Annotated in this window: 51 protein-coding genes, 1 tRNA gene, 1 pseudogene and 3 riboswitches (2 of these 56 cut by a window edge); of the genes and pseudogenes, 34 read left to right on the forward strand and 19 right to left on the reverse strand. The window is 69.9% G+C overall.

What is annotated here, in order from left to right:
• A protein-coding gene (flgN, locus tag ACFUCU_RS13545) for a flagellar export chaperone FlgN (protein ID WP_290258734.1) crosses the window boundary here: on the reverse strand, positions 1-427 show its 5' portion. It extends 95 nt beyond the left edge of the window; 427 of the gene's 522 nt are visible here — the first part of the coding sequence; it begins with the start codon at positions 425-427; its stop codon lies off the left edge, out of view.
• 216 nt (positions 428-643) lie between these two features.
• Here flgN and ACFUCU_RS13550 point away from each other — a divergent pair, with 216 nt between their 5' ends.
• Complete coding sequence (locus ACFUCU_RS13550) at positions 644-1,462, forward strand: sigma-70 family RNA polymerase sigma factor (RefSeq protein WP_290258733.1); 819 nt, start codon at positions 644-646, stop codon at positions 1,460-1,462.
• A 122-nt stretch (positions 1,463-1,584) separates the two neighbouring features.
• Complete coding sequence (locus ACFUCU_RS13555; RefSeq protein ID WP_377973075.1) at positions 1,585-2,067, forward strand: Dps family protein; 483 nt, start codon at positions 1,585-1,587, stop codon at positions 2,065-2,067.
• Between the two features lie 159 nt (positions 2,068-2,226).
• Here the strand turns inward: ACFUCU_RS13555 and ACFUCU_RS13560 are convergent, their stop codons facing one another.
• Positions 2,227-3,789, reverse strand: a complete 1,563-nt coding sequence (locus ACFUCU_RS13560; protein ID WP_377973076.1) for an MFS transporter — start codon at positions 3,787-3,789, stop codon at positions 2,227-2,229.
• Positions 3,790-3,856: 67 nt separating this feature from the next.
• Between ACFUCU_RS13560 and ACFUCU_RS13565 the strand changes: the two genes are divergently transcribed.
• From ACFUCU_RS13565 to ACFUCU_RS13590, 6 genes are all read left to right on the forward strand, one after another.
• The gene (locus tag ACFUCU_RS13565; protein ID WP_377973077.1) at positions 3,857-4,396 is read left to right on the forward strand and encodes a TetR/AcrR family transcriptional regulator; all 540 of its coding nucleotides are present in this window, start codon (positions 3,857-3,859) and stop codon (positions 4,394-4,396) included.
• 378 nt (positions 4,397-4,774) lie between these two features.
• A riboswitch (glycine riboswitch) is annotated at positions 4,775-4,872 on the forward strand.
• Positions 4,873-5,029: 157 nt separating this feature from the next.
• Positions 5,030-7,903: an aminomethyl-transferring glycine dehydrogenase gene (gene gcvP, locus ACFUCU_RS13570; protein ID WP_377973078.1), complete on the forward strand. Its 2,874-nt coding sequence runs from the start codon at positions 5,030-5,032 to the stop codon at positions 7,901-7,903.
• An 8-nt stretch (positions 7,904-7,911) separates the two neighbouring features.
• Positions 7,912-9,075, forward strand: a complete 1,164-nt coding sequence (gene gcvT, locus ACFUCU_RS13575) for a glycine cleavage system aminomethyltransferase GcvT (RefSeq protein ID WP_377973079.1) — start codon at positions 7,912-7,914, stop codon at positions 9,073-9,075.
• Positions 9,076-9,148: 73 nt separating this feature from the next.
• Positions 9,149-9,535 carry a glycine cleavage system protein GcvH gene (gene gcvH, locus ACFUCU_RS13580; protein WP_377973080.1) on the forward strand — a complete coding sequence of 129 codons (387 nt, stop codon included), beginning with the start codon at positions 9,149-9,151 and terminating at the stop codon, positions 9,533-9,535.
• Entirely contained in the window at positions 9,532-10,860 is a 1,329-nt protein-coding gene (gene glyA, locus ACFUCU_RS13585; protein WP_377973081.1) for a serine hydroxymethyltransferase, read from the forward strand. The genes gcvH and glyA overlap by 4 nt, the downstream gene beginning before the upstream one ends.
• Positions 10,861-11,224: 364 nt before the next feature.
• Complete coding sequence (locus ACFUCU_RS13590; protein ID WP_377973082.1) at positions 11,225-12,637, forward strand: L-serine ammonia-lyase; 1,413 nt, start codon at positions 11,225-11,227, stop codon at positions 12,635-12,637.
• Between the two features lie 9 nt (positions 12,638-12,646).
• Here the strand turns inward: ACFUCU_RS13590 and ACFUCU_RS13595 are convergent, their stop codons facing one another.
• On the reverse strand, positions 12,647-13,198 hold the full coding sequence (locus ACFUCU_RS13595) for a TspO/MBR family protein (protein WP_377973083.1): 552 nt from the start codon (positions 13,196-13,198) through the stop codon (positions 12,647-12,649).
• A 133-nt stretch (positions 13,199-13,331) separates the two neighbouring features.
• Here ACFUCU_RS13595 and ACFUCU_RS13600 point away from each other — a divergent pair, with 133 nt between their 5' ends.
• Both ACFUCU_RS13600 and ACFUCU_RS13605 read left to right on the forward strand, forming a co-directional pair.
• On the forward strand, positions 13,332-14,405 hold the full coding sequence (locus ACFUCU_RS13600) for a lipid II:glycine glycyltransferase FemX (protein ID WP_377973084.1): 1,074 nt from the start codon (positions 13,332-13,334) through the stop codon (positions 14,403-14,405).
• 32 nt (positions 14,406-14,437) lie between these two features.
• On the forward strand, positions 14,438-15,934 hold the full coding sequence (locus tag ACFUCU_RS13605; RefSeq protein WP_377973085.1) for a threonine/serine exporter ThrE family protein: 1,497 nt from the start codon (positions 14,438-14,440) through the stop codon (positions 15,932-15,934).
• 46 nt (positions 15,935-15,980) lie between these two features.
• Here ACFUCU_RS13605 and ACFUCU_RS13610 read toward each other — a convergent pair whose 3' ends face one another.
• Together ACFUCU_RS13610 and ACFUCU_RS13615 are read right to left on the reverse strand one after the other, a co-directional pair.
• Positions 15,981-16,823: a siderophore-interacting protein gene (locus ACFUCU_RS13610; protein ID WP_377973086.1), complete on the reverse strand. Its 843-nt coding sequence runs from the start codon at positions 16,821-16,823 to the stop codon at positions 15,981-15,983.
• Between the two features lie 96 nt (positions 16,824-16,919).
• The gene (locus tag ACFUCU_RS13615) at positions 16,920-17,666 is read right to left on the reverse strand and encodes a uracil-DNA glycosylase (RefSeq protein ID WP_377973177.1); all 747 of its coding nucleotides are present in this window, start codon (positions 17,664-17,666) and stop codon (positions 16,920-16,922) included.
• 301 nt (positions 17,667-17,967) lie between these two features.
• Between ACFUCU_RS13615 and ACFUCU_RS13620 the strand changes: the two genes are divergently transcribed.
• The 6 genes from ACFUCU_RS13620 to ACFUCU_RS13645 all read left to right on the forward strand — a co-directional run bounded on the left by ACFUCU_RS13620 (position 17,968) and on the right by ACFUCU_RS13645 (position 23,812).
• The gene (locus ACFUCU_RS13620) at positions 17,968-18,213 is read left to right on the forward strand and encodes a DUF3263 domain-containing protein (protein ID WP_290258800.1); all 246 of its coding nucleotides are present in this window, start codon (positions 17,968-17,970) and stop codon (positions 18,211-18,213) included.
• A 102-nt stretch (positions 18,214-18,315) separates the two neighbouring features.
• Entirely contained in the window at positions 18,316-18,954 is a 639-nt protein-coding gene (locus tag ACFUCU_RS13625) for a LytR C-terminal domain-containing protein (RefSeq protein ID WP_377973087.1), read from the forward strand.
• 166 nt (positions 18,955-19,120) lie between these two features.
• Positions 19,121-19,324, forward strand: a complete 204-nt coding sequence (locus ACFUCU_RS13630) for a cold-shock protein (protein ID WP_290258717.1) — start codon at positions 19,121-19,123, stop codon at positions 19,322-19,324.
• A gap of 110 nt (positions 19,325-19,434) precedes the next feature.
• A complete protein-coding gene (locus ACFUCU_RS13635) occupies positions 19,435-20,676 on the forward strand; it encodes an ABC transporter substrate-binding protein (RefSeq protein WP_377973178.1) in 1,242 nt (413 codons plus the stop codon).
• Positions 20,677-20,962: 286 nt separating this feature from the next.
• Entirely contained in the window at positions 20,963-22,600 is a 1,638-nt protein-coding gene (gene groL / locus ACFUCU_RS13640; RefSeq protein WP_290258716.1) for a chaperonin GroEL, read from the forward strand.
• Between the two features lie 162 nt (positions 22,601-22,762).
• Positions 22,763-23,812: an RNase H family protein gene (locus ACFUCU_RS13645; protein WP_377973088.1), complete on the forward strand. Its 1,050-nt coding sequence runs from the start codon at positions 22,763-22,765 to the stop codon at positions 23,810-23,812.
• A gap of 3 nt (positions 23,813-23,815) precedes the next feature.
• Here the strand turns inward: ACFUCU_RS13645 and ACFUCU_RS13650 are convergent, their stop codons facing one another.
• From ACFUCU_RS13650 to ACFUCU_RS13660, 3 genes are all read right to left on the reverse strand, one after another.
• Positions 23,816-24,103, reverse strand: a complete 288-nt coding sequence (locus ACFUCU_RS13650; protein ID WP_377973089.1) for a WXG100 family type VII secretion target — start codon at positions 24,101-24,103, stop codon at positions 23,816-23,818.
• A 163-nt stretch (positions 24,104-24,266) separates the two neighbouring features.
• Complete coding sequence (locus tag ACFUCU_RS13655) at positions 24,267-25,850, reverse strand: ATP-binding protein (RefSeq protein ID WP_377973090.1); 1,584 nt, start codon at positions 25,848-25,850, stop codon at positions 24,267-24,269.
• 2 nt (positions 25,851-25,852) lie between these two features.
• Positions 25,853-26,563: a response regulator transcription factor gene (locus ACFUCU_RS13660; protein ID WP_290258711.1), complete on the reverse strand. Its 711-nt coding sequence runs from the start codon at positions 26,561-26,563 to the stop codon at positions 25,853-25,855.
• A 184-nt stretch (positions 26,564-26,747) separates the two neighbouring features.
• Here ACFUCU_RS13660 and ACFUCU_RS13665 point away from each other — a divergent pair, with 184 nt between their 5' ends.
• Together ACFUCU_RS13665 and ACFUCU_RS13670 are read left to right on the forward strand one after the other, a co-directional pair.
• Positions 26,748-27,014: a hypothetical protein gene (locus tag ACFUCU_RS13665; protein WP_290258710.1), complete on the forward strand. Its 267-nt coding sequence runs from the start codon at positions 26,748-26,750 to the stop codon at positions 27,012-27,014.
• A gap of 1 nt (position 27,015) precedes the next feature.
• Positions 27,016-27,891: an FHA domain-containing protein gene (locus tag ACFUCU_RS13670; RefSeq protein ID WP_377973091.1), complete on the forward strand. Its 876-nt coding sequence runs from the start codon at positions 27,016-27,018 to the stop codon at positions 27,889-27,891.
• Between the two features lie 114 nt (positions 27,892-28,005).
• On the opposite strand, the gene ACFUCU_RS13675 is transcribed toward ACFUCU_RS13670, so the two are convergent.
• Genes ACFUCU_RS13675 through ACFUCU_RS13685 form a run of 3 tightly spaced genes read right to left on the reverse strand, consistent with a single transcriptional unit; the run spans position 28,006 to position 32,402 of the window.
• Positions 28,006-29,652, reverse strand: coding sequence for a DNA repair helicase XPB (locus tag ACFUCU_RS13675; RefSeq protein ID WP_377973092.1), 1,647 nt, complete (start codon positions 29,650-29,652; stop codon positions 28,006-28,008).
• Complete coding sequence (locus ACFUCU_RS13680; RefSeq protein ID WP_377973093.1) at positions 29,649-32,159, reverse strand: helicase-associated domain-containing protein; 2,511 nt, start codon at positions 32,157-32,159, stop codon at positions 29,649-29,651. Before ACFUCU_RS13680 ends, ACFUCU_RS13675 begins: the two co-directional genes overlap by 4 nt.
• A 9-nt stretch (positions 32,160-32,168) precedes the next feature.
• Positions 32,169-32,402 (reverse strand): hypothetical protein, encoded by a 234-nt coding sequence (locus tag ACFUCU_RS13685; RefSeq protein WP_377973094.1) that lies wholly within the window; start codon positions 32,400-32,402, stop codon positions 32,169-32,171.
• Positions 32,403-32,579: 177 nt separating this feature from the next.
• Here ACFUCU_RS13685 and ACFUCU_RS13690 point away from each other — a divergent pair, with 177 nt between their 5' ends.
• The 3 genes from ACFUCU_RS13690 to ACFUCU_RS13700 are packed head-to-tail and all read left to right on the forward strand — an operon-like array spanning position 32,580 to position 35,025.
• A complete protein-coding gene (locus tag ACFUCU_RS13690) occupies positions 32,580-32,963 on the forward strand; it encodes a cold-shock protein (protein ID WP_290258705.1) in 384 nt (127 codons plus the stop codon).
• A 10-nt stretch (positions 32,964-32,973) separates the two neighbouring features.
• A complete protein-coding gene (locus ACFUCU_RS13695) occupies positions 32,974-33,651 on the forward strand; it encodes a DUF3027 domain-containing protein (RefSeq protein ID WP_377973095.1) in 678 nt (225 codons plus the stop codon).
• 42 nt (positions 33,652-33,693) lie between these two features.
• Positions 33,694-35,025: an MFS transporter gene (locus ACFUCU_RS13700; protein WP_290258703.1), complete on the forward strand. Its 1,332-nt coding sequence runs from the start codon at positions 33,694-33,696 to the stop codon at positions 35,023-35,025.
• Positions 35,026-35,050: 25 nt separating this feature from the next.
• Here ACFUCU_RS13700 and serC read toward each other — a convergent pair whose 3' ends face one another.
• A complete protein-coding gene (serC, locus tag ACFUCU_RS13705) occupies positions 35,051-36,181 on the reverse strand; it encodes a phosphoserine transaminase (protein WP_377973096.1) in 1,131 nt (376 codons plus the stop codon).
• 254 nt (positions 36,182-36,435) lie between these two features.
• On the opposite strand from serC, the gene ACFUCU_RS13710 reads away from it, so the two are divergent.
• From ACFUCU_RS13710 to ACFUCU_RS13750, 9 genes are all read left to right on the forward strand, one after another.
• A complete protein-coding gene (locus ACFUCU_RS13710) occupies positions 36,436-37,131 on the forward strand; it encodes a metal-dependent transcriptional regulator (RefSeq protein WP_364138741.1) in 696 nt (231 codons plus the stop codon).
• A gap of 119 nt (positions 37,132-37,250) precedes the next feature.
• Positions 37,251-37,493, forward strand: a riboswitch (cyclic di-AMP (ydaO/yuaA leader).
• A gap of 2 nt (positions 37,494-37,495) precedes the next feature.
• Complete coding sequence (locus ACFUCU_RS13715) at positions 37,496-38,314, forward strand: M23 family metallopeptidase (RefSeq protein WP_290258699.1); 819 nt, start codon at positions 37,496-37,498, stop codon at positions 38,312-38,314.
• 112 nt (positions 38,315-38,426) lie between these two features.
• Positions 38,427-38,620, forward strand: a riboswitch (cyclic di-AMP (ydaO/yuaA leader).
• 266 nt (positions 38,621-38,886) lie between these two features.
• Positions 38,887-39,648, forward strand: a complete 762-nt coding sequence (locus ACFUCU_RS13720) for an NlpC/P60 family protein (RefSeq protein ID WP_364138739.1) — start codon at positions 38,887-38,889, stop codon at positions 39,646-39,648.
• A 255-nt stretch (positions 39,649-39,903) separates the two neighbouring features.
• Positions 39,904-40,404 carry an HNH endonuclease gene (locus tag ACFUCU_RS13725; RefSeq protein ID WP_364138737.1) on the forward strand — a complete coding sequence of 167 codons (501 nt, stop codon included), beginning with the start codon at positions 39,904-39,906 and terminating at the stop codon, positions 40,402-40,404.
• Between the two features lie 36 nt (positions 40,405-40,440).
• Positions 40,441-41,088: a molybdenum cofactor guanylyltransferase gene (locus ACFUCU_RS13730; RefSeq protein WP_377973097.1), complete on the forward strand. Its 648-nt coding sequence runs from the start codon at positions 40,441-40,443 to the stop codon at positions 41,086-41,088.
• 10 nt (positions 41,089-41,098) lie between these two features.
• Positions 41,099-41,383, forward strand: a complete 285-nt coding sequence (locus tag ACFUCU_RS13735) for a DUF6457 domain-containing protein (RefSeq protein WP_377973098.1) — start codon at positions 41,099-41,101, stop codon at positions 41,381-41,383.
• Complete coding sequence (locus ACFUCU_RS13740; RefSeq protein ID WP_377973099.1) at positions 41,380-42,753, forward strand: molybdopterin-binding protein; 1,374 nt, start codon at positions 41,380-41,382, stop codon at positions 42,751-42,753. Before ACFUCU_RS13735 ends, ACFUCU_RS13740 begins: the two co-directional genes overlap by 4 nt.
• A gap of 156 nt (positions 42,754-42,909) precedes the next feature.
• Positions 42,910-43,797 (forward strand): formate dehydrogenase accessory sulfurtransferase FdhD, encoded by an 888-nt coding sequence (gene fdhD / locus ACFUCU_RS13745; RefSeq protein WP_377973100.1) that lies wholly within the window; start codon positions 42,910-42,912, stop codon positions 43,795-43,797.
• A gap of 86 nt (positions 43,798-43,883) precedes the next feature.
• Positions 43,884-46,904, forward strand: coding sequence for an alpha-mannosidase (locus tag ACFUCU_RS13750; RefSeq protein ID WP_377973101.1), 3,021 nt, complete (start codon positions 43,884-43,886; stop codon positions 46,902-46,904).
• Positions 46,905-47,134: 230 nt separating this feature from the next.
• On the opposite strand, the gene ACFUCU_RS13755 is transcribed toward ACFUCU_RS13750, so the two are convergent.
• From ACFUCU_RS13755 to ACFUCU_RS13770, 4 genes are all read right to left on the reverse strand, one after another.
• Entirely contained in the window at positions 47,135-47,869 is a 735-nt protein-coding gene (locus tag ACFUCU_RS13755) for a hypothetical protein (RefSeq protein WP_377973102.1), read from the reverse strand.
• A 12-nt stretch (positions 47,870-47,881) separates the two neighbouring features.
• Positions 47,882-48,631 (reverse strand): hypothetical protein, encoded by a 750-nt coding sequence (locus tag ACFUCU_RS13760; RefSeq protein ID WP_377973103.1) that lies wholly within the window; start codon positions 48,629-48,631, stop codon positions 47,882-47,884.
• Positions 48,628-49,347 (reverse strand): hypothetical protein, encoded by a 720-nt coding sequence (locus ACFUCU_RS13765; protein WP_377973104.1) that lies wholly within the window; start codon positions 49,345-49,347, stop codon positions 48,628-48,630. The genes ACFUCU_RS13760 and ACFUCU_RS13765 overlap by 4 nt, the downstream gene beginning before the upstream one ends.
• A 102-nt stretch (positions 49,348-49,449) precedes the next feature.
• The gene (locus ACFUCU_RS13770; protein ID WP_377973105.1) at positions 49,450-50,229 is read right to left on the reverse strand and encodes a hypothetical protein; all 780 of its coding nucleotides are present in this window, start codon (positions 50,227-50,229) and stop codon (positions 49,450-49,452) included.
• Between the two features lie 235 nt (positions 50,230-50,464).
• On the opposite strand from ACFUCU_RS13770, the gene ACFUCU_RS13775 reads away from it, so the two are divergent.
• The gene (locus ACFUCU_RS13775) at positions 50,465-52,135 is read left to right on the forward strand and encodes an ABC-F family ATP-binding cassette domain-containing protein (RefSeq protein WP_377973106.1); all 1,671 of its coding nucleotides are present in this window, start codon (positions 50,465-50,467) and stop codon (positions 52,133-52,135) included.
• Positions 52,132-54,045, forward strand: a complete 1,914-nt coding sequence (locus tag ACFUCU_RS13780; protein ID WP_290258685.1) for an ABC transporter ATP-binding protein — start codon at positions 52,132-52,134, stop codon at positions 54,043-54,045. Before ACFUCU_RS13775 ends, ACFUCU_RS13780 begins: the two co-directional genes overlap by 4 nt.
• A gap of 89 nt (positions 54,046-54,134) precedes the next feature.
• Here ACFUCU_RS13780 and ACFUCU_RS13785 read toward each other — a convergent pair whose 3' ends face one another.
• The 3 genes and pseudogenes from ACFUCU_RS13785 to ACFUCU_RS13795 form a co-directional block, all read right to left on the reverse strand.
• Positions 54,135-54,533 (reverse strand): NUDIX domain-containing protein, encoded by a 399-nt coding sequence (locus ACFUCU_RS13785; RefSeq protein WP_377973179.1) that lies wholly within the window; start codon positions 54,531-54,533, stop codon positions 54,135-54,137.
• Positions 54,534-54,593: 60 nt separating this feature from the next.
• Positions 54,594-55,073, reverse strand: a pseudogene (locus ACFUCU_RS13790) (DUF6314 family protein); the annotation flags it as partial.
• Position 55,074: 1 nt separating this feature from the next.
• Positions 55,075-55,147 (reverse strand) — tRNA-Arg (locus tag ACFUCU_RS13795).
• A gap of 85 nt (positions 55,148-55,232) precedes the next feature.
• Between ACFUCU_RS13795 and ACFUCU_RS13800 the strand changes: the two genes are divergently transcribed.
• Positions 55,233-56,006 carry a DUF998 domain-containing protein gene (locus ACFUCU_RS13800; protein ID WP_290258684.1) on the forward strand — a complete coding sequence of 258 codons (774 nt, stop codon included), beginning with the start codon at positions 55,233-55,235 and terminating at the stop codon, positions 56,004-56,006.
• Between the two features lie 283 nt (positions 56,007-56,289).
• Positions 56,290-56,333, forward strand: partial view of a hypothetical protein gene (locus ACFUCU_RS13805; protein ID WP_290258683.1) — the 5' portion only. 367 nt of this gene lie beyond the right edge of the window; only the first 44 of its 411 coding nucleotides appear in the window; its start codon is at positions 56,290-56,292; the stop codon falls past the right edge of the window.

Below are 56,333 nucleotides of genomic sequence, written 5' to 3' on the forward strand. Positions count from 1 at the left end.
GCGTCAGCTGGTCGAGCATCGCCTCGGAGCTCGCGGCCGCCGGCGGTTCAAGCCCCAGGAGAGCAGTTTCGTTAGTGGCGGAGGCGGCGGCGAGCCGCCGGAGCAGGGCCCGCAACCCGTCGAGGTGATCTTGCAGGACCGCGGGCCACGCGCCGGGCGGCGCGGCGGCGATCAGCTCTACTAAGGTGGCCTGCGCCGGGAGGCCCCACTCACCGGCGACGGCCGCGGATTCGACGTTGCGGGCCAGCGCCTCGAAGCGGAGCCGGTCCAGCACGGCTTCGATTTCGGACGAGGTGAAATTCAGCCAGGCGAGGTTGCCGGCGGCCAGATGGAGGCGCTGCGTTTCGAGCCGGAACAACAGCAGCTCAAGCTGCCGGCGTTCCTGCCACAGCGCCGCCGAAAGATCCCCCGCACCCATGGGCCCCATTCCCTTGCCATCCCGGCCGTATGACGGCTTTCCGCATTTTCGGCCAAGCTTTTTCCTGAGGGTACACGCAGATTCCGGATCAGGTGATAGGTTTCGATCTGGGTGCTGCACCCGACCGTCGAAGACCGACTCCCATGGGGGGAGCACGGGGCCGTTTGGGGATGCGGCTTCCGCTGTTTTACAGCTCCTGAACCGGTCTCATGGGGGGACACACTATTGAATCGCGTGGAACGCAACGAGATGGTCACTCAGCACCTTCCGCTGGTTGGCTACCTCGTCTCAGATTTGTGCTCGAAGGCGTCCCACCTCTCGCGCGATGACCTGGCGTCGGCTGGTGCCGTAGCCCTGATTACCTCGGCCGATTCCTTCGACCCCGAGCTCGGGGTTCCCTTCGGCGCGTTCGCCCGCCGCCGCATCCTCGGCGCATTTGCCGACGAGATGCGTGCCTCTGACTGGGCGACGCGCTCGGCACGCCGCCGGATCAAAGAGACCATGTCGGTTCAGGAGACCCTGGCCTCCGCCCTCGGACGGACCCCCACCGTCGACGAGATCGCCGCGGCCCTCGGTGTCCAGCAAAGCGTCGTGGAGGCAGCGCTCGCGGATGCCTCGCGCACCCTCACCCCGCTGGACGACGCCGTCGTCGATACCCTGGCCGCCGAAACGCTGTCCCCGGAGAGCTCGGTCCTGGCCGACGAGCGGCTCCAATACCTGCGCGCCGCCGTGAAGTCGCTGCCCGAGCGGATGCGCTACGTGGTGGAGGAGATCTACTTCGGCGACCGGACCGTCAAGGACCTCGCCGCGGAACTCGGCTCCACCCACGCCGCGGTATCCCAGCAGCGCGCCGAAGCCATCCGGCTGATGCGCGACGGTCTCACCGCGCACTACGCCGACGACCCGGACCGCGGCTTCGAGCCCGAATCCCGGATCACGCCGCGGCGCCGCAACGACTACCTGGCCCAGCTGTCCGAGGCCACCGCCGGCGGGATCACGCGGGCGATATTCCCGCAGGGACCCGCGCTGAATCAGGCCGTTTAGACCCCGAATCCAGCTTAGTAAGTTCACTTACTAAGCTTATCGTGAAAACTCTCCCTGCCGTCTCCTGCCTGCGGTAGCGTCTGTGGCATCAGCCCGTCCAGACGCTCCACCAAGGAGGATTCATGAAAGCAACACCCACCCTCGCAGGAAATATGCAGGCCGTGCTCGTGGACCTGATCGAACTCCACGTCCAGGGCAAGCAGGCGCACTGGAACATCGTCGGCACCAACTTCCGCGACCTGCACCTGCAGCTCGACGAGATCATCGACGCCGCCCGCACCTTCGCGGACGAGATGGCCGAGCGCATGCGGGCCCTGCACGCCCTCCCGGACGGCCGCAGCTCGACGGTGTCGAAGACCACCGCCCTGCCCGAGTTTCCCACCGGCCTGATCAATACCAAGGACGCGATCGAGAAGATCGTGGCCGCGCTGGAGGCCGCCGTCGGCACCATGCGCAAGGTGCACGACGAAGTGGACGAGGAGGACCCCACCACCGCGGACCTGCTGCACGCCTTCATCGCCAAGCTCGAGCAGTTCGCCTGGCTGGTCAACGCCGAAACCATGCGGGCCACGGCCTCCGTCACGACGCCGGACGCCGGCAAGTAAACCGAAGGACACAGAGCAGCGTCCGACGTCGGGAGTCCCGACGTCGGACGCTGCCGTTTTTGGGCCGGTGCAGGGCCGCTGGTGTCCCTTTGGGGCGCCCGAATCAGTGAGCGTGAGTGAACGGACCCGGGTCAGTGGGCCCGGCTCAGTGTATTTGACTCAGTGCGCCCGCGGCACCCGGCGGAGGACGACGGCGGCCAGCACCGCGGCGCCGGCCATCAGGACCAGCGCAATCGCCGCGGTGATGTGGACGCCCGAGTCGAATGCCGCGCGGGCGGCGGTCATCACGGCGTCGGCCAGGGGCCCGGGCAGGGTCGCGGCGAGTTCCGCCGCGCCGGCCAGGGTCTCCCGGGCCTGGCCGGCGGCGGCCGGGTCGGCCTGGGGGAGGCCGGCCGGCAGGACCAGATTCCGCTGGTAGGACGCCGTCAGGATGGAGCCCAGCACGGCCGTGCCCAGCAGCGAGCCGACCTCGTACCCGGTCTCCGAGATCGCGGACGCGGCGCCCGACTTTGCGGCCGGGGCGGCGCCGAGGATCAGGTCGTTGGAGATGGTCTCGGCTGCCCCCACACCCAGGCAGAGCACTAGCAGCGCGGCCAGCAGCATCGCCGGCCCGGAACTGTGGTCACCGAAGGCCACCAGCGCGTACCCGGCGGCGCTGAACAGCAGGCCGCCGGCGACGACGAACCCGGGCCGGACCTTCCGCACCAGTGGTACCACCAGCAGCCCGGCCGCCACGGTCGCGGCCAGCGCGGGCACCATCGCCAGCCCGGACTCGGACGGTGTCTGTCCCTCCAGGAGCTGGAGGTGCTGGGCAAGGAAGAGGATGAAGCCGTTGTAGGAGAACAGCGCCAGGACGTTGGCCGTGATGGCCGTGCTGAACACGGGATTGCCGAACAGGCCCAGGTCCAGCAGGGGAGCGGTGGTTGCGCCCGCGGCAAGCCTGCGCTGCCGCCGGACAAAGGCGTACCCCATGACCAGCCCCGCGCCGAGGGCCGCCAGCGGCACCGGACCGGCGCCCTCCACGGCCAGCATCTTGATGCCATAGACGGCCGGCGCCATTGCCAGCATGGACAGCGCGATGCTGGGCAGATCCACCGGCCCGGGGTTCGGGTCGCGGGATTCGGGGATGAAGGAGGGCCCGAGCAGCAGCAAGGGCACGATGATGGGAACCGCCATCAGCAGCACCGCGCCCCACCAGAGGTGCTCCACCAGCCAGCCGCCCAGGACCGGCCCCAGCGCCGCGCCGCCGGAGAAGCCAGCGGCCCAGATTGCCACCGCCAGGCGGCGCCGGTTCGGCTCCGGGAAGATGTTCCGGATCAGGGACAGCGTGGAGGGCATCAGCATGGCCCCGAAGAACCCCAGTGCCGCTCGGCCGGCCACCAGCCACTCGGGGCCCGGGGCGAATGCCGTCGCTGCGGACACCGCCGCGAAGCCGGCTGCGCCGGTGAAGAGGAGCCGCCGGCGGCCGATCCGGTCCCCGATGCTGCCCATCGCGACCAGCAGGCCGGCGAGCACCAGCGGGTACACGTCGACCATCCACAGCATTTGGACGCCGGTGGCATTTAGGTCGCGGGCGATCGCGGGCAGGGCGAAGGTCAGGGCGGTGTTGTCGACCGCCACCAGGAGGACCGGGAACATCAGCAGCGACAACGCCAGCCAGTCCCGCCACGGCGCCCGGGAGCGCGTCGCGGGACGCTCGGCATTAGGAAGCAAGGTCTTCATCCGAATAACTGTACCGTCTGGACGGTATAGTTAAGAAATCCGGCATCCACCGGGCATGATGGGAGCCATGCCCAGGAAACCCGTCGCCCGCGAGGCCGTCCTCGACGCCTTCGAATCCCTGCTCATCGCCGAGGGGGAGCGGGCCGCCACCCTCGAGGCGGTGGCAAAGCGGGCCGGGGTCTCCAAGGGCGGCTTGCTGTACCACTTCCCGAACAAGGAGGCCATGATCGCGGTCCTCCTGGAACGGCTGGACCGGCTGCTGGCCGAGGACCTGGCCGCCATGGCCGCGGCGCCGGAGGGCGCCGCCGCGTACTTCATTAGGTCTTCGGTCTGGGCTGATACCGCCCTGGACCGGGTCTTCGTCGCGGCCACCCGGCTCGCCGAGGTGGCGCACGCCGAGACCCTGCGCCGCATGGCCGGAGTGCAGGCCAGTTGGCTGGAACTGCTCGCCGCCGACGTCGGGCCCGGAATGGCCAAGGCGGTGCTCTACATGGGGGATGGGCTGTATTTCAATGCCATGCTGGCCCGCAGTGGGGGTGCCACGCCGCTGGCGGTGGACGACGACGTCGAGAGCCTCCTCGCCGCCGTCGACCGCCTCCGCCCCTAAACGACGCTCCCTCACGTCCGGCGTCACTCCAGCGGACGTTCCCTCACGTCGGGCACCTCTCCAGCGGACGCTCCCTCACGTCGGGCGTCACTCCAGCGGACGCTCCCTCAGATTTGGTGCTTCTCCGGCGGTCGCTCCCTCACATCCGGCGTCACTCCGGCCGACGCTCCCTCACGTCCGGCGTTCATTTGAGGGACGCACCCGCATGTCGGGTGAGCGGGCTTTTTGGAAATATTCTCCGAACCTGAGGGAGGTTCGCGGGAAATCGCGCCGAAAGTGAGGGAGCGTCGGGCGGGGAGAAATGAAGTTTGCGGAGGCGGGCTCCGGCATAGGACAATGAATGCTGTGACTATGGTCACGAGCAACTGAATATGCCTTTGATCTGCGGCGGGAGAGTCCTGCCAGTGGTACACGCAGGCGCCGTAGGAGCAAATCCTCCCCAGGAATCTCTCAGGCCCATGTACCGCCGCGGCGAGGCCACTCTGGAAAGCAGCGCGCCACGAGTCCCCCGGGATGCCGCGCTCACCGACGGTGCAAGCGGGACCCCGCCAGGGGTCGCGCGGAAACTCTCAGGTCCAATACAGAGCGGGGAGGAACCCGAATCACTGCGGCGTACCCTGCGCCGCCTTAGTTATGGAGTTCCTTGTGACCGTTACCTCAGCCTCCACGTCCTTCGTCGACAGGCATATCGGCGCCCGCCGCCAGGCCGACGTCGAGACCATGCTCAAGGCCGTCGGCTACGACACCGTCGACGCGCTCGTTGACACCGCCGTTCCCAAGGACATCCGTCAGGACTCCGGCCTGGCGCTGACCGCCGCGCTGAGCGAGGTGGAGGTCCTGGCCGAACTGCGCAAGCTCGCCGCCAAGAACAAGACCGCCGTGCAGATGATTGGCCAGGGCTACTACGACACCGTCACCCCGGCCGTGATCCGCCGCAACATCCTCGAGGCGCCGGCCTGGTACACGGCCTACACGCCGTACCAGCCCGAAATCTCCCAGGGCCGGCTCGAGGCCCTGCTGAACTTCCAGACCATGGTCCAGGACCTGGTGGGCCTGCCGATCGCCAACGCCTCGCTGCTGGACGAAGCCACCGCCGTCGCCGAGGCCGTGCTGATGATGCGCCGGGCCAACAAAAATAAGGACGCCCGCGACGGCAAGACCGTCATGGACGCCGACTGCCTCCCGCAGACCATCGCGATCGTCAAGGGCCGCGCCGAGGCCCTCGGCTTCGAGGTGGAAGTCGCCGACCTGTCCAAGGGTCTCCCGGAGGGCACCATCAACGGCATCGTGCTGCAGCAGCCTGGCGCCTCCGGCCGCGTCTTCGACCACTCCGCCGTCATCGGCGAGGCCAAGGAACGCGGCGCCCTCGTCACCGTCGCCGCTGACCTGCTGTCCCTGACCCTGATCACCCCTCCCGGCGAGCAGGGCGCCGACATCGCCGTCGGCTCCGCCCAGCGCTTCGGCGTCCCGCTGTTCTTCGGCGGCCCGCACGCCGCCTACATGGCCGTCCAGAAGGGCCTGGAGCGCTCCATGCCCGGCCGCCTGGTGGGCGTCTCCAAGGACTCCGCCGGCATCCCCGCCTACCGCCTGGCCCTGCAGACCCGCGAACAGCACATCCGCCGCGAGAAGGCCACCTCCAACATCTGCACCGCCCAGGCGCTGCTGGCCATCGTCGCTTCGTTCTACGCCGTCTATCACGGCCCGGACGGGCTCAAGGCCATCGCCGAGACCACCCACGGCCACGCCCGGACCATCGCCGCATCGCTGAAGGCGGCCGGCCTGGACGTGCTGCACACCTCGTTCTTCGACACCGTCACCGTCTCGGTGCCGGGCAAGGCCGCCGAGATCATCGCCGCCGCCGACGCCAAGGGCATCAACCTGCGCGCCATCGACGCGGACACCGTCGGCATCTCCGCCGATGAGGCCACGACGACGGCGATCGTCGCCGACGTCGTCGCCGCCTTCGGCGCGAGCGTGGCCGACCCTGCCTCAGGCACGGATACTGCCTTCGCCCTGGACTCCGCCGTCGAGCGCAGCTCCGACTACCTCCAGCACCCGGTCTTCAACACCCACCGCTCCGAAACCCAGCTGCTGCGCTACATCCGCCGCCTCTCGGACCGCGACCTGGCCCTGGACCGCACCATGATCCCGCTGGGCTCCTGCACGATGAAGCTGAACGCCACGGCCGAAATGGAAGCCATCTCCTGGCCGGAGTTCGCCTCCATCCACCCGTTTGCCCCGGAATCCCAGACCGCCGGCTGGCGCGAACTGATCGATGACCTCGAGGCCCAGCTGACCGAGATCACCGGCTACGACCAGGTCTCCATCCAGCCGAACGCCGGATCCCAGGGCGAGCTCGCCGGCCTGCTGGCCATCCGCGGCTACCACCTCTCCCGCGGCGACGAGCAGCGCAACGTCTGCCTCATCCCGGCCTCCGCGCACGGCACCAACGCCGCCTCCGCGGTGCTCGCCGGCATGAAGGTCGTCGTCGTCGCCACCGCCTCCGACGGCACCATCGACCACGCCGACCTGCAGGCCAAGATCGAGCAGCACAAGGACGCCCTGTCCTGCATCATGATCACCTACCCGTCCACGCACGGGGTGTACGACGCCGACGTCCGCGAGGTCTGCGACGCGATCCACGCCGCCGGCGGCCAGGTCTACATCGACGGCGCCAACCTCAACGCCCTCGTCGGCCTCGCCCAGCCGGGCCAGTTTGGCGGGGACGTCTCGCACCTGAACCTGCACAAGACCTTCTGCATCCCGCACGGCGGCGGCGGGCCCGGCGTCGGCCCGGTCGCCGCCAAGGCCCACCTGGCACCGTTCATGCCCGGCAACGCGGCGGATCCGGCCAACGGCGCGGACGGCACCCCGATCTCCGCCTCCCGCTACGGCTCCGCCGGCGTCCTGCCGATCTCCTGGGCCTACGTGAAGCTCATGGGTGGCGAGGGCCTGACCGAGGCCACCAAGTCTGCGCTGCTCGCGGCCAACTACATCGCGGCGCGCCTGAACGACTCCTTCCCGGTGCTTTACACCGGCGAGGGCGGCCTGGTGGCGCACGAGTGCATCCTGGACCTGCGCGAAGTCACCGCCAAGACCGGCGTCACCGCCGAGGACGTCGCCAAGCGCCTGATCGACTACGGCTTCCACGCCCCCACCCTGGCGTTCCCCGTGGCCGGCACCCTGATGGTCGAACCCACCGAATCCGAGGACCTCGGCGAGATCGACCGGTTCATCACCGCGATGATCGCCATCCGCGCCGAGATCGACCAGGTGGCCCACGGCGACTTCACCGTCGAGAGCAGCCCGCTGCGCAACGCCCCGCACACCGCGGCCGCGACCATCAGCACCGACTGGGACCGTTCCTACTCCCGCGAGCAGGCCGTCTTCCCGGTCCACACGCTCAAGCAGGACAAGTACTTCCCGCCGGTCGGCCGGATCGACGGCGCCGCCGGTGACCGCAACCTGATCTGCTCCTGCCCTCCGCTGTCCGAATTCGAAAACTGAGGCCACCGATGACTGAGAACTACACCGCCCTGTACGAAGAGCACAAGAAGCTCGGCGCCTCCTTCACCGACTTCGGCGGCTGGCAGATGCCGCTGAAGTACGGCTCCGAGCTCGCCGAGCACCACGCCGTCCGTGCCTCCGCGGGCCTGTTCGATCTCTCCCACATGGGCGAGGTTTGGGTCACCGGCCCCGACGCCGCGGCCTTCCTCGACTACGCCCTGGTGGGCAAGATCTCCGCTATGGCCGTCGGCAAGGCCAAGTACTCGCTGATCTGCAACGAGGACGGCGGCATCATCGACGACCTCATCACCTACCGCCGCCCGGCGGGGGCCGACGGTACGGACGCCTTCCTCGTGGTGCCCAACGCCGGCAACGCCAAGGTCGTCGCCGCGGCCCTGGCCGAGCGGGCCGGTTCTGCCCCGGAAGGCGGCTTCGACGTCACGGTCCGGGACGCGTCCGCCGAGATCTCGCTGGTCGCGGTCCAGGGCCCCAAGGCCGAGGCCATCCTGCTCCGCCTGGTTCCCGCCGCCCAGCACGAACTCGTCACCGGCCTGAAGTACTACGCCGCCGTCGAGGTTCCCTTCATGGTTTCCGGTGCCGGCAAGGACCTGCTGCTCGCCCGCACCGGTTACACCGGCGAGGACGGCTTCGAGATCTTCGTGGACAACGACGACGCCGCCGCCCTCTGGCAGGCGCTGATCGCCATCGCCGAGGAGGGGGAACTGACCCCGGCCGGGCTCGCCTCCCGCGACTCCCTGCGGCTCGAGGCCGGCATGCCCCTCTACGGCAACGAACTCTCGCTCCAGGGCGATCCGTTCGCCGCGGGCCTCGGCCCCGTCGTCGCGCTCTCCAAGGAGGGCGACTTCGTCGGCAAGGCCGCGCTGGCCGCCAAGAAGGACGCGGGCGCCGGCACCACTACCGGCCGCCGCCTCGTCGGGCTCAAGGGCCTCGGCCGCCGCGCCGGACGCAGCCACTACCCGGTCCTCAAGGACGGCGCGGTCGTCGGCGAAGTCACCTCCGGCCAGCCCTCACCCACCCTGGGCTACCCGGTGGCCATGGCCTACGTCGACGTCGCTTACACCGAACCCGGCACCGCCCTGGACATCGACCTGCGCGGCAAGCCCGAACCGTTCGAGGTCGTCGCCCTGCCGTTCTACAAGCGCCAGAAGTAACACTCCGTGGGCGCGCCCTCCAGGGGCGCGCCCACGCGTTAGGCTTTTTACCCTCTAAACTTAGGAATTTTTCATGGCAAAAGTAGCTCCTGAACTGCAGTACTCCGACGAGCACGAGTGGGTTGCCCGGGAGGACGGCAGCGACGTCGTCTCCATCGGCATCTCCGCCGTAGCCACCGACGCCCTCGGCGACATCGTCTACGTCGACCTGCCCGAGGTCGGCTCCACGGTCACCGCGGGGGAGACCTGCGGTGAGGTCGAGTCGACTAAATCCGTGTCCGACCTGTACGCACCCGTTACCGGCGAGGTCACCGAGACCAACTCCGCCGTCGTCGATGACCCGGCCCTGATCAACAGCGACCCGTACGGCGCCGGCTGGCTCTTCAAGGTCGCCGCCGTCTCCGACGGACCGCTCCTCTCCGCCCAGGACTACGCCTCCAAGAACGGCGGCGAACTGTGAGCGCGGCCGCAGGCACCCACACCGCCGTGTTCGAACAGGTCGTCTCCCCGTCCCTGGACGCGGACCTCTCGGAGCTGGACCCGGAGATCGCCGCGAGAATCGACGCCGAACTCGCCCGCCAGCGCGACGGCCTGGAGATGATCGCCTCCGAGAACCACACCGCCCGCGCCGTCATGCAGGCGCAGGGCTCGGTCCTGACGAACAAGTACGCCGAAGGCTACCCGGGCAAGCGCTACTACGGCGGCTGCGAGCACGTCGACGTGATCGAGCAGCTCGCCATCGACCGCGTGAAGGCCCTCTTCGGCGCCGACTACGCGAACGTCCAGCCGCACTCCGGCGCCCAGGCCAACGCTTCCGTCATGCACGCCCTGATCCGTCCGGGCGACACCATCATGGGCCTGAACCTGGCCCACGGCGGCCACCTGACCCACGGCATGAAGATCAACTTCTCCGGCCGGCTCTACAACGTCATCCCTTACCAGGTGCGCGAGGACGACCACCGGATCGATATGGCCGAGGTCGAGCGCCTGGCGCACGAGCACAAGCCGCAGCTGATCGTCGCCGGCTGGTCTGCCTACGCCCGCCAGCTCGAGTTCGCGGAATTCCGCCGGATCGCCGACGCCGTTGGCGCCTACCTGATGGTGGACATGGCGCACTTCGCCGGCCTGGTCGCCGCCGGGCTGCACCCCTCCCCGGTGCCGCACGCGCACGTGACGACGTCGACGACGCACAAGACCCTCGCCGGTCCGCGCGGCGGCATCATCCTCTCCAACGACGCCAACATCGCCAAGAAGATCAACTCGGCCGTGTTCCCGGGCCAGCAGGGCGGGCCGCTGGAGCACGTCATCGCCGGCAAGGCCGTCGCCTTCAAGGTCGCCGCGTCCGCCGAGTTCAAGGAACGCCAGGAGCGCGTCCTGGCGGGCGCCCGGATCCTCGCCGACCGTCTTACCCGCGACGACGTCGCCGCCAAGGGCATCTCCGTGGTCTCCGGCGGCACCGACGTGCACCTGGTCCTGGTGGACCTGCGCGACTGCGAGCTCAACGGACAGGAAGCCGAGGACCGGCTCGCCGCGATCGACATCACCGTCAACCGCAACGCCGTCCCGTTCGACCCGCGGCCGCCGATGGTCACCTCCGGACTGCGGATCGGCACCCCGGCCCTGGCCACCCGCGGCTTCGGCGAGGCGGCCTTCACCGAGGTGGCGGACATCATCGCCGAGGCCCTCATGGCCGACGCCGACGCCGACCTCTCCGGGCTCCGCGACCGGGTCCAGGCCCTCGCCGCCGCCCACCCGCTCTACCCGTCGGTCACGAACCTGGGCTAACTCGCCCCTCGTTCTCCGTCCCCCGGTGCAGGCTGCCGTTGCTGGCTCCCGTGCCGTCCTCCGTGGTTGGCTCCGGGGCCGGCGGACCGGACTTTTCACGCGTGCTCGCTCGTACCTCGCTTAGACGCACGCTTTCGAAAAGCCCGGCTCCGCCGCCCCCTCGGGGGACGCTTGCCGTTGGCATCACTCAAATGGGCGTCCGGGACCACAGCGCAAAGGTGACGGGCCAAGGGAGGGTGACGGGCATCCGGCAGCATGCGTCAAAGCGACGAAGGAGCAGCATGCAGAGGATGTCCGGTGCACTCCCACCCAAGCCGGCCCGACGGCGAAGCTCACTTAAGCAGTGTTTAGTTAGGATTTAGTAATGGCTGTAGGCGTCTTTGATCTGTTCTCGATTGGGATCGGGCCCTCGAGTTCGCACACCGTGGGGCCGATGCGGGCCGCTGCGGTGTTTGCCGAGGAGCTGAAGGCGTCGGGCGAACTTGAGCGGGTGGCTTCGCTGCGGGTGGATCTGTACGGTTCGCTGGCCGCGACCGGGCACGGGCACGGCACCATGACCGCCATCCTGCTGGGCCTCGAGGGGTACCACCCGGAGAAGATCCTCCCCGACGAGGTCGAGGAGCGGCTCGCCGCGATCGCCGGGACCGGGACGCTGCAGCTGGCCGGCGCCGTCGGCCTTCCCTACGGGGTCCAGGACATGGTGCTCCGCCCCCTCACGGTGCTGCCCCGGCACACCAACGGGATGACGTTCACCGTCTCCGACGCCGACGGCGGCGTCCTGCACCAGGCGACGTTCTTCTCCGTCGGCGGCGGCTTCATCGTCCGCGAGGGCGAGGAGGAAGCGGCGCAGCAGGAACTCGACGAATCCAAGAAGGAACTGCCCCTGCCGTTCCGCACCGCAGCGGAACTGCTCGAGCACTGCCGGAACACCTCCCTGCGGATCAGCGACGTGATGCTGGTCAACGAGGAGGACAGCCGCAGCGCCGAGGACATCCGGGCCGGTCTGCTGCACATCTACTCCGTCATGGAGGAATGCGTGGCCGTCAGCCTCAAGCGGACGGGCCTGCTGCCGGGCGGCCTGAACGTCCGTCGCCGCGCCCCGGACTGGCACGAACGGCTGATGAAGGAAAGCTGCGAGGAGGACCCGGACTTCCGGGACCCGAAGTACTGGCAGGAATGGGTGAACCTGATCGCCCTGGCCGTCAACGAGGAGAACGCCTCGGGCGGCCGCGTCGTCACCGCACCCACCAACGGCGCCGCCGGGATCATCCCCGCCGTGCTCTACTACGCGCTGCACTTCGCCCCCGGCATGGACAAGGCCACCCAGCAGGACCGGGACGAGACGGTGGTGAAGTTCCTGCTCGCCGCGGGTGCCATCGGTGTCCTCTACAAGGAACAGGCCTCCATTTCCGGGGCCGAGGTCGGCTGCCAGGGAGAGGTCGGGTCGGCGTCGTCGATGGCCGCCGCCGGCCTCGCCGAGGTCATGGGCGGCACCCCGCAGCAGGTGGAGAACGCCGCCGAAATCGCGATGGAACACAACCTCGGCCTGACCTGCGACCCGATCGGCGGCCTGGTGCAGATCCCGTGCATCGAACGCAACGCGATCGCGGCGGCCAAAGCCATCAACGCCGCCAAGATGGCGCTCTGGGGCGACGGGTCGCACCGGGTCTCCCTCGACGAGGTAATCGTGACCATGCGCGAGACCGGTAAGGACATGAGCTCTAAGTACAAGGAGACCGCCATGGGCGGCCTCGCCGTCAACGTGGTGGAGTGCTGAGGCGCCCGCTCAGTTGGTGAAGGCAGCCCACAGGTTCAGCGTCGAGGCAAAGACCACCCACGCCAGGTAGGGGACCAGCAGCAGACCTGCCGGGCGGCTGATCCGGCGGAAGCGGTTCAGCGTTGCGGCCAGGACCACTGCCAGCGCCACGATGATTGCCAGGGCAATCCACAGCGCCGGCGTACCCAGGGCCGGGTAGAGGGCAAAGAACGCGGGAGTCCACAGCAGGTTCAGCACCAGCTGGACGGCGTATAGGGTCAGCGCCCGGCGGGTGCCCTCGGCGCGGGTCCGCCACACCAGCCACGCCGCCACCGCCATCGCGGTGTAGAGCAGCGTCCAGACCGGTCCGAATACCCAGTTCGGCGGCGACCACGGGGCCTTGTCCGCCCCGGCATACCAGCCGTCGACGTTGCTGGCGGAGGCCAGCCCGCCGAGTCCGGCCACCAGCGCGGAAGCGGCGAGCAGAACGAGCAGGCCCAGCACCTGGGCGCCGGCTCCGCGGTGCGCCGACGCGCCCGGGCCGGCCTGGCGGGAGGCGTCTAGTTCCGGCTGCGGTTGCATGCCTTCAGCCTAGCCCGGGAGCCGGTGGCGGCCACAGGGTCGGCGTCCCGGCCACCCGTGACGCCGATAGACTTGGTGGTGCATGCCAGCCATGCCGCCGAAGCTCGTCCCGCAAAGATTGGATACCGCACCCTTGCGAGAATTCACCGCCCGCTTTGCCTCCGCCGAAGAGGTCGCCACCTGGGACGCCCGCGTCACCGCGAACCCCAACGGCGGGAACCTGCTGCAGTCGGAGGCCTTTGCCGAGGTCAAGCAGCACTACGGCTGGAAGCCCCTGCACCTGGTGTACGAGACGGCCGACTACACCAGTTACAACCTGGTCCTGGAGAAGAGCTTCCCCGTGCTGGGCAAGCTCTGGTACATGATCAAGGGACCCGACGTCGCCTCCGTCGAGGACATTCCGGGGATCGCCAAGGCCAACGCCGACTTCGTCAAGCGCGCCCGGCTGGGCGTCTTCGCGATCAAGATCGAACCCGACGTCGTCCTCACCGACGACGCCCGTCGTGTCATCGAGGGCGCGGGCCTGGTCAAGACGCACAACCTGCAGCCCAACGATTCCACCGCCCTGCTGGACATCTCCCCGGAGGAGAACCAGCTGCTGCGCAACCTGCACTCCCGCGGCCGGAACGCCGTCCGCCGCGCCATCCGCGAGGGCGTGGAAGTGCACAACGTCGAGCCCACGGAGGAGAACTTCCGGGCCATGTACGGACTGATGAGCACCACCGTCGAGGCCAAGTCCCAGGTCCGCGTCCGCGACTTCGAGTACTACCAGCGCTTCTGGACCAACTTCCTCAAGCGCAGCCAGGGCCGGCTCTTGTTCGTCTACGAAAACGGTGTCCCGTCCGTGGGTGCCTTCGTCATCAACTACGGCCGCAAGGGAACGTACAAGGACGGCGGCTCCCTGCAGCAGCGTGGCCAGTACGGCGACTCCCACCTGGTCCAGTGGACCGCTATCAACCAGCTGAAGGAGCTCGGCTGCACCGAGTACGACTTCTGCGGCACCCCGCCGAGCGACAAGCTCAAGGACACATCCAACCCCTTCCACGGCCTGGGCCTGTTCAAGACCAGCTTCAGCAAGACCGTCACGGACTTCGTCGGCTGCTACGACCAGGTCCTCAGCCCGTTGAAGTACAAGGCCTGGACGGCAGCGGGGGAGCGGGTCGCCCGCCAGCTCTACACGCGCCGCACCGGCCAGCAGTTCTACTAGACCGCCCAGCAAGGTGAAGTGAGATGGCCGGGATGAACAAGACCCCCGAGGGCCGCCGCGGACCGCAGACGGACGGCCTGCCCCGCACCGAACCGATGTCGGCCATGCAGGTGCGGCAGAACGCCGCCGCCCGGCGCATGCTCCGCCGCCTGGTCCAGGGGGAGAACCCGCCGACGGCACCGCTGAGCATCGTGGACCGGCTCGCCGGCAGCCCCTACGCGAACCCGATGATCCAGGTCGGCGGCGTGGACGCGTCCGCCCGGAAAACCATTGACTTCGCGCTCAAGCTCGCGGAATCGATGTTCCGGTACGGCGCCGGCGCCCTCGAGGTGGAGACCAGCATCATTGCGGTGACCGCCGCCCTGGGGCTGAAGAACATCGAGGTGGATATCACCAACCAGTCGGTGGCGATCAACTACGCCCCGAAGGACCAGACGCCGCTCTCGCTGCTGCGCGTGGTCCGGTCCTGGACCAACAACTACGCCGGCCTCGCCGAGGTGCACCAGCTGGTGACCGACATCGTCGCCGGCGGGGTGGGTCGCGAGGAGGCCGCCCGGCGCCTCGAGGAGATCACTCACAGCGCCAAACCGTTCCCGCGTTGGATGGTCACCGTGGCCTTCGGCGTCTTCTCCGCCGTCTTCGTGGCGGTACTCGGCGGCGGCATAGCGGCGTCCGGGATCGCGTTCCTGTCCAACCTCCTGGTCAGCCTCCTGGCCCGGCAGCTCGGCCGCTGGCGTACCCCGGACTTCTTCATCACCGCCTCCTGTTCCTTCGTGGTGACCGTCATCGCGCTGCTGCTCTGGCGGTTCGGGAGCCCGGTGGGTATCACCATCGCCCCGGCGATCGTGGTGGTGGGCGGCATCCTGCTGCTGCTGCCCACGGGACGCCTCGTGTCCTCGGTGCAGGATGCCATCAACGGCTTCCCCGTTACCGCCGCCGGCCGGTTCCTCTCTACCATGCTGACCTTCGGCGCCTTGGTTTCGGGGATCGCCGTCGGCTTCGTGGTGGGGGCGATGACGGGCATGCAGTCCATCGACGTGACCGAAACATTCCCGCCTAGGTATCCGCTCTGGGTGCTGGTGCCGCTGGTGGCGATCGCCGTCGTCGCAATCGGCGTGACGGAGCAGACCTCCGCGAAGCTGCTGCTGCCGACGGCGGCGGTCGGCGTCGTCGGCCACCTCGTGCTGATCGGCGGCACGGAACTGGGCATCGGGCCGCGCTTCGCCCCGGCCCTCGCCGCCGTCGTCATAGGCCTGCTGGCCCGGGTGGTGGCCCTGAGGATGGGCGCCCCGCAGCTGGTGGTGGCCGTGCCCGCGGCGCTGATCCTGCTGCCCGGCCTGACCATATTCCGTTCCATGTATGTTTTGACCATCGAGGAGCAGGAAATCCTCATGGGCGCCGGCGGGATGCTCAACGCCGGGGCGATCGTGCTGGGCGTCGCTGCGGGCATCGTCCTCGGCGACACCCTGGCCCGGCCGCTGACCCGCAGCCTGGCCAGCAACGAACGGCGCCGGGCCCGCCGCCGCTAGTCCGTCCCCGCCCGGCGGCAGCGGCCGTCAGCGGGCTGCCGGGCACTCAGATCTTGCCGATGGGGAGTTTCTTCTCGGCTTGGAAGTCGTCCTCCACCCGGCCGCGGGCCCAGTAACCGGAGAGGGAGACCTGCCCGCGTTCCAGCCCCCGCTGGGTGAAGAACACCTCCCGCAGGGCCTTCATGGCACCCCGCTCACCATGCGCGAAGACCGAGGGGCGTCCCTCCGGCCAGTCGGCGGACCCGACGGCGTCGGCCAGGCGGCGCTCGTCGTCGGCCCCCGTGTTGTTTCCGCGGAAAAGCCAGCGCAGTTCGACGCCGGCGGGGGCGGCCAGGGCCAGGACGTCCGCCGCGGAGCCCACCTCCAGGAAGGCCAGACCGCGGGCATCGCGGGGGAGAACCGCCAAGGCCGCGCCGATGGCGGGCAGCGCCGATTCGTCCCCGGCGAAGAGGTGCCAGTCCGCCTCCGGATCCGGGTTGTAGCCGCCGCCCGGGCCGGTGAAGATCAGGGCGTCCCCCTCCTGCGCGGACGCGGCCCAGGGCCCGGCGAGCCCCTCATCCCCGTGGATCACGAAGTCGATGGCCAGCTCCTGCGCCGCCTCGTCCACCCAGCGGACCGTGTAGGTGCGGGTGTAGGGCCACTGCTCCCGGGGATGCGTCTCACGGACGGCCCACAGATCCAGCGGCTGGGGGTAGTCCACGCCGGGCTGCGGGAAAGCGATCTTCACGTAGCGGTCCACGTACGCGTTGTTGCGGTAGTCCGCGAAGCCGGGGCCGCCGGCGATGATCCGAACCATGTGCGGTGAAAGCTGCTCGCGCCGCAGCACCGTCAGGGTGGTCTGGGGCCGGGAGTTCCGGTTGGCGGAGGTGGCGGCGGGTACAGAAGTCATGCGGCTAAGCCTAGCCAACCAGGCCGCGCCAGGGGCGCGGGACCGCCGTCCCCGGACAGACGGGACAGAGGGGCGGCGCCGGGGTCCAGGGGAGCCTTAGGGCAGCGGGGGCAGTTCCCAGTCGACGGGTTCCGCGCCCTGGGCGGCCAGCAGCTCGTTGGCCCGGCTGAACGGACGGGATCCGAAGAAGCCCCGGGCGGCCGAGAGCGGGCTGGGGTGCGGGCTGCTGACGACGGCGGTCCCGCCGAGCAGCGGCCGGACGGACTCCGCGTCCTTGCCCCACAGGATGGTGACCAGCGGGACCGGCCCGCCCTGGGCGTCCGTGCGGTCCGCCACGGCGCGGATGGCGGCGGCCGTGACCTCTTCCCAGCCCTTGTTCCGGTGCGATCCCGCGGCGCCGGCGCGCACGCTGAGCGCCCGGTTCAGCAGGAGCACTCCCTGCCCCGTCCAGCGGCTCAGGTCGCCGTGAATCCGCGGCGGCAGGCCCAGGTCGGAGTGGAGCTCCTTGTAGATGTTGGCCAGGCTGCGGGGGAGGGGACGGGTGTGGCCCTCGACGGCGAAGGACAGCCCGATCGGGTGCCCGGGCGTGGGGTAGGGGTCCTGGCCCACGATCAGCACTTTGACGGCGGCGAGCGGCTGCTGGAAAGCCCGGAGCAGCCGGTCCGGAGCCGGCAGGACCTGGCGGCCGGCCGCAACCTCGTCGGCGACGAACTTCAGGGCCCGGCGCAGCTGCGGCTCCACGGGTTCCAGGGCGGCCACCCAGTCCGGGGCCACCAGCTCGCCCAGCGGCCGCTGGACCAGCGCGGCGAAACCGCCGTCGCCGTCGTCGGAGCCCTGGGGCACCCCGACGGTCGGGCCGGATACGGCATCCAGGGGAAACAGCGCTTCGGTCTGCGGGAATTCGCTCACCCCTTCATTCTGGCAGGCGCGAGCGGTGGCGTTTCGGGCCGGCGATCCGGGCAGACCTCCGGCGCGGCACGGCGCCGACCGAATGACAGGGCTGTTATTCGCCCGTAGCATTGGGGAGGAATCCACAACAGCGAGCAGGGAGTGAGCCGTGGCCGAAGCAGTGCCGGAGAACGCGACGGCGGACGAGGTTCCGGTCGACGCAGGCCACAGGGAAGCCGGACCGGACGAGTCCGGGCTGAGCAGCCGCGACAAGGAAATGCTGGCCCTCGAACGGCAGTGGTGGAAGTACGCCGGGGCCAAGGAACAGGCCGTCCGGGAGCTCTTCGACCTGTCCGCCACGCACTACTACCAGATCCTCAACGCCCTCATCGACACCGAGGCCGCGCTGGCCCATGACCCGATGCTGGTGAAGCGATTGCGTAGACTACGTACGTCACGACAACGGGCCCGCACGGCCCGGCGCCTGGGTTCGGACGCCTGAACCCGCCGGGTACGCCCCGGGCAGAACGCGGCGCCGGAGTCCCGGAATCTGCACCGGTTCCGGCCGCGGACCACTAGAAATCAGCAAGGACAGCGCTTCACCATGACCAGATACCCACGGGATGAATTCGACCGGGTCCCGGAGACCTCCACGCGCCAAGGGGTTCACCGCACCGTCGCGGCCGCCAGGTCCCGCGGACTGGCGCCCATCCTGTCGGTAGGAGCGTTCGCCCTGGCCGTCGGCCTGGTTGCCTTCCTGCTGCTGCCCCGGCTGGGCTTCGGTCCCGCCGGCGGAACGGCGATGGCCGCGGATAAGAGCAGCGCCACGGCCGCCGCGTCCGCCACCGCGCAGCCCACCGCAACCCCGACCGCGCAGCCGACAACGTCGCCCACCAGCGACCCGGGCAGCACGGTGGCTGCCGCCTCCTCCGGCACCACCCCGGCCCCGACGGCAACCGCGGCCGCCGTCGACAAGACGCAGCCGGTGGCGGTCTACAACGGCACGACGACGGCGGGCCTCGCCGGCCGCGTCGGCAGCACGGTCACCTCCGACGGGTGGGTCTTGGGCCCGCTCGGCAACTGGACCGGCCCGCGGCAGCAGACCTCCGTGGTCTACTACAACGGCGCCGCGCAGAAGGCCAATGCCCAGGAACTCGCCGCCCTGCTGGGAATCGCCACCCTGGTCGATTCGGCCGATTTCAAGATGCCCCTGGTCGTCGTCCTGGGCCCCGGCTACCGCTGACCCGGTTGCTGGCCGGGCCGGTTACGCCTGCATAACGTTCCGGCCGACCCCGTGACGCGCGGACCGGCGCGCCCGGGACCGGCGGGTACAGTGGCCGGAGTTCATGACCGCTCCGCGGCGCACAGCGAGGTGCGCCGCGGCCAAGCTAGCTGAAAGTGTGGAAACGATGGCTCTGGGCACCGTCAAGTGGTTCAACGCGGAGAAGGGCTACGGCTTCATCACCGTGGACGGCTCGGGCATCGACGTCTTCGTCCACTGGTCAGCCATCGCAGGCGAGGGCTACCGTGCGCTGGCCGAGGGCCAGCGGGTGGAACTTGAGGTCGGCGAAGGCGAAAAGGGCCCCCAGGCCGAGAGCGTCAGGCCCGCCTAGTGGCCCGTCCTGACTCAACGCCAACCGTCGCGGCTCAGACCACCGTTGGCCGACCCACTGCCAGCCGACCCACTGCCGGCCGTCGCACGGCCGGCGGCGCCGCCGTCGTCCTGTCCGCCCTTCTTGCCTCCGCCCTGGCCCTCACCGGGTGCTCCGGCGCCACCGGCAACGCCCGGACGGACGCCGCCGAAGCCAGCGGGGACGGAACCCTGCGGATCGGTGTGCTGCTGGACAACACCGGGGACCAGAGCTTCCTCAACGCCCCGCAACTGGCCGCGGTGAAACTCGCCGTCAAGGAGATCAACGCCGCCGGCGGCCACAAGGGCAAGCCCGTGGAACTGCTCCCCGAAACCATCAGTGCGGACACCGCCGCCCAGGCCAAGGCCCTCGTGGCGGCCAGGGCCGACGTCGTCATCGGCCCCACGGATTCCAGCCGCGCCGCCGCCGCGATCGACGTGCTCTCCAAAGCCAAAATCGCCATGATCTCCCCGGCGAACGCCGCACCGGGACTCAGCAGCTACCGGAGCGGAGGCTACTACTTCCGAACCGCCGCCGCCGACGTCGCCCAGGCCTCCATCCTGGTCAAGCTCGCTAAGGACGGCGGCGCCAAGACGCTCGCCGTCCTGCACGAGGCCGGAAGCTACGGCAAGGAGGTCTCCGTGGCGGTCTCCGCCGCGGCGAAGTCCGCTGGCCTCGGCACGCCCATCGACGCCGAATTCCCGGCCGGCCAGGCACAGCAGGCGGCGACCGCGGCCAAGGCCGCCGCGCCCGACGCCGTAGTCCTCATCGCCCGGCAGGGTGCGCAGGGCGCCATCGCCGAACTCAACAACGCCGGACTCGCGGGGAAAAAGCTGGTGCTCTCCGACGGCGCGGTGGGCCAGTACGGCCAGAGCCTGGGCTCCCACGCCCTGGACGGTGCCCGCGGAGTGCTCCCCGGCACGTTCCCCAGCGCGCAGTTCCAGGCGGGCCTGGTCGGCATCGATCCCGGGCTCAAGGACATGACCTTCGCCGCGGAGGCCTACGACGCCGTCAACCTCGCCGCCATCGCCGCCGCCGCGGCGCAGGACGACGCCGGTACCTCCATCGCCTCCCGGCTCATCGCCGTCTCCGGCGGGAACGCCGCGGGCGCGCAGGGCTCCGCCGGCGGAGAGGCCGCCGACTGCCACACGTACAAGGAGTGCCTCGACGCCCTCCACGCAGGCAAGCGCCCCAACTACGAGGGCCAGTCCGGGCCCGTGAACTTCGACAGCAACGGGGACGTGACCGCCGCGGCCTACATGGTTTACACCTACGGGCCGGACAACACGGCGAAGATGACCGGCAGCGAAACGGCCCGCAGCGGCGGGTCCTGATCGCCCTCGGCGAAGCGTCCCGCGGGGACAGGCCCCGGAGCGCGAAGCCTTCTTGCACTCTCCCCGGGGGAGTGCTAATTATGGAGTTAGCACTCCCGCTCATCGACTGCTAACGCCGGGCCCCGGTCCGGGTACAGCATCGGTGCCGCGGGAGCAAAGGAAACACCTGGCTGGGTGAGATCCCGGTTCGGCGGCATACAGAGGCTGCCGGGCAGGTATCGTCCGTCGCGGGCACCGACGCCAAGGTTCATTCTTTAACGACTGTCCCGAAAGGACTACTGCCGTTATGGCCAAGATCATTGCATTTGATGAAGAGGCACGCCGCGGTCTTGAGCGGGGTCTGAACATCCTCGCCGACGCCGTCAAGGTCACCCTCGGCCCGCGTGGACGCAACGTCGTCCTCGAGAAGAAGTGGGGCGCCCCCACGATCACCAACGATGGTGTTTCCATCGCCAAGGAGATCGAGCTGGACGACCCGTACGAGAAGATCGGCGCCGAGCTGGTCAAGGAAGTTGCCAAGAAGACGGACGACGTCGCCGGCGACGGTACCACCACCGCCACCGTGCTGGCCCAGGCCCTGGTCAAGGAAGGCCTGCGCAACGTCGCGGCCGGCGCTGACCCGCTGTCCCTCAAGCGCGGCATCGAGAAGGCTGTCGACGCCGTCACGGCCGAGCTCCTGGCCTCCGCCAAGGAAATCGAGACCAAGGAAGAGATCGCCGCCACCGCGTCCATCTCCGCCGGCGACAACGAGATCGGTGCCCTCATTGCCGAGGCCCTGGACAAGGTCGGCAAGGAAGGCGTCATCACGGTCGAGGAGTCCAACACCTTCGGCCTCGAGCTGGAGCTCACCGAAGGCATGCGCTTCGACAAGGGCTACATCTCCGCCTACTTCGTCACCGACGCCGAGCGCCAGGAAACGGTCCTCGAGGACCCGTACATCCTGATCGTCAACTCGAAGATCTCCAACGTCAAGGAACTGGTTGCTGTCCTCGAGAAGGTCATGCAGTCCAACAAGCCGCTGCTGATCATCGCCGAAGACATCGAGGGCGAGGCCCTGGCCACCCTGATCGTCAACAAGATCCGCGGCACCTTCAAGTCCGTCGCCGTCAAGGCTCCGGGCTTCGGCGACCGCCGCAAGGCCCAGCTGGCCGACATCGCCATCCTCACCGGTGGCCAGGTCATCTCCGAGGAAGTCGGCCTCAAGCTTGAGACCGCCGGCCTGGAGCTGCTCGGCAAGGCCCGCAAGGTTGTTGTCACCAAGGACGAGACCACCATCGTCGAAGGTGCCGGCGACGCCGACCAGATCGCCGGCCGCGTGTCCCAGATCCGCGCCGAGATCGAGAACTCCGACTCCGACTACGACCGCGAGAAGCTGCAGGAGCGCCTGGCCAAGCTGGCCGGCGGCGTTGCAGTTATCAAGGCCGGTGCCGCAACCGAGGTCGAGCTCAAGGAACGCAAGCACCGCATCGAGGACGCCGTCCGCAACGCGAAGGCTGCCGTTGAAGAGGGCATCGTCGCCGGCGGTGGCGTGGCCCTGATCCAGGCCGGCGCCAAGGCGTTCGCCAACCTGCAGCTCTCGGGCGACGAGGCTACCGGTGCGAACATCGTCCGCGTTGCCATCGACGCTCCGCTGAAGCAGATCGCCTTCAACGCCGGCCTCGAGCCGGGCGTGGTGGTGGACAAGGTCCGCGGCCTCGCCGCCGGCCACGGCCTGAATGCCGCCACCGGCGAATACGTCGACCTGCTGGCTGCCGGCATCAACGACCCGGTGAAGGTCACCCGCTCTGCCCTGCAGAACGCGGCCTCCATCGCCGGCCTGTTCCTCACCACCGAGGCCGTCGTGGCCGACAAGCCGGAGAAGAACGCTCCGGCCATGGGCGGCGGCGACGACATGGGCGGCATGGGCGGTATGGGCGGCTTCTAGCCACCCGGCCACCCGGCCCACCCCCGGCCGGCAGTCCGCTGCCGGCCCCGATACAACGACGACGGCGGTCCCACCTTGCGGTGGGGCCGCCGCCGGCGTTTAAGCCGCCCGCGCCGGGGGTGAGGGAGAAGTTGAGGTGGGCATATCTGGCAGGATAGTGCAGTGACGATTACAGCTGCGGCCGACGGTTCGGCCCTTGGAAACCCCGGCCCGGCCGGATGGGCCTGGTACGTGAATGACAACTGCTGGCACGCCGGCGGCTGGCCGCACGGCACCAACAACCAGGGCGAGCTGATGGCCGTGCTGGACCTCTTCCGCTCCACGGCCCACCTCGCCGACGAGGAGCTGCACATCCTCTGCGACAGCCAGTACGTCATCAACTCGGTCACCAAGTGGATGCCGGGCTGGAAGCGGAAGGGCTGGAAGAAGTCCGACGGCAAACCTGTGCTCAATGTGGACCTCCTGAAGGACATTGACCGGGCCCTGGTCGGCCGCAAATACCGGTTCGAGTGGGTCCGCGGCCACGCCGGCCACGAACTAAACGAGGCCGCGGATGACCGTGCCCGCGGCGCCGCCATGGCCTACCAGCAGGGTGTCGCCGTCCGGCAAGGCCCCGGCTTCGTCCGGCCCGGCACCCCGGCGGCCCCGCAAACAACCGCCCCGGCGACCGCCCAGGCCCCGGCAACTGGCTCCGGCCGCCCAACCACGCCGCCCCCGGCGACGGCTGCTCCGGCCGCCGCAGCCGCCGCTCCGGCCGCCGCGACACCCGTGGCCTTTGACGAGCCCACCCTCTTCGGCGGCCCGGACGGGTACGCGGAACCGGACCTGTTCAGTGAGCTGGCGGACCAGACCGCGGCCGCAGCGACGGCGCAGGAGCCGGAGCAGATCGTGGAGGCCCTGGAGCGGGAACTGCTGCAGCCGGAGACCAGGGCTGACCTGGGCCGGACCGGGGTGTTGCTGCACCCGGAGTTCACCGAGATCGGAAGCTCCGGGCGGCTCTGGACCCGCGACGAGGTGATGATGGCGCTGGAGGAAAACCCCGGCCCGCACGCGGCCCTGGAGACGCTGGCGGCGGAGCGCATCGGCCCGGACACTGTCCTGCTCACCTACCGCAGCCGGACCCGCGCCGGAACGGTGCTGCGCAGCTCGCTCTGGGTCCTCGACGGACACCAGTGGCGGCTGCGGTTCCACCAGGGCACCGCCGAGGCCTGATCCCTAGCCGAAGCGCTGCGCGTTGCTCAGCTCGGTCTGGTCGTAGGTCGCGGCCGCCGAACTGAGGGCGTGGTTGATCGAGGCGAGGGAGGCCTCCACCTTCCCCTGCGTCAGGGACCACTCGACGACCAGCGCCTGGAAGTTGGTGGCGGCGGCGCCGCGCCAGCTGGACTGAAGCTCCTCCAGCCCGCGTTTCATCGCCTGGACGTCGGCGCTGATCCGGTCGACCGTGGCCTGGACGGTGGCGGACTTGAGCTGCAACAGCTCGGTATCGACGGAAAGAATGCTCACGGTGCGGCCTTTCGAGGGGCAGGCAGCCGGGCGCCGGACCGGTAGGGGGGCCACAGGGAGGGCCGTGCGGCGGGCTCCCGGCTGCCTGCGGTGGAGGGTCCGGGCTTTCCGGACTCCTCGAGCCTACGAAGGCGCCGCCGTCGGCTTCCACGCCGCAAAGTCGCTATGTGGATAACCCGGTTCCCTGGCTGCCGCCCGGGGCGCGGTCCGCACCACCGGTTGCAGCAACCTCGTCGGCAGGCCCGTCAGCCGGTACGGCCCGGTCGGCGCCGCCGCCGGACGCCGGGAGGGTCTCCGCCGTCCCGGGCTCCTCCGACGGCGCTTCGTCCAGGTACGGCAGGCTGACCACCAGGGTGGCGCCGCCGCCGTCGGTCGGTTGGACCCGGACGCTGCCGGAGTGGGAGGCGACGATGGCCGCGACGATCGCCAGCCCCAGCCCGCTGCCGCCGGTCTCCCGGGTCCGGGAGGTATCGGCGCGGTAGAACCGCTCGAAGATCCTGGCGGCCTCCTCCTCGGAGACGCCGGGGCCGTGGTCACGCACCTCGATCACCGAGCGGCGCCCGCCGTCGGCCTCGGTCCGCACGCCCACGGCCAGTTCGATCGGGCTGCCCTCCGGCGTGTAGCGCAGGGCGTTACCCACCAGGTTGCTGATCACCTGCCGCAGCTTGGCCTCGTCGCCGAGCACCGGCGCCGGGGAAGCGGAGCCGCCGTCAAGCCCGCGCAGCGAGACCACCCGGCTGCGGTCGGCAACCTGGGTGTCCACCACGGCGTCATGGCCCAGCAGGAGCAGGTCAATGGGTTTCTGCTGCAGCGGCCGTTGCTCGTCGATCCGGGCCAAGAGCAGGAGGTCCTCCACCATGGCGCCCATCCGAATGGCCTCGCTCTCGATCCGTCCCATCGCGGTGGCCACGTCCCCGGGGGTGGCCAGGGCGCCGTGCCGGTACAGCTCGGAGAACCCACGGATAGTCACCAGCGGGGTGCGCAGCTCGTGGGAGGCGTCGGCGGCGAAGCGGCGCATCTTGGCCTCGGAGGCCATTCGCGCGGCAAACGCGGTTTCGATGTGGGCCAGCATGGCATTGAGGGAGCGGCTAAGCCGGCCCACCTCGGTGTCCGGATTCTCCACGTCCACGCGCCGGGACAGGTCCCCGGCGGCGATCGCGGCCGCGGTCTTCTCCACGCGGGACAGAGGACGGAAGGACCGGCCGACGGTCCACGTGGCAATGAAGAAGGCCAGCACCAGCGTCAGCAGTCCGACGCCGACCACCACCAGGGTGGCGTGCTCCATGACGGAGTCCACCGGGTAAAGCGGTAGGCCGATGACGACGACGGCGTTGCGCCGGTTGACGTCCAGGACGTTGACCGCCACCACCCGCCAGTTCCGGCCGTCGGTGCCGCGGACCTGGAACGGCGCCTGGTCGCGGCTGCGGGCCTCCTCCGGGCTGATGCTGCCGATGGCCGGCCGGGGACCCTTGCCGCCCAGGATCACCGATGGCTGTCCAGGGGTGAAAAGCAACAGCGAGTAGTCGGTGGGGACGTTGGGCCCCTGATCCTGCAACTGCTCGAAGGACTGTTGCTGGCGGGCAGTTTCGACGGCGACCTTGAGCCGGTCATCGACCTGGCCCTGCAGGTAGCTGTGCAGCAGGGCCAGCGTTCCCGCGCCGGTGGCGGTCAGCGCCACCAGCATCAAAGCCATCATGATGGCCACCAGCTGCGAACGCAGCGAGGCCGCCTTCCACCGGCGCAGCAAGGTCAGCGCTTCTCGGCCGTCCGGAGCACGTAGCCGACGCCGCGCTTGGTCTGGATCAGGGCGGCGGCACCGGGGTCGGTGTCCACCTTGCGCCGCAGGTACGAGATGTAGGACTCCACGATCGAGGCGTCGCCATTGAAGTCGTACTCCCAGACGTGGTCAAGGATCTGGGCCTTGGAGAGCACCCGGTTGGGGTTGAGCATCAGGTAGCGGAGCAGCTTGAACTCGGTGGGGGAGAGCTCGATCACCGTGCCGCCGCGGCGCACCTCGTGGGCGTCGTCGTCGAGCTCCAGGTCATCGACGCGGATGACGGCGTCGTCGTCCTGCAACGGCTGGGTGCGGCGCAGCACCGCGCGGATCCGGGCCACGACCTCGTCGAGGCTGAACGGTTTGGTGACGTAGTCGTCGCCGCCGACGGTGAGCCCGGTGACCTTATCCTCGGTGTCGTCCTTGGCGGTCAGGAACAGCACGGGGAAGTGCTTCCCGGCGGCGCGCAGGCGCCGTGTGACGGTGAACCCGTCCATGTCCGGGAGCATGACGTCCAGGACGGCCAGGTCGGGGGAGTGCTGGTCGGCGGCTGCCAGGGCATCGCGCCCGGTGCCGGCCGAGACAACCTCGAAGCCTGCGAAGCGCAGCGAGGTGGACAGCAGCTCGCGGATGTTCGGTTCATCATCGACGACGAGCAGCTTGGCTTCGGGACCGTTCTTTTTCATGATTCCCATCTTGCTCCCAGACTCTGTGAGTTTTCTGGACGAATCGTGTGTGTTGCGTGATCATCTCCGGGTGCCCTTCCGGAGAGAACCTTGGCGAAGCCATTCCCGTGCGGCGGGTCCCGGATTAGAGTTGGCTAACGGCCCGGTTCCAGCCGGGAGCGTCACTCTACGACTGGAGTAAACGATGTCTGAAGCGACAATTCCACAGTCCGGCGGGGCGGACTCAGCGGCCAACCGTTCCATCCGGGACTGGGCGGATCTTGCAGAGGAAATGTGGTCCTACCTGACGGGCAAGGGCGCCGCGATCAACTACGAGTTCGTCGACATGACCGTGGAGGTTCCGCGTGACATCGGTCCGGATGCGCCGCGGGCCACGTGGAAGCTCAACGGCAGCCTTCGCGTCACAACCAGCGACCGCGATGCGGCGGGGTCCGACAAGAACAGACGCTGACATGGGACCCAGGTTCAGGGTCGACGCCGACCTGGAGTTCTCCGTGACGGAACCCTCCGGTGGGGCTACGTCCGGCACGGTGCAGGCGGCCGGCACCGAGGTGAAGGTGACGCTGGGCAGCCTCGATGCGTCGCTGGGTCAGCGGATGCCGTCCCTGCAGCAGTTGCGCCCGCTGGCTAAGACCTTGGCCGAGCAGGGACTCACCGTAGTGATCGAGGGACCGCAGGGTCTCATCGCATCCCTGGGGTCGGTCCGGACGGGCCGGGCCCAGCGGCTGCTGACCCGGTCCCCGCATATCCGGCTCGGCAACGTGCGCACCGTGGCCCCGCTGGCCCGGCGCGGCGGGCGGACCAAGGACGCCGGGATGTCCCTGCTCCCGCCGGAAACCCCGCTGCCGCTGCTGCCCACGGTCAAGCGGCGGATCGTGCGCAAGGTGACCACGACGCACCACACCAGGGGCAGCGGGCGTCCCCGGCTGATCTTCGTCCAGGACTCGGCCACGTGGGACGGCCAGGTGCCGCGCGAGTTCAATCTCTCCGGGGAACGGATGAGCATCGGCAGCGGGCCGGACGCCGACCTGCAGTTGGACGGCCTCGAACCAATCCATGCGGAGATCGTCCACAACGAACGGGACGAGTACGTCCTGGTCCGGCACGGGGTGGTCACCGGAAGCTTCGGCCCCGCGGACAACTCCATCCTCCGCACCGGCGCCCGGCTGCAGATGGGTCCGTGGTGCCTGGCCTACTTCCGGGAGGAGTTCGCCGACCACGGACGCCCCTTCGGTGGGCGCAGCGGCGGGGAGTTCGCCTACCAGAAGCCGCAGCTCGATCCGCGGACTGGGTTGATGGAGCAGGACGGCTCCTCCGGCGTCACGTAGGCGGCGAGGCAGGGAATGAGAATGGCGGCCCGGGCCCGTCCGCTGCGGCGGGGGGGCCGGGCCGCTCCGTGTCCGGGCAGTGGTGCGGCTAGCGCGACAGGGGAGCGGCGGGGCCTAGTCCCCGGCGCCGACGTCCTTGGCGTCCATGATCCGGTAGGCGTAGCCCTGCTCGGCCAGGAACCGCTGGCGCTTCGCGGCGAAGTCCTGGTCCAGGGTGTCCCGGGCCACCAGGGAGTAGAAGCGGGCGGCGCGGCCGTCCTGCTTGGGCCGCAGCAGCCGGCCCAGCCGCTGCGCCTCCTCCTGCCGGGACCCGAAGGATCCGGAGACCTGGATGGCCACGGACGCCTCCGGCAGGTCGATGGAGAAGTTGGCCACCTTGGACACCACCAGGGTGCGGACCTCGCCGGCGCGGAAGGCATCGAAGAGGCGCTGGCGTTCCTTGACGGAGGTGTCGCCCTTGATCACCGGGGCTTTGAGACGCCCGCCGATCTCGTCCAGCTGGTCGATGTACTGGCCGATCACCAGCAGCTGCTCGCCCTTGTGCTCAGCAACCAGCCGCTCCACGATCCCGGTCTTGGTCTCGGACGTGGCACAGAGCCGGTACTTGTCGGCGTCGTCGGCCATGGCGTACGCCACCCGCTCGTCCCGCGGCAGGTCCACCCGGACCTCAACACAGTCCGCCGGTGCGATGTAGCCCTGCGCCTCGATGTCCTTCCACGGGGCGTCGTAGCGCTTGGGGCCGATCAGGCTGAAGACCTCGCCCTCGCGGCCGTCCTCGCGGACCAGGGTGGCCGTGAGCCCCAGCCGGCGCCGGGCCTGCAGGTCCGCGGTCATCCGGAAGATCGGCGCCGGCAGCAGGTGGACCTCGTCATAGATGATCAGGCCCCAATCGTTGCCGTCGACCAGTTCCAGGTGCGGGTAGAGGCCGCCGCGCTTGGTGGTGAGCACCTGGTAGGTGGCGATGGTCACCGGCCGGACCTCCTTGATGGAGCCGGAGTACTCACCGATCTCCTCCTCGGTCAGGGAGGTGCGCTTGAGCAGCTCGTCCTTCCACTGCCGGGCCGAGACGGTGTTGGTGACCAGGATGAGCGTGGTGGTGGAACTGGTGGCCATCGCCGCCGCGCCCACCAAGGTCTTGCCGGCGCCGCAGGGGAGCACGACCACGCCGCTGCCGCCGGCCCAGAAGTTCTCCGTCGCCAGCTGCTGGTAGGGCCGCAGCTTCCAGCCGGTCTCGTCCAGCATGATCGGGTGCGGGGTCCCGTCCACGTAGCCCGCCAGGTCCTCGGCGGGCCAGCCGAGCTTCAGCAACAGTTGCTTGAGCTGACCGCGCTGGGAGGAATGGACCACCACGGTGTCCGCGTCAATCCGCGGGCCGAGCAGCGGCGCGATCTTCTTCGCGCGGCTGATCTCCTCGAGCACCGGGTAGTCGGAGGTGCGCATGACCAGGCCGTGCTGGGGGTCCTTCTCCAGCCGCAGCCGGCCGTACCGCGACATGGTCTCCTCGATGTCGATCAGGAGGGCATGGGGCACCGGAAAACGGGAGTACTTCAGCAGCGTGTCCAGCACCTTTTCGGCATCCAGGCCCGCGGCCCGCGCGTTCCAAAGGCCCAGCGGCGTCAGGCGGTAGCTGTGCACGTGCTCGGGGGCGCGTTCGAGCTCGGCGAAGGCGGCGATGGCGTGGCGCGCCTCGGTGGCCAGCTCGTGGTCAACCTCCAGCAGGATGGTCTTGTCGCTCTGGACGATCAGCGGTCCGTCATTCACGGGAGCAGTTCCTCGGTGGCCTCGACATCAATGATCCGGTGGACGGACAGGACCCGTTCGGTCTCCCTCGCGGGGTCGAACACACGGACCCGTCCGCCACTCACAGCAAGCGGAACAACGCGCTCGCGGGTGGCATTCCCGAGGCCGTCGACCACGTTCATCATCACCGCCTGCTTCAACCGGATCGCCCGGTGCAGGGTCTCCAGCCCCAGCTGGGTGCTCGCCTCGGCGGCCGTCCCCGCGGCACCGGGACCGCCCGGACCGTGGGCGGAGCCGGGTCCCGCGCCGCCGGCCGGGTGCCCGCCGCGGAGCGCCGCGAGCTGGGCGTCGACGTCGGCGTCCTCGGGGGCCGAGCGGGGCGCCGTGTAGACGGGGCGGGCGCTGCCGGGCGCGGCGGCGCTGCGCCGCAGCCGGACGACGGCGGACGCGGCGTCATCGAGGGAGGGTGTCATGCCCAGTCCGCGCATCACCTGGGCCGCGTCCCGGGGAGCGGCCGTGGAGACCAGGACCGTCGGGGCGAGGCGGACCAGGCCCAGTCCCGCGGCGGTGGGGGCGTTGAGCAGTTCCAGGAGCGCCGTCTCGTCCTCGCTCTGGATGAAACTGGACGCCGGGCCCACCCGCAGCCGCGCGTGGCGGGACGCGGTGTCCTCGATCAGGTACTCCAGCGGCTGCGGCACCGCGGTGGCCGAGTGCGTCCGGAGGAATTCCAGCAGGCCCGCGGCGTCTTGGCCGGCGTCGAGGGCGCGCCGGATGGAGCCGACCGAGAACCGGTAGATGGTCGCCGGGCCCTGGCCCTCGGCGTCGGCCATGGCGAGCAGCTTCTCGCTCAGCTCCGGGTCCAGGTAGCCGGGTGCGACGGCGGTCAGGTCGGCCTGAAGCAGCACGTGGTTCACGGCCGCCGGAAGGTGTTCGCCGAGGATGCCGAGCGCCGTCTCCGGATGGTCCAAGGCGATCTCGGCGCCGATCTGGCTCAGCGCCCCGGAACCGACCAGGCCCAGCATCTCCGCTTCCGCCAGCACGCCGCGGATCAGCGAGCTGAAGCGGCGGGCCATGCGCGGCTGCGACCAGTCGGCACGTTCCAGCACGGCCGCGGCGTCCAGTACCGGTGCCTGGCCGTCCGCGGCACCGGCCTCAATGGTGAGCTCCTGCAGGATCTCCAGGATCCGCTTGCGCACCACTGGAGCGTCCGGCCGATGGGCCTCGGCGGAGAGCGCGTTGATGGTGCCGGCGGCCCCCGCGGCACGGCCCGCCGGGGCAGACGCGCCGCCGGCCGGCTGGCCCACCAGGGAGGGGACGCGTTCGCTGCAGAGCCAGGCGTTGACCAGCCACAGCCATTGCTCCTGCCGCGGCAGGGTCAGCCATTCCAGCTGCCCGGGCTGGACCCAGGCCGAGCTGTCCACGTCGAGCCGCAGCAGCCCGGCCAGGGCGCACAGTTCCACCAGCACCCCGGCTTCCGGCAGCCCGATCCGCAGCGTGTCCGCGAGCCGCTTCATTTCCCGGACGCCAACGCCGCCGCTGCGGAGCGTGACAAGCGGCTGGGCCTGGACGGCGTGCAGCAGTTCGCCGGCCAGCCGGAGGGTCTCGGCGATCGCGCCGAGCGCCGCGTTCCGGCGCAGCGCGGCGCTGGTCAGGCCCAGGTTCGGCACCGGCGGGGCAAGGGCGAAGTGGTCGATCACGTACCCGCCGCGCAGGGCCAGCCCCACGCTGTGCGGCAGTTCCACGTGCGCGGCGTCCAGCGGGACCAGCAGGCCGCGGGCCAGCAACCAGTCGACCGGCCCGGCGTCGGCAGTCTCGGTCAGCACGGACACGCGGCGCTGCGCCTGCGGGACCGCGCCCATGGCCCAGTTCCCGAACCGGTCCAGCAGCGCGGCGGTCCGGTCCGGGGCGCGGGAGAGCAGGGCCTGCAGCGCCTCGGGCGAGCCGGTCCAGTGCTGCAGGGCGAGGGCGGCGTCCATCGGGGTGTCCGCCGGCGCGATGCCCGCCCCGGACTGGTGCAGCTCGGCCACCAGCTGGACCACCCGCTGCGCGAACGCCGGCTGCAGGCGCACGAGCTCGGTGTAGCTGCGGCCCAGGCCCGCCGGATAGATGCCGATGACATCCTTCAGGCTGCCGACCGGCAGGTAGTGGCGTTGCCGTGCCGCCGGGGCCCCGGTGCCGTGCGGCGGGTCGGCCCGGTGCACGAGGGCCAGATCCTGGAGCGAGGCCAGCAGCCGCTCCAGTGCCGCCACGGTGGAGCCCTTGATCAGCCGCTTGAGGGTTGCCGCCGAGGCGCTGTGGCCGGTGTCGGCGTTGGTGCACAGGTGCAGCGCCTCCAGTACCTGCATCTGCGGCCGGTTCAGCCGTTCCAGGGCGCGTTGGACGCTGACGCGGCCGCTGGCCCGGGCGGCCAGAGCGGCGAAGTCGGGGACGGCGGGGATCATCAGGTCCGGCCGCGCGGCGAAAAGGGCGCGCAACGACTCGTCGCTGCGCGCCTGCAGGTCCTCGCCGAGCGCGCGGATCTGGGACATGGGTCTCCGTCAGCCCCTGCCGAGGCCGCGGGCACGGCGGCGGGCGATGACGGCGTCGAGCACCAGGAGGGCCATCAGCAAGAACGCGGCCGGCAGGCCGTACAGCGCGGCCGAGGTCAGCCAGACCGGCGCCACGGCGTTGCCGGCGGCCAGGGCGATCACCGCGCCGAAGGCGGCCAGGGAAAGGACGGCGGCGGCGGCGGCGAGGATCAGCAGGGAGCGCCGGAGACGCTGTGGAGTCATGACAGCAACGCTAACAGTCCGCCTGCATCCGCGCCTCAAGCGCTCAAATCTGCCCGGGCACGATAACCTTGAAGGAACAGACCAACACGGTCGGGGCGGTCATACCCTGAACCCGCACATCGGTGCGGATGCGGTGACCGCCGGCCGCGTCCCAGCAGAACGAAGAAGGTTGATTACGTGCCTACCGGCAAGGTCAAGTGGTATGACAAGGAAAAAGGCTTCGGATTCCTCGCGGGCGAGGACGGCCAGGAGGTCTTCTTGCCCAAGTCCGCATTGCCCGAGGGCGTCGTTGAGCTGAAGGCCGGAACCCGGGTTGAGTTCGGCGTGGCCGACGGCCGCAAGGGCGCCCAGGCCCTGGGCCTGCGGGTGCTGGACAAGACGCCGTCGATCGCCAAGGCGAAGCGGCCCAGCGCCAAGGACCTCGCGCCCCTGGTCCAGGACCTGGTGACGGTGCTGGACAACCTCTCCGGCACCCTGTCCGCCGGCAAGTACCCCGAGGGCAACAAGGCGAAGGCTATTGCCGCCGCCCTGCGCAAGGTTGCCGACGAGCTGGACGCGTAGGGTCCGGCCGATGACTGCGGAACCTGAAGAGACCGGCTCCCCGGTGCCCGACGCCGGACGGAAGCCGGCGTCCAAGGCGTCCGCCGCCGGAGCGAAGGGCACCAAGTCGGCGGCCAAACCGCGCTACGGCGTGCCCGTGTGGCGGGTGGGCAAGCCCGACGCCTTCCTGGCCGCGTCCGTAGACGTAGCCCGTGCCGCGGTGGAGGGCATCGCCGAGCCCGGGCAGGTCGGCCGCCACCTGGCCGCCAAGAGCGAGGGTGACCGCCTGGTGACCCACCTGTTCGAGTCCAAGCTTCCCGGCTACGGCGGCTGGCAGTGGTACGCCGTGCTGACCCGCAACTCCCGCTCCAAGGTGGTGACGGTGGACGAGCTGGGGCTGCTGCCCTCGGAGGACTCCATCCTGGCCCCCGAGTGGGTGCCGTGGGCCGAACGCGTCCGGCCCGAGGACGCCCAGCCCGACGACGGTCACGAGGACGCCGGGGCTGAGCACCGGGAAGAGTCCGACGCCGAGGCGGACAACGCCGGCAGCCCCGACGCCGCCCGGGACGACGCCGTGCAGGACGCCCCCCAGGACGAGTCGGGCCAGGACGATGCTCCCGCGGAGTCCGGGACCGGCGCGACGGACGAGCCCGCGGACGAACCCGACGAACGCGCAGCGGACGCCCGGTCCGCCGGCGGGACCGACTAGCGGTTTGGCGGCGTTCAGGGCGGAGCAGCGGGAGGACCTTCCATGAGGTCCACCTTCAAATCGCTGCACATCCTGAACTACCGCATCTGGTTCCTCGGGGCCCTGGTCTCGAACATCGGCACCTGGATGCAGCGGACCGCCCAGGACTGGCTGGTCTTCGACCACCTGAGCCACCAGGACGCCGGCGCCATGGGCATCACCATGGCCCTGCAGCTGGGACCCCAGCTGTTCCTGGCCCCGGTCGCCGGACTGGTGGCCGACCGCTTCAACCGCAAGACCCTCCTGAACCTCACCCAGTCGTCCATGGCGCTGCTGAGCGCCCTGCTGGGCGCGCTGGTGCTCTCCGGGGCGGCGCAGCTCTGGCACGTGTACATCTTTGCCCTGCTTTTGGGCGTCGTCTCGGCCGTCGACGCCCCGGTCCGCCAGACCTTCGTCTCGGAGCTGGTCAAGGACGACTACCTGCCCAACGCCGTCGCCCTCAACAGCGCCTCCTTCAACGTCGCCCGGATGATCGGGCCCGCGGTCGCCGGTGTCCTGACCGTCGCGATCGGCCCCGGCTGGGTGTTCCTGGTCAACACCCTGACCTTCGTGGCGCTGCTGGCCAGCCTCGCCCGGATCCCGACGGCGTCGCTGCGGAAACTCCCCAAGGCGCGCGGCGGCAAGGGCCGGATCCGGGAGGGCCTGCGCTACGTGCGGCACCGGCCGGACATTGTGGTGGTCCTCGTGGCGGTCTTCATCGTCGGTACCCTGGGCCTGAACTTCGTGCTCTTCATCGCCGCGATGGTGGGCACCGAGTTCGGCCTCGACGCCGGCGCCTTCGGGCTGATGAACTCGATCATGGCCATCGGCTCGGTTGCCGGGGCCCTGCTCTCGGCCGGCCGCGGCCGCCCGCGGATGCGGATGATCTTCGGGGCCGCCGGGGTCTTCGGCATCACCTCCGGGCTGGCCGCTCTGGCCCCGAACTACTTCTGGTACGGCGTGGCGCTGGTGCCGGTGGGGCTGTGCGCCATCACCATGATGACCAGCGCCAACGGCTATGTGCAGACCACCACGGACCCGGCCATGCGCGGCCGGGTGATGGCCCTGTACATGGCGATCTTCATGGGCGGAACACCCATCGGGGCACCGTTCGTGGGCTGGGTGGCAAACGTCGCCGGCCCGCGCTGGTCCATGGGCGTCGCCGCCGCCGCCGGCGTGGGTGCGGCCCTGATCGGGATGGTCTGGATCATCCGGGCACGCCACCTGCGGATCGCCTTCAACCGGCGGGCCCGCGGCCTGCGCTTCTTCCGGCTGGTGCCCGGCGGGGCGATCGGCACGGCAGACGACGACGGCGTCGTCCGGGCGGTAAACCCCGACGACGCCGCCAGCCGCTAGGCCGCCCAGGAGGGCGGCCGCGGGCCTACTTCGCCAGCTCTGCCACGACGTAGTCGATGCACTCCAGCAGGGCCGACACATCGTCCGGCTCGATCGCGACGAAGGTCGCGATCCGCAGCTGGTTGCGGCCCAGCTTCCGGTACGGCTCGGTGTCGACGATCCCGTTGGCGCGCAGCACCTTGGCGATCGCGGCCGCGTCGACCGACTCGTCGAAGTCGATCGTGGCGATCACGTTGGAGCGGTCGGCCGGGTCCGCGACGAACGGGGTGGCAACGCTGGACGCCTCGGCCCAGCGGTAGATCCGTCCGGCGGAGTCGGCGGTGCGTGCCGCGGCGAAGTTCAGGCCTCCGCTGGCGTTGAGCCAGCGCACCTGCGCGTCCAGGGTCACGAGGGTCGCCAGCGCGGGGGTGTTATAGGTCTGGTTCAGCCGCGAGTTGTCGATGGCGGTCTGCAGGTCCAGGAAGTCCGGGATCCAGCGGCCGGACGCCTTGACCCGTGCGGCCCGCTCCAGGGCCGCGGGGGAGAACAGGCCAAGCCACAGGCCGCCGTCGGAGGCGAAGTTCTTCTGCGGCGCGAAGTAGTAGACGTCGGACTCGGCGACGTCGACATCCAGGCCGCCGGCGGCGGAGGTCGCGTCGACCAGGACCAGCGAGCCCTCGTCCGCGCCGGCCACCCGCCGGACCGGGGCGGCCACGCCGGTGGAGGTCTCATTCTGCGGCCAGGCGTAGACGTCCACGCCGGCCTCCGCACGCGCCTCGGGCCGGGTGCCCGGCTCGGCCTTGATGATCGAGGACTCGGCCAGGAAGGGCGCCTTGTTCGTGGCGGCGGCGAACTTGGAGCCGAACTCGCCGAAGGAGAGATGCTGGGCCTTGTTCTCCACGAGCCCGAAGCTGGCGATATCCCAGAACGCCGTCGAGCCGCCCACGCCCAGGACCACCTCGTAGCCCTCGGGGGCGCGGAAGAAGTCGCTCAGGCCGGAACGGACCGAGCCCACCAGGTTCTTGACCGGGGCCTGACGGTGCGAGGTGCCGAGCAGGGTGGCCGAGGCCGACGCCAGGGCCTCCATCTGTTCCGGGCGCACCTTCGAGGGCCCGGCGCCAAACCGGCCGTCCTTGGGAAGAAGGTTCGCGGGGATGGTGATGCTGGTGTCGCTCACAATGGCTCCAATGGTCGGCTGGGTGCGAGAGGTGGCTGGTCGGCCGGTAAGGACCGCTTCCATTCTGCCCGACGGCGGCCCCGGCACCGGAAAATGGGCTGTCACAGTCCGGTCAGGAAGCCGGCTCCAAAAATTATCCGGAGTAATTCACAATAGGCTAGGCTGTCCGGAGCGTATGGCGGATCCCGGGTGGCCGCACCCCGCACGTTGTACGGTGGAATGACGCAAGGACGGCGCTCAAGGAGCTGAGCTGGATGACGGATCTGATCGACACTACGGAGATGTATCTTCGGACCATTTTGGAGCTTGAGGAAGAGAACATCGTCGCGCTCCGGGCCCGCATTGCCGAACGACTCCGCCACTCCGGACCCACCGTCTCCCAGACCGTCGGCAGGATGGAACGCGACGGGCTGGTCGTGGTCTCCGGCGACCGCCACCTGGAGCTGACCGAGGTGGGTCGGCGGCGCGCCACCGAGGTGATGCGCAAGCACCGCCTCGCCGAACGGCTGCTGGCCGACGTGATCGGCCTGGACTGGGCCTACGTCCACGAGGAAGCCTGCCGCTGGGAGCACGTGATGAGCGAACGGGTCGAGCGCCGCATCTTCGAGATGCTGGACCACCCCACCGTCTCCCCGTACGGCAACCCCATCCCGGGCCTCGCCGAACTGGGCGGTCTGCCGACGGCGGAACAGGCCGACGGCGTCGTCAACCTCCTGGACGCCATGGCGGGATATGCCGCGGACTCCAGAATCACCGTGAGCCGGCTTGCCGAACCCATCCAGGTGGAACCCGAGCTGCTGGTGCAGCTGGACGAGGGCGGTATCCGGCCCGGGGCCACCGTCTCGCTGGAGCGGGTGGGGGAGTACATCTCCGTCCGCGTCCCCGACATTGAGGGCGCGCTCGAGCTGCCGCCCGAGGTCGCCGCCCACGTTTTCGTTACCCGCGGGTAGGGCGACGCGGAAGCATACCGTAAGTGTGCTGTTTACTAGCCCGTCTAGGAGATAACGAAATTATTACTACGGGTCTTAATCCCCTATAGTTATCGACTAGTACCGAGACTAAAGCGTTACCTGATCCGAAGCCGAGCTCTGCCAGCGGATCAGGGTGCGAATCACCTTCTGGCAGAGGCGGGGGAACCACTACCGGCCGGTAATTCCGGCCTTGGGGTGAAGTCCGCTAGCGGCAAGCGAACTCTCTGAGGACACCATTTCCGGGTGCCTCTCTGCCTGGATGCTTGCATCGGCGGACCGGGTCTATGCACTCTCTGACCCGAATCCGACAGCTAACTTCGCAGGCTTTTCAGAGAGGAACCACTTGAGCACGCAGACCGTCCGCGGGCGCCGCCGCGCCGCCGGCCCGGCTCCGGAGCCGCGCCCCGCCGTCGACGTCACCGCCCCGCGCCCCCGCGACGCGCACCGGGACGAGCGCCGCAGCCGGCGCAGCCCGCTCCGCCAGGTCGCAGACTTCGCCGCCGTCACCGGCATGGGCCAGAAGGCCGGCATGACCCTGGCCGCCGCTGGCATCGCGCTCACCGTGGCCGTCCCCGTTACCGGCCCCGCTCTGGCCGTCGACGCCCCCACCTCGGGATCTGTCTCCGCGGCGGCCCAGCCCGAGGTCAAGGCCGCCGCGGCCCAGATCGACTTCAACCGCACCGCCGTCACCACCAAGGGCGACCCGGACGGCAAGCTCAAGCAGCTGCTCAGCGCGCAATCCGTCGGCTCCATCACCCGCGCCGCATCCGCGGGGACGCTCGGCGCCCCGCTGGACACCATGATCACGGCTTCGCCCTTCGGTTACCGGATCAGCCCCATTACCGGCGCGGTGGGCGAATTCCACCGCGGCCAGGACTACGCCGCCCAGTGCGGGACGGCCGTCCATGCCGCAGCAAGCGGCACCGTAACCTTCTCCGGCTGGCACCCCTACGGGGGCGGCAACCGGATTGTGGTCGACCATGGCAATGGCCTGGAGACCACGTATAACCACTTGTCGTCATCCAGCGTCCACGTCGGCCAGAAGGTCTCCCGTGGCGATGTGATAGCGATGAGCGGAACAACCGGTGCCTCCACCGGCTGCCACCTCCACTTCGAGGTGATGGTCAATGGGGACGTCGTTGATCCGCTGGGCTGGCTCTAGAAGAGCCCTTCGCAATGCTCACACTTCCGTGACACGCCGTGATCTGAATGTGACATTGAGTCCGAACTGTTGTACCGTATGAAGCACGCCAACTTCACCGAAGTTGGCGCTCTTGAGTGGATTGCCTAACTCTGCCACCGCTCAAGGTCCGTTCGCATGACATCGTCTGGCAGGGGCGGGGGAACCAATTTTGGTCTTCGCAAGAAGGCCTAGGGGTTAAGTCGCAAAGCTTCCCAGGAAGCGGAGCGGCCGGGTGACTCCCATCCGAATCCGACAGCTCACCTCGTAGGCATTGGGAGAGGCTACTTTCGTGTCTTCACGCCACAATGCTGCGCGTTTTCGCGCCGGCGAGGCTCAGTCGAGCCCGCTGATTACCATGCACCGCGTTGCCCTTGCCGGCGCCCGGGATGGTTCACGCAATGCAGTTCCTGCTTTTGGCGCGTCTTCGCAGTACACCCTTCGCTAAAGAAACCCGTTTCGGGGCGATCCGGCGTACCCCCAAGATGCCGGAGCGTCCTTAGTCCCGCCTGTTCAAGAGCGCGGACACAAAGGATCACGAAAGAGAGAACTAAATGACTACTCGTGCAACCATTGCACGCCACCGCGCGGAGGTCACCAAGACCAACTCGCTGGCTGTCATTGCCAAGGCCGTCGGCGACAACGCCGGTGGCATGGGTCGCCAGGCCGCGGTTATCGCTGCTGCCTCCGGCCTGGTCCTGACCAGCGGTATCGCGGCCAACGCCGCTGAGACCAACGTTCAGCGCGAATCCACCTCTGCTTCCGCCACCGAGGTTCAGTCCACCGCTCCGGCCACCATCTCGGCGGCCTCCAGCATCGCCATCTCCTACGAGAAGCCTGCTGTGACTACCGCGGCCGCCCCAGTCGTCGAGGCCCCGAAGCCCGTCGTCAAGGTGCAGGAAGCAGACACCACCGCCGCAGCCACCCCGGCCGCCGGCACCGCGGTCAACGCGTCCGTCGCCACCAAGGCTCCGGCCGCCACCAGCGGCATGGGCGCCTCGATCGCCGCCGCCGCTTACGCCCAGATCGGCGTGTCCCAGGACTGCACCATGCTGGCCACCAACGCCCTGGCCGCCGTCGGCATCCACTACCACGGCTGGCCGGCAGGTTACCTGTCCCTGGGCCGCACCGTCAGCGCCGCCGAAGCGCAGCCGGGTGACCTCGCGTACTACCAGAACGGCGGCATGGGCATGGCTCACATCGCCGTTTACGTCGGCAACGGCATGGCCGTCCACGGCGGCTGGAACGGCGGCACCACCGCCCTCTACAGCGTCAACGTCGGTTCCGGCCCGGTCTTCATCCGCGTCGGCGGCTAAGACCCCCGCTTCCCGCGAAGCTTCGAAAAGGACCCCTGCCACCGGCGGGGGTCCTTTTCTGTTAACCCCTCGGGCTCGCGCCGGAAGGCCCCGGCGCCAGACCGGCCCGGGTTCCGCCACGGATGCCCTGGGGCCCGAAATTCGGTAATCCGGGCCACCCGTGTTTACTCTTGTGATGTCGATCCTTAGCCTGACCATGCAGAGGGCAGCCGGCCCTCGTGCCACTGGCGGGTGCGGCCGTGAAGAGGGATGCGGATGCGCACACTCGTTCTGAATGCTGGTTATGAACCGCTGGCGGTAGTGACCTTCCGCCGGGCACTGGTGCTCGTGCTGACGGGCAAGGCCAGTGTCGTGGCCGAGGGGGACGACCCGGTGGTGGGGCCGCAGGACATCCTCGGCCGGCCGAGCGTCATCCTGCTCAACCGCTACATCCGTCCGCGCTACAACACCGTGACCGCGGTCAGCCGTCGCGGAGTGCTACGCCGGGACGGCCACCGGTGCGCGTATTGCGCCAAACCGGCCCACACCATCGACCACGTCCAGCCCAAGTCCCGGGGCGGCGCCGACTCCTGGGAGAACCTGGTGGCCGCCTGCCTGCGCTGCAACAACGTCAAGGGCGACCACACCCCGGCCGAGATGGGCTGGAAGCTCGGTTTCACTCCCGGTCCGCCGAAGGGCACCATCTGGCAGATCAAGGAACTGGAGAAGCCCACCCCCGCATGGGATCCGTTCCTGCTGCCGGAATCCGCGCACTAGCACCGCCGGCCGCCCGCAGGCGGCTAGGCTGGGCGGGTGGAATTCGACGCCGTCATCCTCGCCGGGGGCAGGTCCTCCCGGCTGGGCGGAACCCCCAAGGCCGCCCTCCGCTTCCGCGGGGATACCCTGCTGGAGCGGTCGCTGCTCGCTGCGGCCGGGGCGCAGGGGGTTGCAGTCGTGGGCCCGGAAGCCGGCGCCCGCCCGGCCGGAGTCCTCCTGTGCCGTGAAGACCCGCCCTTCGCCGGACCCGCGGCAGCCCTGGCCGCCGGGCTCGAAGCCCTCGCCGGCGGGGGAGCGGCCGGCCGAAACCCCGCGCCGCTGACGCTGGTTCTGGCCTGCGACATGCCGCTGGTCGCCGACGCCGTCCCCGCCCTCTTCGTCGACCGTTCCCGGGCGCAGCCCGGCTCGGATGGCAGTGTCGCCGTTTCCGCGGACGGCCGGATCCAGCCGTTGGCCGGTCTTTATGACACGGCCGGGCTACAACGATCGGTGGCGGACGCGGCACGGCGCGGCACGCTGGAGGGCGGATCGTTGTTCGGCCTGCTTGCTAGTCTGGACCTGCGGACGGTTCCCGTGCCGCCCGGGTCCACCGACGACGTCGACACCTGGGCGGACGCCCAGGCCCTGGGGGTCGCGTGTCCCGGCGTGGCCGGGAACGGAAGCGGCCGCCCGTATACGACATGAAAGGCCCACCGTGAAGAGCCAGGACGAAACCCTCGAGGACTGGTGCCGCGCGCTGCTCCAGGCCCTCGAGCTCGACGGCGTCGACATCGACATCAACGAGGTACTGGGACTCGCCGGGGTTGCCGCGCACTCCGTGGTCCGCCCGGCCGCACCGCTGACCACCTTCATCGCCGGTTTCGCCGCCGGGCTGGCCTCCGGCACCGGCCAGGCCACCGACGAGGTCTCCATGCGCGCCGCCATGGGCGTCGCGCGGAAACTCGCCAAGGAATACGCCGCCGAGGCCCCCAGGGAATGACGTCCGAGCCACCCCGCGACGACGCCGACGACGCCGGGACCGAGCCCGCCGCGCACCGGCACCTGGCCCACACCTGGCAGGAAGCCCGGGAGCTCTCGTTCGACTGCGCCAGCCCGATCCCGCCGGCCCCGGTGGCCCTGCGCCGCGCCCTCGGCCGCACCCTCGCCGCCGACGTCACCGCCCTGCACGACATGCCGCACTACGCGTCCTCGGCCATGGACGGCTGGGCGGTGAACGGCAGCGGCCCCTGGATCCTGGCCGAACCCGGGCAGCGCCTCGCCCCGCACCAGGCCAGTCCCATCGTCACCGGCGGGCTGATCCCGGCCGGCGCGAAAGCCGTCCTCCGCAGCGAGAGCGGCGTGATCGGCCCCGACGAGGACCAGTTGCCGGTGCTGAAGCTTGGCGGCGGCGCGAAGCCGGGGGAGCCACGCAACGGCGACCACATCCGCAAAGCCGCCGAGGAAGCGGCCGAGGGTGAGGTCCTGATCCCCAAGGGGACCGTGCTCAACCCGGCCCACCTGGCCCTCGCCGCCCTCGCCGGCCATGACGCGCTGCCCGTGCTGGGGAAACCGGTGGTCCGCCTGGTTTTCACCGGCTCCGAGGTGGTCGCCAGCGGCGTGCCACAGCCGGGGGAGGTCCGGGACACCTTCAGCCCCCAGCTATCCGCCGTCGTCGACCTGCTCGGCGGCGTCCCCGCCGGAGAGATCAAGATCGGTGACGGGGACGGGGAATGGCTCGCCGCCCTGGAGGACCCCGAACCCGTGGGCGACGACGAGGACACCCCGCCCGCCGACGTCGTCATCACCACCGGGGGGACCGGCCGGTCCGGGACCGACCACCTGCGCCGCACCGTCGAGCAGCTGGGCGGCAGGCTGCTGATCGACGGCATCGCGATGCGTCCCGGGCACCCCGCAGTCCTCGCCGAACTGCCCGACGGACGCTTCATCATCGGGCTGCCCGGCAATCCGCTCGCAGCCATGATGGCGCTCTCCACCATCGGCGGACCACTCCTGGCCGCGCTGGGTCACCGGCCCCCGCCGCCCGTCACGGAGGTCCCGTGCGGCACGATGATCGACGCCGATCCCGGCCGCACCCGGCTAATGCCCTTCCGCATGGTCTACGGCATGGCCTCCCCGGCACAGCACACCGGCCCCGGCATGATGCGCGGACTGGCCGCCGCCGACGGGGTCCTGGTGGTCCCGCCGCACGGTGCGCAGCTGGGCGAACCGGTCCCGGCGTTCGCGCTGCCCTGGGGGCGGCCGCTGCCCGAGCCTGACGCCGGCAAGCCCGCACCGAAACCCGCCGCCCGGCGCACCCCGAAGAAACCGGCCGGCAACGGTCCGGTCGACTGGAGCGCCCTGCTTGGCTGACACCAGCCAGAGGGAGCCCGGCGTGGCTGGCGCCCGCTCGGCTGGCACCACTGGTGCCGGCTTGGCTGGCACCACGGCCGAGTTCAGAATGGATCCAGGGGCGGGAACCGGCCGCAGGCCGGGCCGCCCCACCGCACCGCTGATGAGGAGTACCGAATGGGCCGCGTGACGCAACGCCGCAAAGTGCACAAGTTTGTCCTGGACGGTTCGCCGCAGGCACGTGAGTTCCCGGTCCGGTACCGCGAGGACGTGCTGGCGGTGGAGGAACCACTGGAGGTGCGGCTGGGCAGCACGTCCTTCTCCGTGACCATGCGCACCCCGGGCAACGACTTTGACCTGGTGGCCGGGTTCCTGGTCTCCGAGGGGATCATCTGGTCCGCCGACCAGCTCGTCTCGCTGCGCTTCTGCGCCGGCGAGGACGAAGACGGCGTGCAGACCTTCAACGTGGTGGAAGCCCAGCTCCGGCCCGACGTCGTCCGCCCCGACACCGGACGGAACTTCTTCACCTCAAGCTCCTGCGGGATCTGCGGCACCGATTCGATCGAGGCTGTCGAGAAGTCCTCACACTTCAGCCCCGCGGGCGACCCGCTGGCCGTGCCCGTCGAGACGCTGGCCGCGCTCCCGGACCGGCTGCGTGAGGCCCAGGCGGTCTTCGACGCCACCGGCGGCGTGCACGCCGCGGGGCTGTTCCGCATCTCCGACGACGGCGGCGCCGAGCTCCTCTGCCTCCGCGAGGACGTCGGCCGCCACAACGCCGTCGACAAGGTGGTGGGCTGGGCACTCCGGGAGGGTCTGCTGCCCCTGCGCGGCACCGTCCTGCAAGTCTCCGGCCGCGCCTCCTTCGAACTCGTGCAAAAGGCCTCGCTCGCCGGAATTCCCGTCCTGTCCGCCGTCAGCGCACCCAGCAGCCTGGCCGTGGAACTCGCCGAAGCCAGCGGGATGACGTTGGCGGGCTTCAGCCGGGGCACCAGCCTGAACGTGTACGCCGGCCACGAACGGATCGGCGTGCCGGCCGCCCTCCCCTCAACCGGACGGCTGGCTTAAGCCCCCGCGGCCCACGTAGATTAATCCAACGACTGGATTCAGGCCGGCGCCCGGCTCCTCCGCACCCGAGCAAAAAGAGGTTCACTGTGCACGACGACCGCCGTCTCACGGAAGTCCGGCTGGACCGCTTCGTGCGCGAACGCATCGTTCCGGCCATCTACCCCCGCACCGTGCCGCTGCGCCTGAGCAGCTGGACCGCGCCCGGGGAACCCGTCCCGGCCCTCGAAGCCCTGCAGCAGGACTTCACCCCGCAGGACCCCGGGGCGCCCTGGGGCAGCCCGTGGTCCACCACTTGGCTGCGGCTCCAAGGCGAGGTGCCGGAGACCTGGGGCAGCGCGCCGGACACCGCCGTCGAGGTCCTGGTTGACCTGGGGTTCAGCGCGGACCTGCCGGGCTTCCAGTGCGAGGGCACCGCCTGGCGGCCGGACGGCACCGTCATCAAGGCCATCTCGCCGCGGAACCAGTACATTCCGCTGAAACTCCTCGGCAGCGGCATGACCGTGGACTTCTACGTCGAGGCGGCCGCGAACCCTGACCTCTCGCAGGGCTGGACCTTTGCGGCCACGCCGTTGGGAGACAAGGCCACCGCGGGCACCGAGCCCCGCTACTGGCTGGGCCGGATCGTGATCGCCGAACTGGACCAGTGCGTCTGGGAACTGCACCAGGACATCTGGACGCTGCGGGGGTTGATGCACGAACTGCCCATGGAGTTGCCCCGCCGCCACGAGATCCTGCGCGCCTTGGAGCGGATGCTGGACATCATGGACCCGGACGACGTCGCCGGCACGGCGGCCGCCGGGCGCGCGGAGCTCGCCGAGGTGCTGTCCCGCCCGGCCTACGCCTCGGCCCATCAGCTGCTGGCCACCGGCCACGCGCACATCGACTCGGCGTGGCTCTGGCCGGTCCGGGAGACCATCCGCAAGTGCGCCCGGACCTTCTCCAATGTGGTGGCGCTGATGGACGAGGACCCCGACTTCGTCTTCTCCTGCTCCTCCGCGCAGCAGCTGGCCTGGATGAAGGAGTTCTACCCGGAACTGTTCGAACGGATCCGGGACAAGGTCCGCGCCGGCCAGTTCGTCCCCGTCGGCGGGATGTGGGTCGAGGCGGACAGCAACATGCCCGGCGGCGAGGCCATGGCGCGGCAGTTCCTCGAGGGCAAGAGCTTCTTCCTGGCCGAGTTCGACGTCGAATGCCACGAGGCGTGGCTGCCGGACACCTTTGGCTACTCCGCCGCGCTGCCGCAGATCGTCAAGGCCGCCGGCAGCCGCTGGTTCCTGACCCAGAAGATCTCCTGGAACCAGGTCAACCGGATGCCGCACCACACCTTCGAGTGGGAGGGAATCGACGGCACCCGCCTCTTTACCCACTTCCCGCCGGTGGACAGCTACAGCTCCGAGATCAGCGGCCGCGAACTGGCCCACGCCGAGCGCAACTACCGGGACCACGGCCGCGGCACCATGTCCCTGCTGCCCTTCGGGTACGGCGACGGCGGCGGCGGACCCACCCGGGAGATGCTGGCGGCCGCCCGGCGCACCGCTGACCTGGAGGGCTCGCCGCGGGTGCGGATCGGCTCCGCGGCGGACTTCTTCAGCGGGGCGGCGGACGACTATCCGTCCCCGCCGGTGTGGGTGGGGGAGCTGTATCTGGAGCTCCACCGCGGCACCTACACCAGCCAGGCCAACACCAAGCGGGGGAACCGCCGCTGCGAGCACCTGCTCCGGGAGGCGGAGCTCTGGTCCGCCACCGCGGCGGTCCGGGCCGGCGCAGCCTACCCGGCGGCCGAGCTGAAGCGGCTTTGGCGCCTTGTGCTGCTGCAGCAGTTCCACGACATCCTGCCCGGCAGCTCGATCGCTTGGGTGCACCAGGACGCGGAACGGAACTACGACGCCGTCGCCCGTGACCTCGAGGCGATCATCGCGGCCGCAGCCGCCGCCGCCCTCGGAAACGGGGACCGCGATATCCTGCTCAACGCCGCCCCGCACGCCCGCGCCGGGGTCCCCGCGCTCGGCGCGGCCGAACCTCAAACCGCCGGGGCTGCCGTGAACGCGACGGCGGCCGACAGCGGCTTTGTGCTGGACAACGGAATCATCCGTGCCGTAGTGGACGCGAACGGGCTGCTGGTCTCACTCCGGGACCACGCCAGCGGACGGGAGGCGATGGCCCCCGGCACCGCCGGCAACCTCCTGGAACTGCACCGGGACACCCCCAACGAATGGGACGCCTGGGACATCGATTCCTTCTACCGGCGCAACGTCACCGCCCTGACCGAGGCCAGGTCCGTGACCCTGGAGCGCGACGGCGGTGACGCCGTCGTCGTGATCGAGCGGATGGCGGGCGGCTCACCCGTGACGCAGCGGCTGAGGCTGGCGCCGGGGTCCGCGTCGCTGGAGATCGCCACGGCCGTGGACTGGCGTGAGCGCGAGAAGCTGCTCAAGCTCGGGTTCCCCTTCGACCTGCGGGCGGACCGGTCGGCCGCGGAGACCCAGTTCGGCCACGTCTTCCGGCCCACCCACGTCAACACCTCCTGGGAGGCGGCGAAGTTCGAGATCTGCGCCCACCGCTGGATTCACGTGGAGGAGCCCGGGTATGGCGTGGCGGTCAGCAACGCGGCCAGCTACGGCCATGACGTCACCCGCCAGGTCCGCGACGACGGCGGAACCACCACCACGGTGCGGGTCTCGCTGCTGCGGGCGCCGAAGTTCCCCGACCCCGGCGCAGACCAGGGGCCGCACGAGCTGACCGTGACGGTGCGGCCCGGTGCGGGCATTGCCGACGCCGTCGAGGAGGGGTACCGCACCAACCTTGCGCCCCGCATGGTCAAGGGGGCGCACGGGGCGGAGCCGCTGGTCGCCGTGAGCAACCCGGCCCTGGTGGTGGAGGCGGTAAAACTGGCCGAGGACGGCTCCGGTGACGTGGTGGTCAGGCTCTATGAGGCCCTCGGCCGACGCTCGCGGGGGGTACTCTCGGCGAACTTCGCTGTGTCCCGGGTCTGGTCTGTGGACCTGCTGGAGCGTCCGGCGGACGCGCCCGGCGTCGAGATCCGCGGGGCCGATGCGGTGCTGGAGCTGCGCCCGTTCCAGCTGGTGACCCTGCGCCTGGCCCGCTGAACCGGGTCTTTCCGGCGGTTCCGGCAACCTGCGGGCGGCCGCGGAGCGGAAAAGTGGCCTTAAACCAGGCTGAGTGGGAGCGGTCCTTGCGGACCGCTACCACTCATCCCCCCAATGGCGCTTGGACGACCGCCGGTCCAATCAGACTGAATCCCCATTCAAGGGACCGGGCGGCGTTTTCACACATTCATGATTGTCTCACGGTCTAATGATTTTGTGAATGCATGACGTTATTTTTCCCGAAACGTTGCCGGAGCGTTATCTTGCGGCCGGGACAGGCGCCCCGACAACCAGAAGAGCAGCAGCCCGAGCACGTAGCCGAGGACCGCCGCGTAGTTCACCACGATGCGTGCGTCGTCCCAGGCGTCTGGCGCAAAACTAACGGGGACCGTGAGGATGGCGGCGACCGCTCCGGCGGCGGTCAGGCCCGCGCCGCTGCGCACCAGCCGGGGCAACTGTGCCCGCACCGCGGCGAGAAGGGCGGGCAGCAGGACCAGCGAGATGTAAGCAGGGTAGACGCGTCCGAAGCCCGCGTACAGCGGCTCGAGCGCTGCGTTCCGCCCACCCCGGTCCGGCAGCGCCTCCAGCCCCGCCGAGGAGCCGCGGGTGTCCATCAGGAAGAACGTCACCGCAAGCGCCACGCACGCCGCTGCCAGGGCCAGGCGTCCCCACCGGCCCGTCACCAGTTCCCGGGTACGGGCGCCGCCCAGGGCCCGGGACAGGCGCAGCCCCACCAGCAGGACCATGGCACAGACCAGGAAGCGCAGGACGAGATTGGTCAGGTTGATCCCGCCGAGGGCGCCGTCGACGGCGGCATAGGGGCCCGGGAGGCTGAGCAGGCTGCAGAGGGTGGCCAGGAACAGGATGCCGACGACGGTCCGGTTCCGGCCACGGACGGCGTCTGGCACACGGAGCAGCAGAGCCACGCCGCAAACAATCAGGGTTCCCCATCCCAGCAACGTCATGATGCCTCGTTTCTAGGGGGAGAAGCTGCTCTCGGTTGAAGGCAGCGGATTTCGGCGCCGGGCCTGCGCCCTGATTTTGTCCGCCCAGACGGCGGCCAGGCCCAGGACGTAGCAGAGCACGGCGGTGTAATTGACGATGAACCGGATGAATCCCATGCCCGGTGGGATGATCGGTGACGACAGACTGAGGACCAACCCCACCGCGCCGACCGACAGGAACACCGCCGCGAGCCGGATCAGCACAGGGAGGCGGCTGCGCACGGTACGGATCATGGTCGGCAACAGGACCACCGCGATGTAGCAGGGGTAAAGCCGGCCGAACGCGCCGTAAACCTCGACCAGTGCGGCGTTTCGAGCGTCCTTGGCTGCAATAGCTTTGAGGCCCGCAGAGGACCCTTGGGTGTCCATCAGCAGGAAGGTCACGATGACGGCGGCGCAGGCCAGGGCCAGTGCGGTGACGCCCGGCTTCCCGGCAATCCATGAGAGCGCCCGCCCGGCGCCGAAACCGCGGGCGACGCGCAGCCCGATCAGCAGAATGACCCCGAAGATGACGAACCTGAGCAATAGGTTGGCAATGTTGGTGCCGCCCAGGAGCTCGTCCACCGCGACGTAGGGCGCCTCCATGCTGAGCAGGATGGCGAGCGTCATCAGCAGAAAGATCCCGAACATGAGCCGGTTCTCCCCGCGGAGGGCGCTAGGGATGCGAAACACGGCCAGGAGTGCGCAGACGCCCAGCGTGGTCCATTGCAGGATGTCGATCACCCCAGGTTCTCCCAGATCTTCTCGGTCTGGGCCTGTTCCTGTTCCTGCCGCCGCAGGGTGCGGCCCAGGGCCTGGAGCCGGTCACCGGCGAGGGAGACTAGGTCACCGTCGGACAGGGCGTCGAGGGCTTCCTGCCGGGCTGAGGGGGACCAACCGGCCTCCGCCTCCGTGATCAGGCCGGTAGCCACAAAGCCGGCGCTGAAGCCGACGCCGGCAGCCCGCGATGTGGCAATGGCCAGTTCCGGGGACAACCGGTTGGCGGTCAGCTGCGCCGAGTAATTTTGCGGGGCGACGCCGGAGGCGGCCGACACCCGGTGCCGCAGTTCGCCGTCGTCGACGGCGTCCACCCAGTTCCGCACGGAGGTGGCGTGGGGCGGCGTGCTCAGCGTCAGTCGTCCGCTCCGGCCCGAGGAACGCGCCACGACGGCCTCCAGAAGGTCCATGGTCGCGATCTGGCTGACGAGTTCGGCCGAGGTAGGAGGCTGCCTCAGCTGCTTGAGCTCTGCGTACTGGTCGAAGTTGGACAGCGCCTCGGCGGGGTTGATCCCTAACGCCCGGCTGATGCTGACCACGGAGCCCTCGGCCACCTTGCCCCGCACCAGCTGCTGGGCCAGGGTGGTCCGCTTCAGCCCCGAGATCCTGCAGATGTCAGCTGTGCTTGCCGCTGGCGCAACACCATGGAGCCAGAGTTGGAAGGCTTTGGCGGGTAAGGGCATCTATGACTTTCTACGGATTCGTACCGGAGCGGGTTGGCAGGCCTCACAGCACTAACGGTACGCCGCCGACGATGGCCGGCACCCCCCCAATGCTGAGAACCATTATAGGTCGTTCTTGCCCTTCTTCGTCGGTCCCGCCATGCGGGGTTCGCGGGAATTCTTCAGCCCGGCGCGACCGGATCGCCGGGCTGACAGCCGTCCGAGCCAGATCAGGGCCAGTCCCAGCACCAGTCCCAAGACGGCGGCCGAGTTGATGTAGTACTGAAGGAAAGTCAGGCCGCGGGGGACGAGGTCGCTGAAGGGCATCGAAACCATGGCGATCGAACCGAACGTCAGGAGGGCGGCCCCTCCCCGCACCAGCCCCGGGAGCCGGGACCGCAGCGCGTGGATGGTTGCCGGCAGGAGGCAGGCGGCCACGTAGGCGGGGTAGAGACGCCCGGCCAAGGTATAGAGCGCGATGAGCTGGCGGTTGCGCTCACTCTGGTCCGGCAGCGTGGCCAGCCCCACCGAGGTGCCGGCGGTGTTCGCCAGCAGAAACGGAACGGCGGTGGCCAGGCAGATCAGCGCCAGAGCGGTCAGCCCGATCGGGCCCAGCAGGAGCCTCAGGCTCCGTTTGTTCTCGAAGCCCTTGGCGATCTTGTAACCGGCCAGCAGCACGGTGCCGTAGATGACGAACCGCAGGATCAGGTTGGCGTAGTTCCGGGATCCTAGGAAACCGTCAATGACCGCATAGCTGGACTGGATGCTGAACACCATGGCGACGGTGATCAGCAGAAAGATGCCGAACAAGGACCGGTTTTCGCCGCGCAACGCAGCGGGAATCCTCATCACCGTGATGACGGCGCAGATCGCCAGGACGGAGACCAGAAGGGTGGTGATCATTGGGCGGTTCCTCATTCGGCGTGTCCGCACCTGCCCCCGGCGTGCGCTTTCCCTTGTCTGGACTTGACGCCGGCGGTTTTGCCGGCGGGCCCCGAATCAACTATGCTAGTTGCTCGAACCCGCTGGTCCGTACACCCCCCAAGTCCGGACCAGCGGGTTCTTCTATGCCCGGCCCGCTGCCGGCCGGCAGATGCACCCGCCGCCTGGCCCGGGCGGCCGGTGAGAGGATGGATACATGACGGCAACCCTCGTTGCGAAAGACCTTTCCGGCGGCCACGGCCACCGCACCCTATTCTCCAAACTCTCCCTCACGGTGGCGCCCGGGGACGTGGTCGGCGTCGTCGGCGCGAACGGTGCCGGCAAGTCCACCCTCCTCCGGCTGCTGGCTGGCGTCGACGAACCCCAGGAGGGAACGGTCAGCCTGGCCCCGGCGGACGCGTTTGTCGGCTGGCTGCCCCAGGAACACGAGCGGATCCCCGGCGAAACCGTAGCGGGCTACATTGCCCGGCGGACCGGCTGCGCCCAGGCCACGGTGGAGATGGAGTCCACCGCCGAGGCCCTCGGCTCCGGTGCGCCCGGCTCCGACGACGCCTACGCGGCCGCCTTCGACCGCTGGATGGCCTCCGGCGCGGCCGACCTGGACGACCGCATCCCGGCCGTGCTTGCGGACTTGGGCCTGGAGGTCGGCGAGGACGCGGCCATGACCGGGCTCTCCGGGGGCCAGGCGGCGCGGGTGGCGCTCGCGGCCCTGCTGCTCAGCCGCTTCGACATCGTGCTGCTGGATGAGCCCACCAACGACCTCGACCTGAACGGCCTGGCCCGGCTGGAGGCCTTCGTCCAAGGCCTGCGCGGCGGCGTCGTGCTGGTCTCCCACGACCGCGAGTTCCTGGCCCGCTGCGTGACCACCGTGGTGGAACTGGACCTGGCCCAGAACGCCGTCGCGGTCTACGACGGCGGCTACGAGTCCTACCTGGAGGAACGCGCCGTCGCCCGCCGGCACGCCCGCGAACGCTACGAGGAGTTCGCCGCCACCAAGGCGGACCTGGTCTCCCGCGCCCGTACCCAGCGGGAATGGAGCTCCCAGGGCGTCCGGAACGCGATGAAGAAGAGCCCGGACAACGACAAGATCCGCCGCGCCGCGAACACCGAGTCCTCGGAGAAGCAGGGCCAGAAGGTGCGCCAGATGGAGTCCCGGATCGCCCGGCTGGAAGAGGTCGAGGAGCCCCGCAAGGAGTGGCAGCTGCAGTTCAGCATCGGCGCCGCCCCGCGCTCCAGCGCCGTCGTCGCCACCTTGCGCGACGCCGTCCTCCGCCAGGGCGACTTCACCCTGGGCCCGGTGAACCTGCAGCTCAACGCCGGCGAGCGGATCGGCATCACCGGCCCCAACGGGGCGGGCAAGTCCACCCTGCTGCGCCTGCTGCTGGGCGTGCAACGGCCCGACTCCGGGGACGCCTCGATGGGCGCCTCCGTGGCAGTCGCGGAGATTGACCAGGCCCGCGGGCTGCTGGCCGGACACCTAAAACTGGGTGACGCCGTGGAGGCTGTCCTGACCGACCAGACGCCGGCCGAGGTCCGGACCCTGCTGGCCAAGTTCGGGCTCAAGGCGGACCACACCTCCCGGACCGTCGACTCCCTCTCGCCCGGGGAACGGACCCGCGCGGCGCTGGCGCTGCTGCAGGCCCGCGGCGTGAACCTGCTGGTCCTGGACGAACCCACCAACCACCTCGACCTGCCCGCGATCGAACAGCTGGAGCAAGCGCTGGAAAGCTACGACGGCGCCCTGCTGCTGGTCACGCACGACCGCCGGCTGCTGGAAAACGTCCGCCTCGACGTCCGCTGGAACGTCGTGGACGGCACCGTCACCGAACTGCTGGGCGCGAGCGCCCCGAAAGGCACCAACACATGAGCATGGACCGGGTCGCCTGGAGCTCCCTCTACAACATCACCCGCGGCGCCGACGGTTCCAGGACCTTCTCCAAGGCCCTGGTCAAGCGCGTCTTCGGTTTCGCCCGGCCGCACCGCAACCGGCTGATCGCCTTCGTGCTGCTCTCCATCGTGATGGCGGTCCTGGCCGTCGCGACGCCGGTGCTCGCCGGCCAGGTGGTCGACGCGATCATCGCCAAGACGGACGCGGGCACGGTCATCTGGCTGGCTGTCCTGATCGCGATCGTGGCCGTGGCCGAGGCCGGCCTGGGACTGGTGACGCGGTGGCTGTCCTCGACCATCGGGGAGGGCGTGATCCTGGACCTGCGCACGAGGGTCTTCGACCACGTCCAGAAGATGCCGATCGCATTCTTTACCCGCACCCGCACCGGCGCCCTGGTGAGCCGGCTGAACAATGACGTCATCGGCGCCCAGTCCGCGTTTGCCGGCACCCTCTCCGGCGTGGTCAGCAACGTGGTGGCCCTGGTCCTGACCCTGGCCGTGATGCTGAACAAGTCGTGGCTGGTGACGGTGCTGGCCATGATCCTGCTGCCGATCTTCCTGATCCCGGCCCGGCGGATGGGTTCCCGGCTGGCCGAGCTGCGGCGTGAGGCGGCCGAACACAACGCCACCATGGGTACGCAGATGACCGAGCGCTTCTCGGCGCCCGGCGCCACCCTGGTCAAGCTATTCGGCCGCCCGGACGAGGAATCCCATGAATTCGCCGTGCGTGCCGGCCGGGTGCGGGATATCGGCGTCCGCACCGCGATGCTGCAGTTCACCTTCGTCACCGCTCTGACCCTGGTCTCCGCGCTGGCACTGGCGCTGGTCTACGGCCTGGGCGGCTGGCTGGCGCTCGGCGGCCAGCTCGCCGCGGGCGACGTCGTCGTGCTGGCGCTGCTGCTCACCCGCCTCTACGCCCCGCTCACCGCGCTTTCCAGCGCCCGGGTGGAGATCATGAGCGCGTTGGTCAGCTTCGAGCGCGTCTTCGAGATCCTGGACCTCAAGCCGCTGATCCAGCAGAAGCCGGACGCCGTGGCATCGCCGCGCGGACCGCTCTCCGTGGAATTCGACAACGTCCGATTCTCCTACCCCTCGGCCGACAAGGTGTCCTTGGCCTCCCTCGAGGACGTTTCGACACTGGACACCAGGGGCGGCGAGGAAGTCCTGCACGGCATCAGCTTCCGGGTCGAACCCGGCCAGACGGTGGCCCTGGTCGGGTCCTCCGGCGCCGGCAAGTCCACCATCGCCCAGCTGCTGTCCCGCCTGTACGACGTCGATTCCGGCGCGGTCCGCTTCGGCGGCAGCGAACCGGGCACCGGCGTCGACGTCCGCGACCTGACCTTCGATTCGATGCGCGAGACCCTGGGCATGGTGACCCAGGACGGCCACCTGTTCCACGAAAGCATCGCCTCCAACCTGCGCCTGGCGCGCCCGGACGCGACCGAGGAGCTGATGTGGGATGTTCTGCGGCAGGCCCGCCTCGAGGACATGATCCGCTCGCTGCCGGACGGCCTGGACACCATCGTGGGGGAGCGCGGCTACCGGCTCTCCGGCGGCGAACGCCAGCGCCTCACCATCGCCCGGCTGCTCATCGCCCAGCCGCGGGTGGTCATCCTCGATGAGGCCACCGCCGCGCTGGACTCGACCAACGAGGCCGCGGTCCAGGACGCGCTCGGTGCCGCGCTGGAAGGCCGCACCGCCGTCGTGATCGCCCACCGGCTCTCCACCATCCGCGCCGCGGACGCGATCCTGGTGATCGAGGGCGGCGTGGTTGTCGAACGGGGGACGCACAGCGAGCTGCTGGCCGCCGAGGGCCGCTACGCGGAGCTGTACCGGACGCAGTTCGCCGAGGCCACCGCGGTGGCTGCCGACGCGCTGCCGGACGCATAGGGCGGACGCAGGGACCCGGCCCGTAGGGGACCCGGCCCGCAGGGAAGCCGGGGCTGGGTCCCGCCTGCGCCGGCCCGGCCGGCTCCCGCCTAGGCCGGGGCGTCGCGTGCCGCCGCGAGCAGCGGCAGCACGTGGTCGGTCAGGAGCGGGGCCAGGTCGCCCGGAAGCTCGCCGGCCAGGTCCAGCCAGCGGATCTCCGCGATCTCGGCCGACGGCGCCGCGGTCCAGGTCCCGGGCGCGGTGAAGACCGTCGCGTCGATCCGGGTGGCGGCCTCGTTGGCGGCGTCGGCCAGCCACCGGCCCAGGGGCTGCAGGGCCTCGGGCGGCAGGACGATGCCGACCTCCTCGGCCAGTTCGCGGGCCGCGGCCTGCGCCGCGGATTCCCCGGCTTCGGGCTTGCCGCCGGGGTGCATGAACTTGTCCGTCCCGCGCTTGCGCACGGTGAGCAGCCGGCCGCGGGCGTCGTAGACGCAGACGGCGGAGACCACGATGTCCGGGTTGGTGCCGGGCGGCGGCGCGGAGCCGGAAACGGGGTCCCGGCGCAGTTCCGACTCCAGCAGCAGGTCCTTGGCGGGGCCGGTGACATCCCAGGTGTAGCGGAAAGCGTCCGGTCCGAGGCGGGCGTAGCGGACCCGGTACGTGTCCGGATCGCACCAGTGGTGGTCGCTGGCGGTATCCGGCCCGAAACCCATCCGGTGGAAGGGGCGGCCGTCGGCGAAGTGCATGGCCATGACGCCGGGGGCGGCGGTGGGTCGGAGCAGGTATTCCCGGCTGGCAGGCCCGGTGAAGGGCGGGGCGCCGGCGGGAGTCCAGGTCACGGTGCCCTCTTCGCGGAAGCGGAGACCGCCGTCGTCCGTCGCGGTGAAGCGCGCGACGCCGGCAAAGGAGCCCCGGGTACCCGTGGCACGGTCCAGCATGGTGCGGGCCACGGTCCAGGTGCCCGCGAGGTAGGAGTGCAGGTCCTCGTCCGCCCCGTGATCAGCGGTGGCGTGGCTGCCGGCAGGAGTGCCGGGGCTCAGGGAATCCACGTGCCCTCGATTGGAATCGAACCAACGACACCGGCTTTAGGAGAGCCGTGCTCTATCCACTGAGCTACGAGGGCGGGCGTCCGTCGCGGCCGGCCACAGCCGACCCGTCCGAACACGGATACCAGCATACAAGGTGGGGCCGCGTACTACGCTCAAGGCATGACCGCCCCCGCACGCGCAGCAAACCGAGAGCTCCTCTACCTTCCGGATGTGGCGTCCACGCGGTTCTACGCCGGGGCGCTGGCCAAGCTCAGTGTCCTGCAATATTTCGTGGCCGAGACCGCCGTGATCGGCGCCTGGGCCGGCAGGGAGGCATACAGCCGCCGCACGGGCTACATCAGCGACCTCGGGGCCCTGCACTGCGGCACCTACTCGGGCCGCGACGTCTGCTCCCCGGCCCACCTGCTGATGAACGCCTCCTTCATCGTTCAGGGCATCGGCATGATGGTGGGGGCCATGCTGGTCACCTCCGCGGTGATCGGCGTGGCGGCCCGTGCCGGCGAACGGCTGCCCCGCACCAGGGGCCGGCGCCCGGCGTCCGTGCCGGCGTTCATCGCCCGGGCCCTCACCACCATCGCCGGTGCCGGGACCGTGGTGGTGGGGCTGGTGCCCGAGGACGCCGGCTCCCCGTGGCATTACATTGGCGCCGTGGCGTACTTCTCGGCCGGCGGCCTGGCCCTGGGGTTGATCGGCTGGCTCTGGCGGCGCCGGACGCCGCTGGGCTGGTTCATCCTGGCCTGCGGCGCGGTGGGACTCGCCGCCCTGGTCACCGGCGGCATCACAGGGATGGCCGTTCCCGAACCCGGAACCCTCGAACGGCTGATGGGCTACCCGATCACCATCGGCACCGCGGCGGTGGGTCTGGTCGTGGCCCAGCGGGTGCGGAAGGAACGGACGACGCGCAAGGCGCAGACCCTGCGTTCCCGAGGGTAAGCGGCCGGCGGGGCGCTGGCCGGCTGGAGACCGGGCGGCCGGGCCGTCCCGGCGACGGGGTGTCGTACATCTCATTCGGCCGCTGGCGTGCACTATCATGGGGTCATTCGCCGGAACGCCGGGAGTCTTGTGCCGGGTTCCATCCGGCGCATGCGAAATCAACGACTGAGCAGTGCTGGGGACGAATGTCTGAACCAAGGGTTGTGCCGGTCACGGCAGCGACGGCCTTTGGCGACCCCGCCCCCGCCTGCGGGCGCGTATTTGTTGCGCCGGAGGGACGCCCATGACGGCAGCACCCCCGGTGGCCCCGCCGCTGGATATGTCTCC

The sequence above is a fragment of the Arthrobacter sp. NPDC057259 genome, from assembly GCF_042668995.1.
Lineage (GTDB): Bacteria > Actinomycetota > Actinomycetes > Actinomycetales > Micrococcaceae > Arthrobacter.

Coding starts and splice junctions, on each gene's coding strand:
- ACFUCU_RS13720 (WP_364138739.1), top strand. CDS start 38,887: ATGACTACTCGTGCAACCATTGCACGCCACCGCGCGGAGGTCACCAAG.
- ACFUCU_RS13680 (WP_377973093.1), bottom strand. CDS start 32,159: ATGTCCCAGATCCGCGCGCTCGGCGAGGACCTGCAGGCGCGCAGCGAC.
- gcvP (WP_377973078.1), top strand. CDS start 5,030: ATGGAGTTCCTTGTGACCGTTACCTCAGCCTCCACGTCCTTCGTCGAC.
- ACFUCU_RS13700 (WP_290258703.1), top strand. CDS start 33,694: ATGAGGTCCACCTTCAAATCGCTGCACATCCTGAACTACCGCATCTGG.
- ACFUCU_RS13625 (WP_377973087.1), top strand. CDS start 18,316: ATGACCAGATACCCACGGGATGAATTCGACCGGGTCCCGGAGACCTCC.
- ACFUCU_RS13725 (WP_364138737.1), top strand. CDS start 39,904: ATGCGCACACTCGTTCTGAATGCTGGTTATGAACCGCTGGCGGTAGTG.
- gcvT (WP_377973079.1), top strand. CDS start 7,912: ATGACTGAGAACTACACCGCCCTGTACGAAGAGCACAAGAAGCTCGGC.
- ACFUCU_RS13780 (WP_290258685.1), top strand. CDS start 52,132: ATGAGCATGGACCGGGTCGCCTGGAGCTCCCTCTACAACATCACCCGC.
- ACFUCU_RS13765 (WP_377973104.1), bottom strand. CDS start 49,347: ATGCCCTTACCCGCCAAAGCCTTCCAACTCTGGCTCCATGGTGTTGCG.
- groL (WP_290258716.1), top strand. CDS start 20,963: ATGGCCAAGATCATTGCATTTGATGAAGAGGCACGCCGCGGTCTTGAG.
- ACFUCU_RS13800 (WP_290258684.1), top strand. CDS start 55,233: ATGACCGCCCCCGCACGCGCAGCAAACCGAGAGCTCCTCTACCTTCCG.
- ACFUCU_RS13710 (WP_364138741.1), top strand. CDS start 36,436: ATGACGGATCTGATCGACACTACGGAGATGTATCTTCGGACCATTTTG.
- ACFUCU_RS13660 (WP_290258711.1), bottom strand. CDS start 26,563: ATGAAAAAGAACGGTCCCGAAGCCAAGCTGCTCGTCGTCGATGATGAA.
- ACFUCU_RS13740 (WP_377973099.1), top strand. CDS start 41,380: ATGACGTCCGAGCCACCCCGCGACGACGCCGACGACGCCGGGACCGAG.
- ACFUCU_RS13695 (WP_377973095.1), top strand. CDS start 32,974: ATGACTGCGGAACCTGAAGAGACCGGCTCCCCGGTGCCCGACGCCGGA.
- ACFUCU_RS13605 (WP_377973085.1), top strand. CDS start 14,438: ATGAACAAGACCCCCGAGGGCCGCCGCGGACCGCAGACGGACGGCCTG.
- ACFUCU_RS13555 (WP_377973075.1), top strand. CDS start 1,585: ATGAAAGCAACACCCACCCTCGCAGGAAATATGCAGGCCGTGCTCGTG.
- ACFUCU_RS13685 (WP_377973094.1), bottom strand. CDS start 32,402: ATGACTCCACAGCGTCTCCGGCGCTCCCTGCTGATCCTCGCCGCCGCC.
- ACFUCU_RS13630 (WP_290258717.1), top strand. CDS start 19,121: ATGGCTCTGGGCACCGTCAAGTGGTTCAACGCGGAGAAGGGCTACGGC.
- fdhD (WP_377973100.1), top strand. CDS start 42,910: ATGGGCCGCGTGACGCAACGCCGCAAAGTGCACAAGTTTGTCCTGGAC.
- ACFUCU_RS13775 (WP_377973106.1), top strand. CDS start 50,465: ATGACGGCAACCCTCGTTGCGAAAGACCTTTCCGGCGGCCACGGCCAC.
- ACFUCU_RS13770 (WP_377973105.1), bottom strand. CDS start 50,229: ATGATCACCACCCTTCTGGTCTCCGTCCTGGCGATCTGCGCCGTCATC.
- ACFUCU_RS13595 (WP_377973083.1), bottom strand. CDS start 13,198: ATGCAACCGCAGCCGGAACTAGACGCCTCCCGCCAGGCCGGCCCGGGC.
- ACFUCU_RS13590 (WP_377973082.1), top strand. CDS start 11,225: ATGGCTGTAGGCGTCTTTGATCTGTTCTCGATTGGGATCGGGCCCTCG.
- ACFUCU_RS13665 (WP_290258710.1), top strand. CDS start 26,748: ATGTCTGAAGCGACAATTCCACAGTCCGGCGGGGCGGACTCAGCGGCC.
- gcvH (WP_377973080.1), top strand. CDS start 9,149: ATGGCAAAAGTAGCTCCTGAACTGCAGTACTCCGACGAGCACGAGTGG.
- ACFUCU_RS13755 (WP_377973102.1), bottom strand. CDS start 47,869: ATGACGTTGCTGGGATGGGGAACCCTGATTGTTTGCGGCGTGGCTCTG.
- ACFUCU_RS13670 (WP_377973091.1), top strand. CDS start 27,016: ATGGGACCCAGGTTCAGGGTCGACGCCGACCTGGAGTTCTCCGTGACG.
- ACFUCU_RS13560 (WP_377973076.1), bottom strand. CDS start 3,789: ATGAAGACCTTGCTTCCTAATGCCGAGCGTCCCGCGACGCGCTCCCGG.
- ACFUCU_RS13610 (WP_377973086.1), bottom strand. CDS start 16,823: ATGACTTCTGTACCCGCCGCCACCTCCGCCAACCGGAACTCCCGGCCC.
- ACFUCU_RS13565 (WP_377973077.1), top strand. CDS start 3,857: ATGCCCAGGAAACCCGTCGCCCGCGAGGCCGTCCTCGACGCCTTCGAA.